Origin of the sequence: Stenotrophomonas sp. GD03794 (genome assembly GCF_029842145.1) — a bacterium.
Lineage (GTDB): Bacteria > Pseudomonadota > Gammaproteobacteria > Xanthomonadales > Xanthomonadaceae > Stenotrophomonas > Stenotrophomonas riyadhensis.
Map to the genome: position 1 here is coordinate 1 of NZ_JAOCFV010000021.1, position 56,584 is coordinate 56,584.

The 56,584-nt window shown below is 66.7% G+C and carries 52 protein-coding genes (1 of these 52 cut by a window edge); 27 read left to right on the forward strand and 25 right to left on the reverse strand.

Annotated elements, in window-relative coordinates:
• The first annotated feature begins 202 nt into the window (after positions 1–202).
• The 4 genes from N5D91_RS12795 to N5D91_RS12810 are packed head-to-tail and all read left to right on the forward strand — an operon-like array spanning position 203 to position 4,145.
• Positions 203–1,099 (forward strand): TIM barrel protein, encoded by an 897-nt coding sequence (locus N5D91_RS12795; RefSeq protein ID WP_164162019.1) that lies wholly within the window; start codon positions 203–205, stop codon positions 1,097–1,099.
• A gap of 27 nt (positions 1,100–1,126) precedes the next feature.
• The gene (locus N5D91_RS12800) at positions 1,127–2,812 is read left to right on the forward strand and encodes a GMC family oxidoreductase (protein ID WP_180854977.1); all 1,686 of its coding nucleotides are present in this window, start codon (positions 1,127–1,129) and stop codon (positions 2,810–2,812) included.
• A complete protein-coding gene (locus tag N5D91_RS12805; protein ID WP_180854978.1) occupies positions 2,812–3,387 on the forward strand; it encodes a gluconate 2-dehydrogenase subunit 3 family protein in 576 nt (191 codons plus the stop codon). The genes N5D91_RS12800 and N5D91_RS12805 overlap by 1 nt, the downstream gene beginning before the upstream one ends.
• Positions 3,388–3,401: 14 nt before the next feature.
• On the forward strand, positions 3,402–4,145 hold the full coding sequence (locus N5D91_RS12810) for a DUF1080 domain-containing protein (protein ID WP_258011596.1): 744 nt from the start codon (positions 3,402–3,404) through the stop codon (positions 4,143–4,145).
• Positions 4,146–4,175: 30 nt separating this feature from the next.
• Here N5D91_RS12810 and N5D91_RS12815 read toward each other — a convergent pair whose 3' ends face one another.
• From N5D91_RS12815 to N5D91_RS12835, 5 genes are read right to left on the reverse strand one after another with little or no spacing between them, the layout of a single operon-like run.
• Positions 4,176–4,472, reverse strand: coding sequence for a cytochrome c (locus N5D91_RS12815; RefSeq protein ID WP_106467339.1), 297 nt, complete (start codon positions 4,470–4,472; stop codon positions 4,176–4,178).
• Positions 4,473–4,490: 18 nt separating this feature from the next.
• Positions 4,491–5,354, reverse strand: coding sequence for a sugar phosphate isomerase/epimerase (locus N5D91_RS12820; protein WP_180854980.1), 864 nt, complete (start codon positions 5,352–5,354; stop codon positions 4,491–4,493).
• A gap of 19 nt (positions 5,355–5,373) precedes the next feature.
• Positions 5,374–6,498, reverse strand: a complete 1,125-nt coding sequence (locus N5D91_RS12825; RefSeq protein WP_180854981.1) for a Gfo/Idh/MocA family oxidoreductase — start codon at positions 6,496–6,498, stop codon at positions 5,374–5,376.
• Between the two features lie 12 nt (positions 6,499–6,510).
• Positions 6,511–7,728, reverse strand: coding sequence for a nucleoside permease (locus tag N5D91_RS12830; RefSeq protein ID WP_046985714.1), 1,218 nt, complete (start codon positions 7,726–7,728; stop codon positions 6,511–6,513).
• Positions 7,729–7,755: 27 nt separating this feature from the next.
• Positions 7,756–8,808, reverse strand: a complete 1,053-nt coding sequence (locus N5D91_RS12835) for a sugar phosphate isomerase/epimerase family protein (RefSeq protein ID WP_180854982.1) — start codon at positions 8,806–8,808, stop codon at positions 7,756–7,758.
• Positions 8,809–8,903: 95 nt separating this feature from the next.
• On the opposite strand from N5D91_RS12835, the gene N5D91_RS12840 reads away from it, so the two are divergent.
• Both N5D91_RS12840 and N5D91_RS12845 read left to right on the forward strand, forming a co-directional pair.
• Complete coding sequence (locus tag N5D91_RS12840; RefSeq protein ID WP_153856423.1) at positions 8,904–9,911, forward strand: LacI family DNA-binding transcriptional regulator; 1,008 nt, start codon at positions 8,904–8,906, stop codon at positions 9,909–9,911.
• A gap of 104 nt (positions 9,912–10,015) precedes the next feature.
• Positions 10,016–11,068 (forward strand): sensor domain-containing diguanylate cyclase, encoded by a 1,053-nt coding sequence (locus N5D91_RS12845; protein WP_110711534.1) that lies wholly within the window; start codon positions 10,016–10,018, stop codon positions 11,066–11,068.
• 36 nt (positions 11,069–11,104) lie between these two features.
• Here N5D91_RS12845 and N5D91_RS12850 read toward each other — a convergent pair whose 3' ends face one another.
• Together N5D91_RS12850 and N5D91_RS12855 are read right to left on the reverse strand one after the other, a co-directional pair.
• The gene (locus tag N5D91_RS12850; protein ID WP_180854983.1) at positions 11,105–12,025 is read right to left on the reverse strand and encodes a bifunctional helix-turn-helix transcriptional regulator/GNAT family N-acetyltransferase; all 921 of its coding nucleotides are present in this window, start codon (positions 12,023–12,025) and stop codon (positions 11,105–11,107) included.
• A gap of 53 nt (positions 12,026–12,078) precedes the next feature.
• On the reverse strand, positions 12,079–13,011 hold the full coding sequence (locus tag N5D91_RS12855; RefSeq protein ID WP_228756438.1) for a LysR family transcriptional regulator: 933 nt from the start codon (positions 13,009–13,011) through the stop codon (positions 12,079–12,081).
• Between the two features lie 108 nt (positions 13,012–13,119).
• Here N5D91_RS12855 and N5D91_RS12860 point away from each other — a divergent pair, with 108 nt between their 5' ends.
• From N5D91_RS12860 to N5D91_RS12880, 5 genes are all read left to right on the forward strand, one after another.
• A complete protein-coding gene (locus N5D91_RS12860; RefSeq protein ID WP_153856581.1) occupies positions 13,120–13,968 on the forward strand; it encodes an isocitrate lyase/PEP mutase family protein in 849 nt (282 codons plus the stop codon).
• Between the two features lie 114 nt (positions 13,969–14,082).
• Positions 14,083–15,108 carry an AI-2E family transporter gene (locus tag N5D91_RS12865; RefSeq protein WP_180854984.1) on the forward strand — a complete coding sequence of 342 codons (1,026 nt, stop codon included), beginning with the start codon at positions 14,083–14,085 and terminating at the stop codon, positions 15,106–15,108.
• 162 nt (positions 15,109–15,270) lie between these two features.
• Complete coding sequence (locus N5D91_RS12870; protein ID WP_110711540.1) at positions 15,271–17,013, forward strand: GGDEF domain-containing protein; 1,743 nt, start codon at positions 15,271–15,273, stop codon at positions 17,011–17,013.
• Between the two features lie 70 nt (positions 17,014–17,083).
• Positions 17,084–17,521: a hypothetical protein gene (locus N5D91_RS12875; RefSeq protein WP_153856418.1), complete on the forward strand. Its 438-nt coding sequence runs from the start codon at positions 17,084–17,086 to the stop codon at positions 17,519–17,521.
• Between the two features lie 13 nt (positions 17,522–17,534).
• Entirely contained in the window at positions 17,535–18,035 is a 501-nt protein-coding gene (locus tag N5D91_RS12880) for a GNAT family N-acetyltransferase (protein ID WP_110714277.1), read from the forward strand.
• Positions 18,036–18,038: 3 nt separating this feature from the next.
• On the opposite strand, the gene N5D91_RS12885 is transcribed toward N5D91_RS12880, so the two are convergent.
• Positions 18,039–19,013, reverse strand: a complete 975-nt coding sequence (locus N5D91_RS12885; RefSeq protein WP_164161639.1) for a LysR family transcriptional regulator — start codon at positions 19,011–19,013, stop codon at positions 18,039–18,041.
• 138 nt (positions 19,014–19,151) lie between these two features.
• Between N5D91_RS12885 and N5D91_RS12890 the strand changes: the two genes are divergently transcribed.
• Entirely contained in the window at positions 19,152–20,075 is a 924-nt protein-coding gene (locus N5D91_RS12890) for an alpha/beta hydrolase (RefSeq protein ID WP_110711545.1), read from the forward strand.
• A 21-nt stretch (positions 20,076–20,096) separates the two neighbouring features.
• A complete protein-coding gene (locus N5D91_RS12895; RefSeq protein WP_164161638.1) occupies positions 20,097–21,011 on the forward strand; it encodes an alpha/beta hydrolase in 915 nt (304 codons plus the stop codon).
• A 29-nt stretch (positions 21,012–21,040) separates the two neighbouring features.
• Here the strand turns inward: N5D91_RS12895 and N5D91_RS12900 are convergent, their stop codons facing one another.
• Positions 21,041–22,435, reverse strand: a complete 1,395-nt coding sequence (locus tag N5D91_RS12900) for a DUF2867 domain-containing protein (RefSeq protein WP_164161637.1) — start codon at positions 22,433–22,435, stop codon at positions 21,041–21,043.
• Between the two features lie 24 nt (positions 22,436–22,459).
• Positions 22,460–22,771, reverse strand: coding sequence for a metalloregulator ArsR/SmtB family transcription factor (locus tag N5D91_RS12905; protein ID WP_004147836.1), 312 nt, complete (start codon positions 22,769–22,771; stop codon positions 22,460–22,462).
• Positions 22,772–23,021: 250 nt separating this feature from the next.
• On the opposite strand from N5D91_RS12905, the gene N5D91_RS12910 reads away from it, so the two are divergent.
• The 7 genes from N5D91_RS12910 (at position 23,022) to N5D91_RS12940 (ending at position 29,502) form a co-directional block, all read left to right on the forward strand.
• A complete protein-coding gene (locus tag N5D91_RS12910; RefSeq protein ID WP_110714278.1) occupies positions 23,022–23,489 on the forward strand; it encodes a DUF2975 domain-containing protein in 468 nt (155 codons plus the stop codon).
• On the forward strand, positions 23,489–23,713 hold the full coding sequence (locus N5D91_RS12915) for a helix-turn-helix transcriptional regulator (protein WP_010483459.1): 225 nt from the start codon (positions 23,489–23,491) through the stop codon (positions 23,711–23,713). Before N5D91_RS12910 ends, N5D91_RS12915 begins: the two co-directional genes overlap by 1 nt.
• Positions 23,714–23,756: 43 nt before the next feature.
• The gene (locus N5D91_RS12920; protein WP_153856414.1) at positions 23,757–25,295 is read left to right on the forward strand and encodes a TerC family protein; all 1,539 of its coding nucleotides are present in this window, start codon (positions 23,757–23,759) and stop codon (positions 25,293–25,295) included.
• A gap of 134 nt (positions 25,296–25,429) precedes the next feature.
• A complete protein-coding gene (locus N5D91_RS12925) occupies positions 25,430–26,566 on the forward strand; it encodes a metallophosphoesterase (RefSeq protein WP_180854985.1) in 1,137 nt (378 codons plus the stop codon).
• A gap of 93 nt (positions 26,567–26,659) precedes the next feature.
• Positions 26,660–27,049 carry a hypothetical protein gene (locus N5D91_RS12930; RefSeq protein ID WP_279922688.1) on the forward strand — a complete coding sequence of 130 codons (390 nt, stop codon included), beginning with the start codon at positions 26,660–26,662 and terminating at the stop codon, positions 27,047–27,049.
• Positions 27,050–27,150: 101 nt separating this feature from the next.
• Positions 27,151–28,164, forward strand: a complete 1,014-nt coding sequence (locus tag N5D91_RS12935) for a hypothetical protein (protein WP_180854987.1) — start codon at positions 27,151–27,153, stop codon at positions 28,162–28,164.
• 78 nt (positions 28,165–28,242) lie between these two features.
• Positions 28,243–29,502, forward strand: a complete 1,260-nt coding sequence (locus N5D91_RS12940) for an MFS transporter (RefSeq protein ID WP_180847413.1) — start codon at positions 28,243–28,245, stop codon at positions 29,500–29,502.
• A 4-nt stretch (positions 29,503–29,506) separates the two neighbouring features.
• Here the strand turns inward: N5D91_RS12940 and N5D91_RS12945 are convergent, their stop codons facing one another.
• Positions 29,507–30,454, reverse strand: a complete 948-nt coding sequence (locus N5D91_RS12945; RefSeq protein WP_180854988.1) for a nucleoside hydrolase — start codon at positions 30,452–30,454, stop codon at positions 29,507–29,509.
• 151 nt (positions 30,455–30,605) lie between these two features.
• Here N5D91_RS12945 and N5D91_RS12950 point away from each other — a divergent pair, with 151 nt between their 5' ends.
• Positions 30,606–30,932, forward strand: coding sequence for a hypothetical protein (locus tag N5D91_RS12950; protein WP_110711560.1), 327 nt, complete (start codon positions 30,606–30,608; stop codon positions 30,930–30,932).
• 71 nt (positions 30,933–31,003) lie between these two features.
• Here N5D91_RS12950 and N5D91_RS12955 read toward each other — a convergent pair whose 3' ends face one another.
• The 11 genes from N5D91_RS12955 to mqo all read right to left on the reverse strand — a co-directional run bounded on the left by N5D91_RS12955 (position 31,004) and on the right by mqo (position 43,763).
• Positions 31,004–31,723, reverse strand: coding sequence for a GntR family transcriptional regulator (locus tag N5D91_RS12955; RefSeq protein WP_012510388.1), 720 nt, complete (start codon positions 31,721–31,723; stop codon positions 31,004–31,006).
• A gap of 105 nt (positions 31,724–31,828) precedes the next feature.
• Positions 31,829–33,196 (reverse strand): SLC13 family permease, encoded by a 1,368-nt coding sequence (locus N5D91_RS12960; RefSeq protein WP_049443775.1) that lies wholly within the window; start codon positions 33,194–33,196, stop codon positions 31,829–31,831.
• A gap of 104 nt (positions 33,197–33,300) precedes the next feature.
• Entirely contained in the window at positions 33,301–34,221 is a 921-nt protein-coding gene (gene mdcH / locus N5D91_RS12965; protein ID WP_164161631.1) for a malonate decarboxylase subunit epsilon, read from the reverse strand.
• A complete protein-coding gene (mdcB, locus tag N5D91_RS12970; RefSeq protein WP_153856408.1) occupies positions 34,218–35,075 on the reverse strand; it encodes a triphosphoribosyl-dephospho-CoA synthase MdcB in 858 nt (285 codons plus the stop codon). The genes mdcH and mdcB overlap by 4 nt, the downstream gene beginning before the upstream one ends.
• A complete protein-coding gene (gene mdcG / locus N5D91_RS12975; protein ID WP_164161630.1) occupies positions 35,072–35,713 on the reverse strand; it encodes a malonate decarboxylase holo-[acyl-carrier-protein] synthase in 642 nt (213 codons plus the stop codon). The genes mdcB and mdcG overlap by 4 nt, the downstream gene beginning before the upstream one ends.
• Positions 35,706–36,416, reverse strand: a complete 711-nt coding sequence (mdcE, locus tag N5D91_RS12980; protein ID WP_164161629.1) for a biotin-independent malonate decarboxylase subunit gamma — start codon at positions 36,414–36,416, stop codon at positions 35,706–35,708. Before mdcE ends, mdcG begins: the two co-directional genes overlap by 8 nt.
• Positions 36,413–37,321, reverse strand: coding sequence for a biotin-independent malonate decarboxylase subunit beta (locus N5D91_RS12985; protein WP_164161628.1), 909 nt, complete (start codon positions 37,319–37,321; stop codon positions 36,413–36,415). The genes mdcE and N5D91_RS12985 overlap by 4 nt, the downstream gene beginning before the upstream one ends.
• On the reverse strand, positions 37,318–37,638 hold the full coding sequence (gene mdcC / locus N5D91_RS12990; RefSeq protein ID WP_164161627.1) for a malonate decarboxylase acyl carrier protein: 321 nt from the start codon (positions 37,636–37,638) through the stop codon (positions 37,318–37,320). The genes N5D91_RS12985 and mdcC overlap by 4 nt, the downstream gene beginning before the upstream one ends.
• Before the next feature lie 10 nt (positions 37,639–37,648).
• Positions 37,649–39,292, reverse strand: a complete 1,644-nt coding sequence (gene mdcA / locus N5D91_RS12995; RefSeq protein WP_164161626.1) for a malonate decarboxylase subunit alpha — start codon at positions 39,290–39,292, stop codon at positions 37,649–37,651.
• A 222-nt stretch (positions 39,293–39,514) separates the two neighbouring features.
• A complete protein-coding gene (locus N5D91_RS13000) occupies positions 39,515–41,707 on the reverse strand; it encodes a TonB-dependent siderophore receptor (RefSeq protein ID WP_180854990.1) in 2,193 nt (730 codons plus the stop codon).
• Between the two features lie 355 nt (positions 41,708–42,062).
• Positions 42,063–43,763 (reverse strand): malate dehydrogenase (quinone), encoded by a 1,701-nt coding sequence (mqo, locus tag N5D91_RS13005; protein WP_180854991.1) that lies wholly within the window; start codon positions 43,761–43,763, stop codon positions 42,063–42,065.
• Positions 43,764–43,969: 206 nt separating this feature from the next.
• On the opposite strand from mqo, the gene N5D91_RS13010 reads away from it, so the two are divergent.
• Together N5D91_RS13010 and N5D91_RS13015 are read left to right on the forward strand one after the other, a co-directional pair.
• Positions 43,970–45,076, forward strand: coding sequence for a PAAR domain-containing protein (locus N5D91_RS13010; RefSeq protein ID WP_239496527.1), 1,107 nt, complete (start codon positions 43,970–43,972; stop codon positions 45,074–45,076).
• Between the two features lie 62 nt (positions 45,077–45,138).
• A complete protein-coding gene (locus tag N5D91_RS13015; protein WP_180847406.1) occupies positions 45,139–45,561 on the forward strand; it encodes a hypothetical protein in 423 nt (140 codons plus the stop codon).
• Positions 45,562–45,675: 114 nt separating this feature from the next.
• On the opposite strand, the gene N5D91_RS13020 is transcribed toward N5D91_RS13015, so the two are convergent.
• Positions 45,676–46,122, reverse strand: a complete 447-nt coding sequence (locus tag N5D91_RS13020; protein WP_180847405.1) for a GNAT family N-acetyltransferase — start codon at positions 46,120–46,122, stop codon at positions 45,676–45,678.
• Positions 46,123–46,304: 182 nt separating this feature from the next.
• Positions 46,305–47,210 carry a LysR family transcriptional regulator ArgP gene (locus N5D91_RS13025; protein WP_006424060.1) on the reverse strand — a complete coding sequence of 302 codons (906 nt, stop codon included), beginning with the start codon at positions 47,208–47,210 and terminating at the stop codon, positions 46,305–46,307.
• Positions 47,211–47,348: 138 nt separating this feature from the next.
• Between N5D91_RS13025 and N5D91_RS13030 the strand changes: the two genes are divergently transcribed.
• Together N5D91_RS13030 and N5D91_RS13035 are read left to right on the forward strand one after the other, a co-directional pair.
• Positions 47,349–47,984, forward strand: coding sequence for a LysE family transporter (locus N5D91_RS13030; RefSeq protein WP_005415673.1), 636 nt, complete (start codon positions 47,349–47,351; stop codon positions 47,982–47,984).
• Between the two features lie 178 nt (positions 47,985–48,162).
• Complete coding sequence (locus N5D91_RS13035) at positions 48,163–50,151, forward strand: prolyl oligopeptidase family serine peptidase (protein ID WP_153856400.1); 1,989 nt, start codon at positions 48,163–48,165, stop codon at positions 50,149–50,151.
• A 55-nt stretch (positions 50,152–50,206) separates the two neighbouring features.
• Here N5D91_RS13035 and N5D91_RS13040 read toward each other — a convergent pair whose 3' ends face one another.
• Positions 50,207–51,961 (reverse strand): oligopeptide:H+ symporter, encoded by a 1,755-nt coding sequence (locus tag N5D91_RS13040; protein WP_279907808.1) that lies wholly within the window; start codon positions 51,959–51,961, stop codon positions 50,207–50,209.
• A gap of 255 nt (positions 51,962–52,216) precedes the next feature.
• Between N5D91_RS13040 and N5D91_RS13045 the strand changes: the two genes are divergently transcribed.
• Both N5D91_RS13045 and N5D91_RS13050 read left to right on the forward strand, forming a co-directional pair.
• Entirely contained in the window at positions 52,217–54,181 is a 1,965-nt protein-coding gene (locus tag N5D91_RS13045) for an oligopeptide transporter, OPT family (protein WP_110711582.1), read from the forward strand.
• A gap of 328 nt (positions 54,182–54,509) precedes the next feature.
• Positions 54,510–56,584 carry the 5' portion of a S9 family peptidase gene (locus N5D91_RS13050; RefSeq protein ID WP_180847403.1) on the forward strand. 4 nt of this gene lie beyond the right edge of the window, so 2,075 of the gene's 2,079 nt are visible here — the first part of the coding sequence; its start codon is at positions 54,510–54,512; its stop codon lies beyond the right edge, outside the window.

Here is a 56,584-nt window from a genome sequence, read left to right on the forward strand (position 1 = left end):
TCGGACGCTCGCCTGCAGCACAAAAGAAAGCCCCGCTCATGCGGGGCTTTTCTTTGTCCGCGATTCCTGCGGAGTTGTGCCCCGCAGCATTGAATTTTCGTGCACCGCGACTTGCAAACAGACAATTTCCTCCCCTATGGTGCAATCGATTGCATTGCTGTGAATCGTTGCGTTTGATACCGGTTGGGAGGCCGGCAGGTGGATGTCCATCCATTCGATCAGACCGGCTCCGGCGACGGGCCTCACGCGGCGCGATGCGTTGCGCATGGCAGTTGCTGGAGGCGTAGCTCTGGGTACTGCGGGAGCGTTGCCTGCATTCGCCGCCACCGCAGCGCTCAAGGGCAACCTGAAGCACTCCGTGGCCCGTTGGACCTTCCCGCAACTGTCGGTCGCCCAGCTCTGCGCGACGGTGAAGGAGATTGGTTTTGCCGCGATCGACCTGGTCGGCCCGGAAGACTGGCCCACGCTGAAGGCCAATGGCGTGTACAGCTCGATGTGCAACGGCGCGGAGCTGGGCCTGACCAAGGGCTTTGCCGGCCGCGAATTCCACGACCAGCTGGTGGAGCGCTACACGCAGCACATCGACCTGGTGGCTGACGCCGGCTACCGCAACCTGATCTGCTTCTCCGGTAATCGCAACGGCATGGACCCCGCCGAAGGCATGGCCAATGCCGAGGCCGGCCTCAAGCGCATCCTCGGGCATGCCGAGAAGCGCGGCGTCGTACTGGTGATGGAGCTGCTGAACTCCAAGGTCGACCATCGCGACTACCTGTGCGACCACTCCGCATGGGGTGTGGAGCTGTGCCAGCGGCTCGGCTCGGACAACTTCGGCCTGCTCTACGACATCTACCACATGCAGATCATGGAGGGCGACATCATCGCCACCATCGGCAAGCATCACGCCTGCTTCAAGCATTACCACACCGCAGGCGTGCCTGGCCGGAACGAGATCGGAGACCAGCAGGAGCTCCACTATCCGGCCATCTGTCGCGCGATCCGCGACACCGGTTTCAAGGGGTATCTGGCGCAGGAGTTCACGCCTGCAGCGCCCGATCCCGTTGCCTCATTGCGCGAGGCGATCCGCCTCTGCGACGTCTGAAACGATATCCACCCAGGTGAGAAACCCATGGCAGATAATCACTACGACGCCATTGTTGTTGGCTCGGGAATCAGTGGCGGTTGGGCGGCGAAGGAGCTGACCGAAAAGGGCCTTAAGGTCCTGATGCTGGAACGCGGGCGCAACATCGAGCACGTCAAGGACTACGTCAATGCGATGAAGGAAGCGTGGGACTTCCCGCACCGCAACCGGCCAACGCAGGCCATGAAGGCCGAGTTCCCGGTGCTGATGCGCGACTACGGACTGGCCGAGAACCTGGAAGGGATGTGGGCCAACGAACAGGACTCGCCCTACATCGAAACCAAGCGCTTCGACTGGTTCCGCGGCTACCACGTCGGTGGTCGCTCATTGTTGTGGGGCCGGCAGAGCTATCGCTTCTCCGACCTGGACTTCGAGGCCAACCTCAAGGACGGCATCGCCATCGACTGGCCGATCCGCTACGCCGACATCGCGCCGTGGTACGACCATGTGGAAAAGTTCGCCGGCATCGCCGGCACGCGCGAAGGACTGGATGTGTTGCCGGATGGTGAGTTCCTGCCGCCGATCCCGTTGAACATCGTCGAGAAGGACGTAGCTGCACGGATCAAAAAGGCGTTCGGCGGTACCCGGCACATGATCCACTCGCGCACCGCCAACATCACCAAGCCGATGCCCGAGCAGGGCCGCGTCAACTGTCAGTACCGCAACAAGTGCATCCTTGGCTGCCCCTTCGGTGCCTACTTCTCGACCCAGGCGGCGACGCTGCCAGCGGCGATGAAGACCGGAAACCTGACCTTGCGGCCGTTCTCGATCGTCAAGGAAGTGCTCTACGACAAGGACCGCAAGCGTGCCCGCGGCGTGGAGGTCATCGACGCCGAGACCGGCCAGACCTACCAGTACACCGCCAAGGTCATCTTCCTCAACGCGTCGTCGTTCAACTCGACGTGGCTGCTGATGAACTCGGCCACCGATGTGTGGGAGGGCGGGCTGGGGTCCTCGTCGGGCGAGCTCGGGCACAACGTGATGGACCATCATTTCGGGGCGGGCGCCTCGGGCCGGGTCGAGGGCTATGAAGACAAGTACTACTTCGGCCGTCGTCCCTGCGGCTTCTACATTCCGCGTTTCCGCAACGTTGCGGCCGACAAGCGCGGCTACCTGCGCGGGTTCGGTTACCAGGGCGGCGCCAGCCGCACCGGCTGGTCGCGCGAGATCGCCGAGCTGAACATCGGTGCCGACCTGAAGGAGGCGCTGACCGTGCCCGGTGACTGGCGCATTGGCATGACCGGGTTCGGTGAAATGCTGCCGCACCACGACAACACGATCCGCCTGGACCGCGACCGCAAGGACAAGTGGGGGCTGCCGGTGCTGGCGATGGACGTTGCCATGCGCGCCAACGAACTGGCGATGCGCAAGGACATGGCCGCCGATGCCGCCGAGATGCTGGAGGCGGCCGGCGTCAAGGACGTGAAGATGCACGACAACGACTACGCCCCGGGCAAGGGCATCCACGAAATGGGGACCGCGCGCATGGGACGTGATCGGAAGAGCTCGGTGCTGAACCCGCACAACCAGGTCTGGGATGCACCCAACGTCTATGTGACCGACGGGGCCTGCATGACCTCCAGCGCCTGCGTGAATCCTTCGTTGACCTACATGGCGCTGACCGCGCGCGCGGCCGACCATGCGGTGCGCGAACTGAAAGCGGGGAACCTGTGATGGATCGCCGCGAGCTGTTGAAGATGATCGTCGCCGCCACCGGTGCGGCCATGGTTGGGTTGCCTGCGCTTGTGCAGGGGCAGGCACCGGCCGCCGCCACCAAGATTCATTTCTCCGATGCCGACGTCGCCACGCTGGACGAGATCGCCGAGACCATCCTGCCGCGGACCCGGACGCCAGGGGCGAAGGATGCCGGCGCCGGCCTGTTCATGGCGACGTTCGTCAGCGACTGCTATACCGCCCGGCAGCAGGCGACGTTCCGCGCAGGGCTGGCCGACATCGACAAACGCGCCGGCGGCCGCTTCGCGTCGCTCACGCCGGAAGCCCGAACCGAATTGCTGCGCACGCTGGACGCCGAAGCCAAGGCACGCCATGCCGATGTGACCGAAACCGGTACGCCTGAAGAGGGCGAGGCGATGCCGCACTACTTCACGATGCTCAAGCAGCTGGCCATCTTCGGCTTCTTCACCTCCAAGGTCGGCGCGACCGGGGTGCTGCAGTACGTCGCCGTGCCGGGGCGCTACGACGGCGATCTCGCCTATGTTCCCGGCACGCCCGCCTGGGGGACCAGCTGATGGAGCGCAACAGGATGATCAAGCCACTGCTGATCGCGGCCACCGTGCTGGTCGCCGCACCCGTGTTCGCGCAGAACGGTGCCGACGCCGCGCGCGATCCGAAGAAGACCGAGGTGTGGACGCCGGTGCCTGCAACCGTGGCTACGCCGCCAGGCAAGGCCCCGTCCGATGCAATCGTGCTGTTCGATGGCAAGGATGTCTCTGCGTGGGAGTCGGAGCAGGGCGGACGCGTGCCCTGGAAGGTTGCCGATGGCGCCATGACCGTCGTGCCCGGCAGCAAGGGCATCCGCACCAGGCAACGCTTCTGCGACGTCCAGCTGCATGTCGAGTGGCGCACGCCCACCGACACGAAGGGCTTCGACGGACAGAACCGCGGCAACAGCGGCATCTTCCTGCAGGAGCTGTACGAGCTGCAGGTGCTCGACAGCTACAACAACCCGACCTATGCCAATGGCCAGGCGGGCTCGATCTACAAGCAGGCCATGCCGTTGGTGAACGCCTCGCGCGCACCGGGACAGTGGCAGGCCTACGACATCCTCTGGAAGGCGCCACGTTTCTCGCAGGGCGGCGGGCTTGTCTCGCCCGCGCGCATCACGGTGCTGCACAACGGCGTGCTGGTGCAGGACGACACCGTGCTGGCAGGCAGGACCGAGTACATCGGCGCGCCTTCGTACGCGCCGCATGCGTGTGCGCCGCTCTATCTGCAGGAACATGACGCCAGGGTCAGCTACCGCAACATCTGGGTGCGCGAGCTGTAGTGGCACGTGGCCGGCGTGGTCGCCGGCCGCTCACTTCGCCAGGTAGCTGGCGATGTCATCGATTTCCTGTTGCGACAGCTGGGAGAAGGGCGGCATCAATCCGCCGCCCTTGCTGATCTTTTCCTTGATCTGCGCGGGTGCCATGCGCTTGCCGATATCGGTGAGCGCCGGGAACGCGCCCGGCATGCCCGCGCGATCGGCGCCGTGGCAGGCCACGCAGTTCGCGGTGTAGAGCTTTGCACCCGCAGCCGGATCGTCCTTGCACCAGGCGGTTGTCGCAACGCTCATGCCGCCCAGGGCCACCGCCATTGCCAGGATCATTTTCATGTGGGGCTCCTTGATGCGTCAGCGCCGCGCACGGGCGGGCACGCGGGTGGTCAGGTGTTCACGCAGGTAGTCCGCACCGGTCTGGATGACCTTGGCCGGATCGCGCGGGTGGTCGTGCTCGATGATGTACCAGTGCACGCCGGCGGCTGCCGCAGCAGGCAGGATCGCGTTCCAGTCCAGCACGCCCTGGCCCACCGCAGCGAATCCGCCTTCGTCTTCGGCCTGGCCCTTGGGCGCATTGTCCTTGGCGTGCACCGCGAATACGTGGCCGCGGAACTTTGCCAGCATCACCGCCGGGTCCAGGCCCGCACGCGCGACCCAGGCCAGGTCCAGCTCGGTCTGCAGGTCGGGACCGGCGGCGGCGAACAGCAGCTCCAGTCCGGTCCTGCCGTCGAAGTCGGCCAGTTCGAAGTCGTGATTGTGATAGGCCAGGCGCATGCCCTTGCCACGCACCTGTTTTGCGATGCGGCCCAGTTCTTGGCCCAGGGCGGTCCAGCCGGCGGCATCGATCGGGCGATCCTTCTTGTCCAGGTACGGCACCACCAGCGTCGTGTTGCCGATCGACCGGTTGAAGGTCACCACCCCGTCCAGATTGCTGCGCAGCTCGGCCAGCGGCACATGCGATGAAACCGCCCTGATCGAATACCGGTCCAGCAGCTGCTTGAGTTCGGCCGCGCTGGTGTTCTGCGTGCCGACAGTTTCCACCGCATGGACGCCTGCGTCGTGGACGATCTTCAGCTGCTGCTCGAGCGAGCCGGCATCGCGCAGGGTGTACATCTGCACCGCGATCGGTTGCTGCGTGCTGGCGGCTTCGACTGCGAAAGCGGGCAGGGCAGCGAGCAGCAGGACGAGGCTTGCAGTTCCATGGACAAGGGCTTTCATCAACAGATCCTCCCGGGTTTCAACCGATGGCAGTCCAGGCACGCGACCTGGCCGATGCAATGACACGATCGACGATCCGCGCCGAGCGCACGCCGTCCTCGAAGGTGGGCAGGCCCTGCGGCCGCTCGCCCTCGATGGCGCGATAGCTGTCGGCGACGAATGCTTCGAAGCACTGGGCGTAGCCCTGCGCGTGGCCGGCGGGTAGCAGCGACAGCCGGCGCTGTTCGGCACTGCCGGCGCCCGGCCCGCGTACGAAGACCTCCTCGCGCTGGTCGGGCAGGCCGATCCACAGCCGCTCGGCATCCTCCTGGTTGAAGGCCACGCTGGCCTTTGCGCCATCGATCTCGAACCAGAGGCGATTGTGGCGTCCGGCCGAGACCTGGCTGACCGTCAGAGATGCCAGCGTACCGGCACCGGTCCTGAACATCGCCGCAGCCACGTCCTCGCTCGTTACCTCCTGCATTGCGCTGGCTGCGGTTGGCGTGCTGAAGCTCTGTCCGCTGACGGCGCCGCGCTCGGCGATGACCGTAGAGAACGCCGCGCTGACCTCGACGAAGCGTTCGCCGCTGACCCATTCCACCAGGTCGCACCAGTGCGAACCGATGTCGGCGAATACGCGCGACGTGCCGCCCAACGCCGGGTCCACGCGCCAGTTGTTGCTGGCCGGGTCCAGCAGCCAGTCCTGCAGGTAGCTGCCGTGGATCAGGTGCAGCGGCCCCAGATCGCCTTGGGCGATGCGTGCGCGCGCTTCGCGGATCACCGGGTGGTAGCGGTAGACGAAGGGTACCGTGGCGACGAGTCCGTTCGACGTGGCCAACGCCGCCAGCGCCTGCGCATCGTCCAGCGTGGTCGCCAGCGGTTTCTCGCAGATCACGTGCTTGCCGGCTTCCAGCGCGGCCTGCGCCATCGCGCGGTGCAGATGGTTGGGCGTGCAGACATGCACGACCTGCACCTGCGGATCGGCGATCACCTCCTCGATATCCCGGTAGGCGCGCGGGACATTCCACAGCTGCGCCATCTCACGCGCGCGCTGCGCTGACGAAGCGGCGACGCCGCGTACCTCGGCACCGGCGAGCAAGGCCGCGCGGCGGTGCACGGCGCCGATCATGCCGGTGCCGACGATGGCGATTCCAAGCGTTGGCATCGGCTCGAATCCTCAGGGTGTGGAAGATGCGGCGGCCACGGCGGGCCGGTCGCGGAACAGCAGCAGGAAGGCGATCAGCACGACCAGCGCGACAGCGGCCGGGAACAGCCAGATCTGCTGCCAGTCGCGTCCGGCGGCCGTGGTGAAGTGCTCCACCACCGCGCCGGACAGGAAGGTGCCGATCAGCATGCCCACGCCGTACGTGGCCAGGGTGATGAAGCCCTGCGCGCTGCTGCGCACGGCGGGGCCGGCATGGGCATCGGTGTAGATCTGGCCGGTGACGAAGAAGAAGTCGTAGCAGATGCCGTGCAGCACGATGCCGATCACCAGCAGCGAGAAGCCGCTGCCCGCATCGCCGAAGGCGAACAGGACGTAGCGCACCACCCAGGCCGCCATGCCGACCGCCAGCATGGTCTTCACCCCCAGCCGCACGAACAGGAACGGCATGGCCAGCATCAGCAGCACCTCGGAAACCTGGCCCAGCGACTGCAGGCCCGCGGCGCCGCGCACGCCCAGGTCGTTGAGATACGGATTGGTGAAGTTGTAGTAGAACGACAGCGGGATGCAGATGGCGATGGAGGCCAGGAAGAACACCAGGTAGGCGCGCGACTTCAGCAGCCGCAGCGAGTCCAGCCCCAGGATCTGCCCCAGCCCAGCGTCGCGCTGCTGTGCCAGTGGCGGCGTGTGCGGCAGGGTGAACGCATACAGGCCCAGTACCAGCGATGCCAGCGCCGCCATGCGGAAGGTCAGTTCGAGCCGATGCGCCTGCTCCCACCCCAGCCAGCCGATCAGCACGCCTGCGACGATCCAGCCGATGCTGCCGGCCACGCGTACCAGCGGGAACTGTTTCTCGGGCGACTGCATGTGCCGCATCGCCACGCTGTTGGCCAGTGCCAGCGTCGGCATGAACAGCAGCATGTAGCCCATCACGCAGGCCGAGAACACACTGAAGCTGGTGGCGGTGGACGCCAGCCACATCAGTACCGCGCCGGCCAGGTGCAGCACCGCGAGGATGCGCTGCGCGGCGAAGTAGCGATCGGCGATCAGGCCGACCAGGAACGGCGCCACGATCGCGCCGATCGACTGGCTGAGGAAGGCGGTGGCGACCTGGCTGGCGCTGGCCTGCAGCGGGCCCTGCACCAGGTACGTCCCGAGGGTCACGAACCACGCTCCCCAGATGAAGAACTGCAGAAACATCATCGCGCCCAAGCGCGACATGGCGTGCGACATGGCTTGCCCTCCCGGGGCGGTAATGGCTCAGATTCCCAGCATGCGGTGCAGTGATGCGGCGTCCGTGCCGCTGTCGGCGAAGTCATCGAAGGCGCGCTCGGTCACCCGGATGATGTGGTCGCGGATGAAGGCGGCACCTTCGCGTGCGCCGTCCTCCGGGTGCTTCAGGCAGCACTCCCATTCCAGTACCGCCCATCCGGGGAAGTCGTACTGGGCGAACTTGGAGAAGATCGCCTTGAAGTCGATCTGGCCGTCACCGGGCGAACGGAACCGGCCCGGACGATCGATCCAGTCCTGGTAGCCGCCATACACGCCGCTGCTCGCGCTGGCGCGATACTCCGCGTCCTTGACGTGGAAGATGCCGATGCGCGCGTGGTAGCGGTCGATGAACCCCAGGTAGTCCATCTGCTGCAGCAGCAGGTGGCTGGGGTCGTACAGGATCTTCGCGCGGGGATGATGGTCCACCACGTCGAGGAAGCGCTCGAAGGTCGCGCCGTCGTGCAGGTCCTCACCCGGGTGGATCTCGAAGCACAGGTCCACGCCGCAGGCATCGAAGGCATCGAGGAGCGGACGCCAGCGACGGCCGAGTTCGGCGAAGGCTTCCTCCACCAGCCCCGGTGGGCGCTGCGGCCAAGGATAGAAATAGGGCCAGGCCAATGCGCCGGAGAACGTGGCATGCGCGGTCAGCCCCAGGCGCTGGCTGGCTTTGGCGGCCAGCAGAAGCTGCTCGACTGCCCAAGCCTGGCGCGCGGCCGGGTCGCCGCGCTTGTCCGCTGGCGCGAATCCGTCGAACAGGCTGTCGTAGGCCGGATGGACCGCGACCAGCTGCCCTTGCAGATGGGTGGACAGCTCGGTGATCTGCAGGCCATGACCGGCCAGCATGCCGGCGACGTCGTCGCAGTACGCCTGGCTGCGCGCCGCCTCGGCCAGGTCGAACAGGTGGGGCGCGCTGGTGGGGACTTGTACGCCAGAATAGCCCAGACCCGCGGCCCACCCGGCCAGCGTGTCCAGCCGATCAAAAGGAGTCGTGTCGCCGATGAACTGCGCCAGGAACAGCGCTGGACCCTTGAGCGTCTTCAACGTGATTCGCCCTCGATGCAATCGATTGCATTATCCTAGCAGGGGCTCACGCAGGACCTGTTGTGCACTGCACAGCAGACAGGAGAACTAACGCCATGGCTACCATCTACGACATCGCAAAGCACGTCGGCGTCTCCGCAGGCACCGTGTCGCGGGCGCTTTCGCGACCGGACAAAGTGCTGCCCGCCACCCGCGCGCGCATCGAGCAGGCCGCTGCCGCGCTGGGGTATGTGCCCAACACGGTGGCCCGCACGCTGAAGACCCAGCGCAGCGGCAAGATCCTGGTCACCGTCCCGGACATCGCCAATCCGTTCTTCGCGCAGATCCTGCAGGGCGCGGAGGACGCCGCACAGGCGGTCGGCTACGCAGTGCTGCTGGGCGATACCCAGCATCAACCCGATCGCGAGGAGCGCTACGCGCAGATGCTCCGGCGCAACGAGGCCGACGGCATGATAGTGCTGGGGCACCGGCTGCCGCCGACGGCGCGCGAGATCGTCGAGCAGCGCGGTGCCGCCGCGCCGGTGATCAACGGCTGCGAGTTCGACCCCGCGCTGGGCATTCCCAGCGTCCATATCGATAACGCCGCGGCCGCGCGCGTGGTCATGGAACATCTGTATGCGCTGGGACACGAGCGGATCGCCGTGGTCGGCGGACCGCCGGACAATCCGCTGCACCAGCAACGGCTGGAAGGGGCACGGGCGGCCGGCAAGGTGCGTGGCCGCCTGCGCCAGCTGAGCATCGTGCCGGGGGATTTTTCCGTGGAATCCGGCCATGCGGCTGCCATGGCGCTGCTGGACGGCAGGTCCGCACCAACGGCGATCTTCTGCTTCAGCGACCAGATGGCGCTGGGTGCGCTGGCGGCCTGCCGCGATCTGGGCATCCGCGTGCCGGAGGACCTGTCCATCGTCGGCTTCGATGATCTGGCATCTTCCCGCTACCTCACGCCGCCATTGACCACCATCCGGCAACCGATGCGGGAGATCGGTGAGCGGGCGGTCCATCTGCTGCTCGCCATCATCGAACATGTCGACATGCCGCTGCAGCAGACGCTGGATTTCAGCCTGATGCTGCGGGGTTCAACGGCGCCACCCAGGCGTGGGTGAGGCAGGGTGGCCGCCGTGAATCCTTGATCCCGAATTGACGCAGAGCTGTCAGACTCACCACAGGCCGCCCGGCAAGGGCGTGCGATCGCGCAAGGGGGTCGGCAATGCCGTTCTTGACGGACTCGACGGAAGTCGCGGTCGAAGGCATCGGCGCGGCACGTCGCATCGGCTGGATGCGCTTCGTCGGCAATGGCCTGGGCGCGATTCCCATCGCCTCGATCATTCTCGAACGCCAGGACGGTGTGTTGGCCTGGGCGTTGCTGCTGCTCAATGCGCTGGCCTGGCCGGCGCTCGCGCTGGTGCTGACCCAGCGCGCCCGCCAGCCCGCACAGGCGCAGTTCCGCTGCATGGTCGCCGACTCCTTCTTCGGCGGCGGCTGGATCGCCTTCATGGCGCTGAGTGCGGTTCCCAGTGCGCTGTTCGCCGCATTGCTGGTCGCCGACAAGATCGCTGCCGGCGGCGTGCGCCTGGCGATGCGGGCCACGTTGGCACTGCTGCTGGGTTTCGCGATCACCTGGTGGGCGCTCGGCTTCCCTTACCAACCCGTTTCCTCGCAGCGCACGATCGTGCTCAGCGTGCCGTTCCTGTTCGTCTACGGCATCGGGCTGAGCATCCTCAGCTGGCAGCTGGCGCGCCGGGTCAAATCGCAGAACCGGCAGCTGCAGCGGCTGAGCCGGATGGATCCGCTGGTGGAGCTGGCCAACCGCGGCTTCCTGATCCTTCGCGCGCAGCAGGTGCTGGACAGGGCGCAGGGGCAGGGGGGCCTGGCCTGCCTGCTGATGCTTGATGTGGATGATTTCAAGCACATCAATGATTCACACGGCCACCGCGCCGGGGATGAGGTGTTGCGCCAGATCGCTGCCACATTGCGCGAATTCGCGCGCCCCGGCGATACGCCTGCGAGGCTGGGCGGCGATGAGTTCGTCGTGCTGCTGCGCGACTGTGCGCCCAGTGACGCGATGCATGTGGCCGAACGGGTCCGCCTGCACCTGCTGGAAGCCGCGCGACAGGCGACGCCGGGTATCGAGTTCAGCGTCAGCATCGGCATTGCGGCAACGCCGGGCCAGGGCAGTGTGGAAGACTGGCTGGCCACGGCAGACAAGGCTCTCTATCACGCCAAGCGGCAAGGCAAGAACACCGCCAGCTGGGGGGACTGACGCGCAGCCGTGCGTGGCATGCGCACGTGGCGGCTGTCAGAGCGCCCGTTCCCAGACCTGGCCGAGCAGGTCATGGCCAAAGCTGTGGTGGGGGGCTTCCTGTACAAGCTGGAAACCGGCACGTTCGTACAGGCGCCGGGCATCGGCCAGCACGCTGTTGGTCCAGAGCGTCATCCGCGTGTAGCCGGCGGACACCGCAAACGCGATGCACTCCTCGACCAGGCGGGCACCGATGCCCATGCCGCGTGCGGTGGCATCCACATAGAGCAGGCGCAGCTTGGCGGTGGTGTCGTCCTGCCGGACCACGAACACCGAGCCGACCATGTCGCCGTCCTTCTCGGCAATCCAGCAGCGTTCGCGCGCCGGGTCCAGCTCGCGCAGGTACTTGGCGACGATTTCCGATACCAGTGCTTCGTACTCCGCGTTCCAGCCGAATTCGCGGGCGTACAGCGCGGCTTGCCGCGAGACCACCAGCCCCATGTCGCCCGGCCGCGGGTCACGCAGCAGGTACGAGGGCGGGCTGTCGCCCAGCACGCTTTCGATCTGGCCCATGGCCGCAAGCAGTTTCACCTGCGCCATGTCGGGCAGCGCCGCCAGCAGATCGATCATCTCCTGCCGCGAGGTCTCTTCCAGCGGCGCGAACACGCTCTGCCCCAGCGCCGTCAGGGTCAGAACGACCACGCGCGCGTCCTCGGCCGAGCGCTCCTTTCGGAGGTAGCCCTGCCGCTCGAACCTGGCGGTTACCCGGCTCACATAGCCAGCGTCCAGGCCCAGCTCGCGGCACAGGTCCGAGGGCGACAGCGGTGCATGGTGGGCCAGTTCGTACAGGATGCGGACTTCGGTGAGGGACAGGCCGCTGCGCAGCAGTGATTCCTGCAGCACGCCGATCTGCCGCGTGTAGAAGCGGTTGAAGCGCCGCACCGCGTCGGCGCGTTCGGAAAGGGTGCCCGTCGACATGGCAGGTCCATATATTTGACTTGGGCAAATAATTGCTTGCCAAAGTCAAATAATCAAGCGCCGGGCCGATCTTTGCTGGCGGGGTCGTCAGGACATGGCTGCGCTTGCCCGGTGCCACCTGCGCAGCGAAGGAGCGCGGCTGCCAGTGCGGGATGCTGGCTGCGCACGGCCAGCTGCAGCGTTGTGGTCGGCATCCCCAGCTGCAGCGCCACGAAGGCGAGGCCGGGCCGGTGCAGGTTCTGCATCGAGGCCGGCACGATGGCGATGCCCAATCCGGCGGCGGCGAGATTGATGGCGGAGGCGACCTGCGGCGCTTCCTGCTGGATGGTGGGCGTGAAGCCCTGGCTGCGGCAGGCCGCGACCACGTCTGCACTCAGGCCATAGCCTGATTTCCGCGAGAAAAGAATGAAGCGCTCGTCGCGCAGCTCGGCCAACGCGATGCTCCCGCGGCCGGCCAACGGGTGGTCGGCGGGGAGTACCGCCACCAGGGGCTCGGCACTGAGCTGCTGGATCACCAGTTCGCCAGGATGCGAGTACGGTGGACGCATGATCGCCGCGTCCAGTTCGCCGTCATCCAACCGCCGGACCAGCGATTCACTGCCATCTTCGACCAGCTGCAGCTGCACGGCGGGATGCGCCTGCTTGAACCTGCGCAGCAGTGTGGTCACTGCTTCATTGAACGAGGCCGATTCGGTCAGGCCCAAGGTCAGGATGCCGGCCTCACCATGCGCGGCGCGCAACGCATCCTCCTTGGCGCGGTCGACACGGGCGAGGATGTCGACTGCCGCTGACCAGAACACGCGGCCCGCATCGCTGAGCACGACGCCGCGCCCCTGGCGATGGAACAGCGGCGTACCGATCTCCTCCTCCAATGCACGGATCTGCTGCCCCAGCGGCGGCTGGGCAATGTGCAGCGCCTCGGCTGCCCGGGTGAAGCTCTGCAGCTGGGCAGTCATGACGAAGTAGCGCAGGTGCCGCAGTTCCATTGGAACCTCAAACGTTCTGGTGCTGTACGAACACGGTATTGGACGGTCGCCGGTGGCGGCAACATCATCGGTATCCCACGACAGAAGTCCAACGACAAGGGAGACCCCATGAAAAAGACACGTCGGCTGCGCGATCTGCTCCGCCAGGGCAGCGTGATTGCGCCGGGCGCATTCGATGGATTGTCAGCACGCCTGGTGGAGCTGGCCGGCTTCGATGCGGTCTATGCCAGCGGCGGGGCCATCGCGCGTTCGGCCGGTGTGCCGGACATCGGCCTGCTCGGTCTCAGCGAAGTGCTGGCACAGGTTGAGCGGATCGTCGATGCCTGCGACCTGCCGGTGATCGCCGACGCTGACACCGGCTTCGGCGGCACGGCGAATGTTGAACGCACGGTGCGCGCATTTGAAAGAGCAGGCGTCGCCGCCCTGCATATCGAGGACCAGGCCTTCCCCAAGCGCTGTGGTCACCTGGATGACAAGATGCTGATCGACGCGGGTGAGATGTGCACCAAGATCCGCGTCGCCTGCCAGTCGCGGATCGATCCGGAACTGATGATCGTCGCGCGTACCGACGCCATCGCCTGCGAGGGCCTGGGGGCGGCGATCGCCCGCGCTCGGGCGTATGTCGAGGCGGGCGCGGACATGATCTTCGTCGAGGCACCGGAAACACTGGAGCAGATCGAGGTGATCTCGCAGCAGGTTCCCGGCCCGAAGCTGATCAACATGTTCCACAGCGGGAAGACACCGCTGGTGCCGGCGCAACGGCTTGCCGAACTCGACTACCGGCTGGTGATCATCCCCTCGGACCTGCAGCGGGCCGCGATCCGGGCCATGCAGCGCACGCTGCAGGAGATTGCCGCGACCGGCGACAGTGGGCGCATTGCCGGCGAGCTGGCCAGCTTCGGCGAACGTGAAACGATCGTGCGCACGGCGCGGTACCTGGCACTGGACCGGGCCTGATCCGGGCAGTGAACCCGTTGCGGCCGGTGCCGTAGCGTAATGGCCATTCAGGCTGCACGCGGAATCGTCCTGGCAATCCTCTACCATGGGCCACCCTGCCCGGACGTGCCGCCCATGCAAGACGCCCTCGTTGCCCAGCCCAAGCCCCCTGTTCCGAGGATCGCGGCCTGGCTGATGATGCTGCTGGGCATGTGGCTGGCGCTGAAACTGGGCCTGGTGGTGACCCTGCTGTCCGGCCTGCTGGTGTTCCAGCTGACCCACCTGCTGGCCTCCACCGTGGAAGGCAGGTTGCCGCCGGGCAGAGCACGGGCCATCGCGGTGATCGTGCTGTCGGCGGTGATCATCAGCGCGCTGGTGCTGGCCGGGATCGGCGTGGCCTCGTTTTTCCGCAACGAGACCGGCGGCCCGGACGCGTTGCTGGCGCGGCTGATGGACATCCTCAATTCGTCCCGGCACCAGGTGCCCGCGCTGCTGCAACCCTATATTCCTGAAGACATGCCGGCGCTGCGCACGGCGCTGAACGACTGGGCCGCCGAGCATCAGCGCCAGCTGGGCGTGGCCGGTACCTCGGTGGTGCAGGTGGGTGTACGCGTACTGATCGGTATGGTGCTGGGCGCGATGATCGCGCTGTATGACGAACTGCCGCTGCCGAAGATGGGACCATTGGCGCAGGAGCTGATCGGGCGTACCAGCCGCCTGGCCACCGCGTTCCGCCAGGTGGTGTTCGCGCAGGTGAAGATCTCGCTGCTCAACACCGTGTTCACCGCCATCTTCCTGCTGGGCGTACTGCCGTTGTTCGGCGTGCACCTGCCGCTGTCCAAGACCCTGGTGCTGATCACCTTCATCGCCGGCCTGCTGCCGGTGGTGGGCAACATCATTTCCAACACCATCATCACCATCGTTGCGCTGTCGGTCTCGTTCTACGTAGCCGTTACGGCACTGCTGTACCTGATCGTGATCCACAAGCTGGAGTACTTCCTCAACGCGCGCATTGTCGGTGGCGAGATCCAGGCGCGTGCCTGGGAGCTGCTGCTGGCGATGTTGGTGATGGAGGCGGCGTTCGGCCTGCCGGGCCTGGTTGCCGCGCCGGTGTTCTACGCCTACGTGAAGCGCGAGCTGGTGGACCAGCGCTGGATCTGACGCGGCGCGATGTGACGCAATTGCCACGGTGAGGTCGCCGCGTCCATCTTGTCGGCGCGTTCGCAATGGCTGGGGTATATGCAGGGGCGGGGTGCACGTGGCGCTGGCTTGGCACTGCCGGAACCGCTCAGTACAGTTGTCCGCACGTCAGGGGAAATTTGAATGGCCGGCAAGGCATCACCCATCGGGTTGCGGACCTGGGTCTGGATCCTGGCGGGGCTGTTCGTGGTCTGTACGCTGCCGTTGATGGCCATCGCCCTGATCCAGGGCACGCTGCGCTATTCCGCCGCCGAGGACAACCTGGTCAGCCTGCGCCAGCTGCGGCAGACCTTCGATCTCGCCAACCTGGTCTCTGCCGAGCGCGGCCCGGCCAACAGCCTGCTCGGTGCCGACCCGGCCGATGCCGGCGAGCATGCACGGCTTGGCATGCAGCTGGCCGTGGCGCGCAGGCGTGTGGACACCGCGCTGCAGCAGCTGGATACCGTGTTCAAGGCCGATCCGGGCGTGGTGGATGAGCATGGAATGCTGGCCGATGCACAACGTCGCCTGCAGTCGGCACGTGCAGGCGTGGACCGGGTGGCGGCGCAGCCGCGTGACGCGCGGCGCGTCGAAGACGTCGAACGCGCGATCAGCAGCATGTTCGCCGTGGTCGATCGCCTGCACCTGCTGACCTCGGCGCAGATCAACGTACTGGTCCGAGCGGACCGCGAAGCGGCGATTCCAGCCATGCAGGGCCAGGTGCTGATCGACCTGCGCGAGCACGGGGGGCGTCTGGCATCCAACGTGATGGCACCGGTGGCGGTACCGGGGGCCTGGCGCAACGAGCAGGTGCGCGCGGCGCTGCAGACCGAGGGTCGCCTGCTGGAGCTGTGGCGGTTGGCCGGCAGCCACGAGTCGGTGTTCCGCAGTGATCCGACGCTGTCCTGGCATTGGGACATGGCGCGACGGCAGTTCTTCGGTGAGTCGCTGCCGATGATCGAACAACTGATCGAAGACGGACGGCGTGGCCTGCCGCCGCCGTGGACCGCTGCCGAGTTCACCCGGCGCTACGTGCCGACCCTGCAGTCGCTGGAAGCGCTTCGCGACGGTTACCTGAGTGTGTCCATCGCCCGGTTCGAACGCACCCGCAACCGCGAGGCGACGCGGCTGGCGGTGCTGGTGGCGACGGCACTGGGGACTCTGGTGGTGCTGGGCGTGGCGCTGCGCATCGCGCACCTGCAGATCCTGCGGCCTCTGCTGCAGGCACAACGGCAGGTGATCCAGATCGCCTCTGAAGCGCCGGGACCGGAGCAGCACGTCACCCATCCGCTGGCCGAGATGCAGCGCCTGTTCGATGCCATCGAGGTGCTGCGCGAGAAGTCGCGCGAGCGTTCGGCGCTGACCAGCGAGCTGCGCCAGCTGGCCGGTACCGACGAGCTGACCGGTCTTCTGAACCGGCGTGCGCTGGACGAGCTGGTACAGCAGCGGCATGCAGAGGGCGGCGCCAGTGCGGTGGTGATCCTGCTGGACGTTGACCGTTTCAAATCGATCAATGATGGCCATGGCCATGATGCCGGCGACGAAGTGCTGGTGCAGGTGGCACAGCTGCTGCAGCGCCACCTCCGTCGCAGCGACAGCATTGCCCGCTACGGTGGCGAGGAGTTCCTGGTGTTGTTGGCCGACGGCGACCTGGCGGGTGGCCGCCAGCTGGCCGAATCGCTGCGGCTTGCATTGCAGCAGCTGGATATCGTGGTGGCCGGCGGCACCGCGTTGCGGGTGACCGCCAGCTTCGGCGTGGCCGAGGGTGGCACCGATGCGCTGGGCTGGCGGACCTTGATGCGTGCTGCCGACACTGCCATGTACCAGGCCAAGGCACAGGGCCGCGACCGCGTGCGGGTGGCAGGCGGAGGCCGCATCACGCGCTGACCCGCGATGTTCATCACCGGCGCACGTGGCGCCCCCTAGACTGGGTGTCCGACCGCTGCTGGAGTCCGCCATGACCGTGCGTCCCATTGCCACCGCCGTGCTGCTCGTTGGGCTGCTTGCCGGCTGCGCTACCCCCGCATCAAAGACCGTCGCCGACCCGCCGCGTCATCCTTCCATTGCGGCCGGCATGAGTCCGGTGCCTGCCTTCACCGGTGGCGGGGCGGGTTGGAGCATCGAGATCGCTTCCACCGGCCAGGGCAACCACGATGCCAGCCTCAGCGCTGACGGCCGCACCCACAAGGGTAGTCTGCGCTATCTCGGCCAGCCGGCCGATGCGCCGAGTTCGCTGATCGTGCTCAACGGCGAGCTTGGCAGGCAGCCGGCCATTGTCGAGATCAAGCGCGAGTCGTGCCGCAATGCCGAGGGTGTGGACACCATGGCCAGTGTGCAGGTGACGATGGAAGGACAACCGCAGCGTCGTGGCTGCGGCCACCTGGCCGTGTACTGAGTCGCTGCCCAACATGCTCGAGATTCCTACCCTGCACACCGCACGCTTGCGGCTGCGCCCGCAGCAGCTGGATGACTTCAGCGTCTACGCGGCGTTCCTGGCGTCGCCGCGCGCGCTGGGCATGGGCGGACCGTTTGGCGAGGTGGCCGCATGGGGCCAGTTCTGCCACGACCTCGCCAGCTGGCATCTGTTCGGCCATGGCGCATTGATGATCGAGCGCGCCGACACGGGGGCCTGTATCGGCCAGGTCGGGATCAACCATGGCCCACTGTTTCCGGAGAAGGAACTGGGCTGGCTGCTGTATGACGGCCACGAAGGGCAGGGCTTCGCCACCGAAGCGGCCGGTGCATTGCGCGACTGGGCCTTCGTGGTGGCGCAGCTGCCGACCCTGGTCAGTTACATGGCGCCGGACAACCAGGCGTCGCAGGCAGTTGCACAGCGGCTGGGCGGCGTGCTCGATGCACAGGCGGTTCGCAGTGACGCGGAGGATCTGGTGTACCGCTACCAGGCATGACGCCTAGCGGCGGGTGGCCGGGGCCTGCACTGCGCGGCCAAGTGCCTTGGCGACGCCTTCGCGCTTCTCGATCAGGAATTCCATCAGGGCGCGCACCCGCGGTGGCATCTGCTCGCGCGAAGGCACGTACAGGTAGAAGCCGGGGAACGGTGCCGACCACTCCGGCATCAGGCGGACCAGACGCCCGTCCGCCAGCATTGGCTGCAATGACAGATCGATGTGCTGCATCACGCCGAGTCCCTGCAGCGCGGCGCGGATCATCCCTTCATCGTCGTTGGTGACATAGCGTCCGCGCGGTTCCACTTCAAAGTCATGGCCGGGCTGGCCCGGCGTGCTGAATTCCCAGGCATAGACCCCGCCACTGCCGGTCTGCCGGTAGCCCAGGCACTCATGGGCGGCCAGTTCAGCGGGCGTGGTGGGCGTGCCATGCTGGGCCAGGTAGGCCGGCGAGGCGACGACGACCATTTCCAGCATCGGTGTGACTGGAACCGCAATCATGCCTTCGGCCAGGCGTTCACCTAGGCGGATGCCGGCGTCGCAGCCGTCGGCAATGATGCTGGACAGGCCGTCGTCCATCACCAGCTCGATGCGCAGCTCGGGGTAGCGCGCGAAGAACTCCGGCAGATACGGTTCGATCAGCGTCTTGGCGGTCAGGCGCGCGGTGTTGATGCGCAGCAGGCCTGAAGGTACATCGTGGCTGGCGCGCAGGTTGTGCACGGCTGCCTCGATGGTGCCCAGTGACGGCCGCAGTGCGTCGAACAGGCGCTGGCCTTCTTCGGTCAGCGACATCTCACGGGTGGTCCGGTGCAGCAGGCGCACGCCCAGCTGCCTTTCCAGGGTCTTCAGGTTCTGCGACAGCGCTGGACGCGAGATGCCCAGCTCTTCGGCGGCCCGGGTGAAGCTGCGGTGGTGGGCAATGTGGGCGAAGCCGGCCAGGTGCGGCAGCAGGGCGGGGCTGAATGGGGTGGCTGGATTCATCGGGAAAGCCCCTGCTGACTGGTAATTCCAGCTTACTACTGTGGTCAGCATTGTCGGCTTTTTCCGGTCCAATGCCAGGCCTATCGTGTTGGCAACGGCGACACCCGGTCGCCCTTTCGCCGCGCAGAGGAAACGCTCATGGAAACCGTCAGCATCCAGAATCCGGACATGGCCTGGCAGATTGCCGCCGACCTGTATTTCCCGCCGGGCTTCGATCGCCAGCGCAGCTATCCTGCCATCATCAGCATGCACCCGATCGGCAGCTGCAAGGAGCAGACCTCGGGCAACATCTACGGTGAGGCCCTGGCTCGCGAGGGCTACGTGGTGATCGCCTATGACGCCAGCTTCCAGGGCGCCAGCGGCGGCGAGCCGCGGCGGATCGAAGACCCGACCCAGCGCGTGGAGGATGTACGCCGGGTGGTCGACTATCTGGTCACCCTGCCGTACGTGGACGCCGAACGCATCGGCGTACTGGGCATCTGTGGCGGTGGTGGCTACGCGATCAACGCCACCATGACCGAGCGCCGCATCAAGGCGGTCACCAGCATCACCGGAGTCAACTTCGGCCGGCTCAGTCGTGAGGGCTTTGGCGGTTTCGATCCGATCGGCACGCTGGAGGCCATCGCTGCCCAGCGCACCGCCGAGATGCGCGGCGGTGAGGCCCGTGTGGACCTGTTCCTGCCGGCTTCGGTGGAACAGGGGCGCGCTGCCGGCATCACCGATATCGACGTGCTGGAGGCCACGGACTATTACCGCACGCGCGGGCCGCAGCCCAATGGCGTGGTCAGTGCGTTGTTTTCGCATCGCGGTGCAGCGGTGGGCTGGGATGCCTTCCATCTGGCCGAAGTCCTGCTGACCCAGCCGCTGCTGGTGGTGATCGGCGACAAGCCGGGCGGCTTTGGCGCCTACCGCGATGGTCTGGAGATCCATGGCCGTGCGGCGTCGAAGCACAAGCAGTTGAAGGTCGTGGAAGGCTGGTCGCACTACGATCTGTATGACAAGCCGGAGCCGGTGCATCAGGCGCTGTCGGCCATCATTCCCTTCTTTAGGCAGCACATCTGACGTCCTTCGAGGAGATCCTCCATGAGCACGATCACTTTCAGCAGCCGTAACGGCCAGGACATCACGCTGGCAGCGGTGCTTGAGCTGCCGCCGGGCTTTGACGAGCACCAGCAATACCCCGCGGTGGTTGTTGCGCATCCGGGAGGCGGCGTGAAGGAACAGACGGCCGGCCTGTATGCACGCAAGCTTGCCGCGCAGGGACTCGTGGCCATCGCCTTCGATGCCTCCTACCAGGGCGAAAGCACCGGCATGCCGCGGCAGCTGGAGAACCCGTACATCCGCACCGAGGACATCAGCGCGGTGATCGATTACCTGACCACGCTGCCATATGTCGACAACGCGCGTATCGGAGGCATGGGCATCTGCGCGGGCGGAGGCTACACCGCCAACGCCGCGATCAATGATCGTCGCCTGAAAGCGATCGCCACGGTCAGCGCGGTCAACATTGGTTCGATGTTCCGCAATGGGTGGGACAACTCGCTGACTGATGCAGCAGCGATTCCCGCATTGCAGGGTGGCTCTGATGCACGAACGGCAGAGGCCGGCGGTGCCGATACCGTGAGGATTCCGTTGGCCCCGATGCGCCGCGAGGATGCGCCCAACCAGGAGCTGGAAGAGGCGTGGGAGTACTATCACACGTCGCGTTGCGCGCACCCCAATGCTCCGGGTTTCGCCACCGCACGCAGCCTCAACCAGATCATCACCTACGACGCCTACAACAGGGCCGAGGCCTTCCTGACCCAGCCGCTGCTGTGCATCGCCGGCAGCATGGCCGGCAGCAAGTGGATGAGTGACGATCTGTTCGCGCGTGCGGCCAGCCAGGACAAGCGCTTCCACATCGTGGAGGGGGCCAATCACATGTCGTTGTATGACGTGCCACAGTTCGTGGACGAAGCGGTGGCGCAGCTGGTGCCGTTCTTCAACGACGTACTGTAGGTCCCGATGGTGCCGGCCACCGGCCGGTGTCATCCATGTGTGCGCTGCACGGCCCAGTCATCGAGATCGGCCAGTTCCGGCGCCAGTGCATGTTCCACCGCCCGGCGCAGCAGCGCCGGTGCAACGTAGTGCCGGTGCGTGGCATCGATCAGCGCCATGTAGATGCGGCCGAACGCGTTGCGGGTCTGCACGCGCGAACCGAGGCTGATCTCGACGCCTCCATCCGCATGCAGCTGCACGCGCACGCTGCTGCGGAAACGCAGGTGGCGATCGTCGGCGCCGAGCAGCACTTCGGCGCAGTTGTCCTCGGCATCGATGTGCGCATCCAGCACCGGATAGCGGCCGGCGAACAACCGGCTGCGATCGGTGGACAGCAGCGACGATACCGGGCAGCCCAACGGGGAGGTGCGCAGCCGCAGCGGTGCTACCAGACGGTTGCGCAGTGCCATCAGGTGGCCCACGCCGGTGGGCGGATTGCGCAGGAAGCCTTCCAGTACATCGGCCAGCAGTACCGACGCGGAACGATGGGTGACCTGGGTGTTGTCCAGGCGCAGGGTGGTCAGATCCCGGTAGTGGCTGTGCGGCAGGGCCGCCGGCAGCAGGCCGTCGTTGGTGGCGGCCTGCGAGTGGACGGGATAGGCCGGCGTTGCGCGTTCGACGAAGCCGCGCAAGCGCCGCAATGAAATCCTGCGCAGCGGCCCCAACAGGGTGCGGGTACGTGCGCACAGGTGGGCGCACAGGCTGGGAGGTGCTGCCTGCAGCGACAGCTGCAGCAGGGGCGCGGCCGCGAGGCTTGCGGCCGTGGGCCAGTGTGGTTCGGGCAGTACGTCGGTCAGGCTGGGAATATCGGCGGCATTGCGTTGCACCTGCGCGCGGGCCTGCTCGCTCATCGCACCGGCCAGTTCATTGCTGTGGCAGGACAACGCGAACAGCGCCGGATGTGCGCGATGGTTCGATGCGAACTGGTGCCACGTCCCGCCACCGAAGCGCACCGTGAACAGGCAATCCGGTGGGATACGGATGCGCCGCAGGGTGCGGGCGAAGGCGCCGGGATCGTTCGCCAGCTGCGCATCGGACGCGGTGGCGAAGCGCAGTTCGGCGCCCGCGCTGCCGGCGATGGCAGTGAACATGCGCGGCCCGGCATGGCGATGGAAGGGATGGCCGCCGGCGCCGACAGTGAAGCTGTACAGCGACGAGGCGTCGCCGTGCTGCAGGTGCATGCCGCCGAGCCGTGCCGAAGGCTCGTCCAGCGCGTCGATGAAGGCCGGGTGGTGGCGCTGGCGCTGGCTGGCGTCGGCAACCAGCGCATCGCCGGCGCCAATGCCGAGCTGTGCGATCAGCGTGACTTCGGTCGGGCTGCCACCCCGCTGTGCGGGAAGCTGTACGCCTGGAAACGAACGGCGGTCGCGGGTCGAACCAGGCATCGTCATGCTCCTTGGCAGGCAGGATCAGCGGGCAGGGGACTTGCGGCGGGCACGGGCTTCGCGCTTGAGCGGGCCACCGACTGGACAGACTTCGGCTGCCCAGGAAAACAGCGTGTTGGCCAGGCGGTCAGGCACCTGCCGGAAGTACACGAACTGGCCGCGCTTTTCGCGCTCGATCAGCCCGGCTTCCTCAAGGATGCGCAGGTGGCTGGACAGCGCGGGCTTGCTGAAGTCGAAGCGCTCGGCCAGCTCACCCGCACTGAGTTCACCGGCGCTGAGATAGGCCAGGATCTGGCGGCGGGCAGTGGAGGCGAGGGCTTCGAAGATGCGGTCCATGACGAGGCAATTAACTAATTCGTTAATTAATGGTCTTCCTGTGCAGGGCGGCTGTCAAGCGCCCGTTGCCTGCCGTGCTCGCGATTCAGCCTTTCACGCCGCATGTGGTATATCGTTTATCGATAAATCCACCCCGGGGCGGCGATGCTGCCTCAATGCCGGAGGCCGCTTGACCGCTCGTCCCGCCCGCGCCAGACCCGCGCGAGGCTTGTTCACCCTGGCCCAGGCCGCCGTACAGGCCGTCCGGGCGATGTGTTGGCTGGGCATCCTGGCCGCACTGCTGGCCGTGCCACTGGTCGCCCACGACCGCCGCTGGCTGCTCGACAGCGTGCACGACACCGCTGCCGCCGCCGCACATGGCAATGATCTGTTCCTGCATTTCTGCCTGGGCCTGGGCGCGATCGTCGCGTTGCTGGTGCTGTGCCTGCTGTTCCTGCGCCACCTGCTGCGACTGCTGAGGTCGGCGGCGCGCGAGCGGCCGTTCACCCACGCCAATGCACAGCGGCTGCAACGCATGGCGTGGCTGATGCTGGCAATGGAGCTGCTGTCGATCCTGATCGGCGCCTACGCGGCCTGGATGGGCCCGGACTTCACCTGGATGGAGGTGGGCGGCGGCATGTCGATCACCGGCCTGGTCGCGGTGCTGATGCTGTTCGTACTGGCCCGCGTGTTCGCGGTGGGTGCAGCGATGCGCGACGATCTTGATGGTGTCATCTGATGGCGATCGTCATCACCCTGGACCGCATGCTGCAGGAACGGGGCATGACCCTGTCCGAGCTGGCCGGGCGCATCGACATCACCCTGGCCAATCTCTCGATCCTGAAGACCGGCAAGGCGCGCGCCATCCGCTTTTCCACGCTTGATGCAATCTGCCGTGAGCTGCAATGCACGCCGGGTGACCTGCTGGGGCATGACCCGACGCAGGCGCAGGACGCTGACTGAGTGTTTTCCCTTCTCCCTTACCTACTGACGAAACGGACCTGAAATGGAATGGTTGGCTGACCCCTCGATATGGATGGGCCTTGCAACCCTGGTCGTGCTGGAGATCGTTCTCGGCATCGACAACCTGGTGTTCATCGCGATCCTGGCTGACAAACTGCCGCCGCACCAGCGCGACCGCGCGCGGGTGATCGGCCTGGCGCTGGCACTGCTGATGCGGCTGGTGCTGCTGGCGGCGCTGGCCTGGATCATGAAGTTGACCGAGCCGCTGGTCACCTTGTTCGACCACAGCTTCTCCGGGCGTGACCTGATCCTGCTGGGTGGTGGCCTGTTCCTGCTGTTCAAGGGCACCATGGAGCTGCACGAGCGTCTGGAAGGCCGCGAGCACCACGAAGATGGCAAGAAGGTCTACGCCAGCTTCGCGATGGTGGTGGCACAGATCGTGGTGCTCGACGCGGTGTTCTCGCTGGACTCGGTGATCACCGCAGTCGGTATGGTCGACAACCTGGGCGTGATGTACGCCGCGGTGACCATCGCGATGGCGCTGATGCTGGTGGCCAGCAAGCCGCTGACCCGCTTCGTCAACAAGCATCCCACGGTGGTGGTGCTGTGCCTGGGCTTCCTGCTGATGATCGGCTTCAGCCTGGTGGCCGAAGGCCTGGGCTACAAGATTCCGAAGGGATATCTGTACGCGGCCATTGCCTTCTCGATCCTGGTTGAAGCCTTCAACCAGTGGGTGCGCTTCAATCGTGAGCGCAACGAGCGCCGCCAGCCGTTCCGCCAGCGCACCGCCGATGCCGTACTGCGCATGCTCGGCGCGCGGCCGGCCAACGGCCATCACGACGAAGAGGCCAGCGAGCAGGTGGATGCTGAAGAGCGGTTGCAACCGGCCGAGCACGAGATGATCCGCAGCGTACTGGGCCTGGCTGATCGCCCGGTGTCGAGCGTGATGACCGTGCGTGCCGACGTGCAGTGGATCGACTTGGCACGTGGGCAGGAGGACGTGGTGGCGCGCTTGGTGGCATCGCCGCATACCCGCCTGCTGGTCGGCGACGGTGATCTGGACAGCCTGCGCGGCGTGGTGCAGAGCCGCGACCTTCTGGCCGACCTGCTGCAGGGCAGGCCGCTGCAGCTGGAGGGCAACCTGCGCGAGCCGCAGTACGTGCTGTCCAGCGCCAGCGCACTGCAGGCGCTGGAGCTGATCCGCCAGCACCCGGTGCCGCTTGCGGTGGCGGTGGACGAGTACGGCAGCGTGGAAGGCCTGGTGACCGCCAATGACCTGCTGGCGGCGATTGCCGGTGATCTCGTCGATACCCAGGATGAGCGCTATGGCGTGGAGGCGCAGGGCGAGAACCAGTGGGAGGCCGACGGTGCGCTGACCCTGGACGACCTGCAGCGCCTGGCCGGCGTCTCGCTGCCGCGCAGTGCCGACTACATGACCATCTCCGGTCTGGTGCTGGAGCGTCTGGGGCGCCTGCCGGACATCGGTGACACGGTGGAGATTGCGGATGTACGCATCACCGTACTGGCAATGGAGAAGCGTCGCATCGCCCGCCTGCGGGTGGAACGCATCGGGCTTTCGTAGAGTCGAGCCATGCTCGACTGGCCCTCTGTAGAGTCGAGCCATGCTCGACTGCTTCCTGAGCAGCCGGGTACGGGCCCGGCTCTACACAACACTGCCGGCAACCGTCACCATGGCAGGCCCGTTTTCTTTCCAGGATGGTTGCAGTGCTGAGTACGATCGGTTTGTTGATGGGCCTGTACGTGGCCTGGCGCCTGTTCTGGCCGCTGCGCATGCCCGCCGCATTGAAGGTCGTGCTGTCGCTGCTGCTGGTGGGCGTTGCCGTGCAGCTGCGCATCGTCGCCACGTTCTGGGGCACGACGGCGTCGCCCGAGATACCGAAGCTGGCCATCGCCACGCTGGCCACCGGCTCCACCGCGGTGTTGCTGCTGGCGCTGGTGATGCTGGTGCTGGACGCCGGCCTGCTGCTGTCGCGCCTGTTGCGCTGGCCGCGTACTGTATCGGTCCTGCGCGCACCGAAGCTGCGGCCGACGGCAGGTCTGCTGGCCCTGCTCGTGAGCGGTTATGGCGTCAGCCAGGGCATGGCCGTACCCAAGCCCCGGCAGATCGAGGTGAGCATTGCCGGGCTGCCGGCCGCGTTCGACGGCTATCGCGTGCTGCAGTTGACCGACATTCATGCCAGCCGCCTGCTGACCGGCGACTGGGTACGCAGGGTGGTGGACGAGAGCAATGCACTGAAGCCGGACCTGATCGTGATCACCGGCGACCTGATCGATGGCAGTGTCGAGGCCCGGCGCGACGACGCGCGTCCTCTGGTCGATCTGCAGGCACCGGATGGTGTCATCGCCATCACTGGCAACCACGAGTACTACGCGCAGTACCAGGCGTGGATGCAGGCGTTCCGCGCGCTGCACATGCAGGTGCTGGAGAACAGCCACCTGCAGGTGCGGCGCGGCGATGCGGCGCTGACCATCGCCGGCGTCACCGATCCGGTGGCGGCACGCTATGGCCTGCCGTTGCCGGATCTGGAGACCGCGCTGGCCGGTGCCGATCCCGCCGCGCCGGTGATCCTGCTCGATCACCGCCCGCGCAATGCGCGCGAGGCGGCCGCGCGTGGCGTGAAGCTGCAATTGTCCGGACATACCCACGGCGGGCAGATCATCGGCATGGACCAGCTGGTGAAGCGTGCCAACGGTGGCTATGTCTCCGGCCGCTACGAGGTGGATGGCATGCCCCTGTACGTGAGCAATGGTGCAGGCCTGTGGGCCGGATTCCCGGCACGCATCGGCGTCCCGTCGGAAATCACCCTGATCACCCTGCGCCGCGCCCCGTGACCGGAAGTGGGGTCAGATCCCTTTCCCGCAGGGAAAGGGATCTGACCCCTGACAAACCACGTGGAAGGAACCATGTCCCATCCCCGCGCACCGATGGAGCGCCTGATCCGCGCCAATGCGGACGAGATCAACCGGCTGCGCCAGGCCATCCGCGAAGCCGCTGGCGCGCGCTGGCGTGGCCCGGAAGAAATGCAGCGGCATGCGGCAGCCTGCGCGGAATACAACCAGCGCTATGAACAGCTTGCTTTCCCGGGTGGCTACGCCAACGCGCTGAAGCAACTTGCCGAACACGATCCAGATACGCTGGAAGTCGCGCTGACCTTCCTTGAGGTGCGGCCGTATTTCTTCCGGTCCGGATACATGTGGAAGACGCTGCTGAAGCGCGTGCAACGGGTAGCCATGGGAACGAAGCAACACGCACGGCTGCAGAAGATCCTCGATGCCTACGCCGCTTACCGGGCGGGAAGCCGGCATACCGGGTAGCTCCACGCCATGCCTGGAGGTCATGCCGCACCCAGCGCCCCAGCCGGCCCCGGGATCGGCGATCATCTGCAGCGAGTGTTGAAACCAGGGAGCACCACGCAATGCAGGGAACGCATCATTCAATCCGGCGCCCACGCCACGCTGCACTGCTGATCGCCGCGCTGCTGCTGGCGGCCTGCCAGCGCACGCCTGAGCTGCCGGACGAGGCACCCACTGCAGACACGCCGGTTGTCGCGCCAACGGCCGCCATCGATCTCTCCGCGCTGCTGGATGCCCTGCCGACCTGCGCGCTGGACGGCTGGTACATCGATCAGCAAACCGCTCGCCCGGCCCACCCCTGGTTGGCTGCGAACGCACCGAAGCCCTGCAAGGAGGACGAGGAGAACGAGATCGCCACGTTCTGCGTGCAGGGGCAGTGGAAGGGGCTGCCGGTGGAAGAGGTGATCCTGCCGACGATGACGTTCGTCTCGTTCCGTGGGGCCAGGATCGGCCTGCCGTTGGAGAAGGCGCGTTCAATCGCCCGCCAGCACCTGGGGCAGGACTTCCCGGGGGGAGCGGCTTACGAAGCGGGCCGTGAGCCGAAGCTGCTGGCTGACCCGGAGGATGCTCAGCGTTCGTGGTTGCTGTGCAGCACCCCGGAACTGGGCCACGACGTGGACAGCGAAGGGAGCATCAGCTATTCCGGCATGAACCTGCCCTACGACCACGACGGTTGCAGCTACCGCTACAGCCCGGTCGACTTCTGCGATGCGCAGCACCGCGCCGCCATCGAAGATGCCCTCCAGCATCAGAAGCCCAATTTCAACCAGCACTATCTGCTGGTGCAGGTCGATGATCGTCCCGAGTACTTCCAGCGCACGCTGGTGCTGGTCGATACCCACACGGGCAGGGCGACGCCATTGCCGTTCGATGCCTTCACCGGGCCGGCGGGGAAGGGCGGTGATGCCACCGGCTACGGGATCCTGGAAACGGGTGTGGACCAGCAACAGTTCTGCCTTGATGGTGCGTTGCTGGTCTACCGCGTGTTCGAGGAAGGCCGTTTCTGCTTCGGCTTTGACGGCGAGCGTTTCACCGGCCATGAAACCCAGTACATGCAGGCGACGGACAGCCGATGACCGGTATTTCACCCCGGCCATGCCACCCTGCTTCGAACCTGCGCAACCGGGATCGAGGCTGTTGAAGGCGAATACGCAATGACCGCGGCGCGGCAGCGCTCGATGTGGGTGGCGGGCCTGTCCACGGTGGTGGAGTGGTACGACTTCACCCTGTACCTGTACTTCGCCACGGTCTTGTCGCGCGTGTTCTTCGGCGGTGGCGAGCAGGCGCTGCTGGTCACCCTGGCCGGCTTCGCGGTGTCCTACCTGATGCGCCCGCTGGGCGCACTGTGCTTCGGCCACCTGGGTGACCGGCTGGGCCGGCGCTGGATGTTGCTCGCGTCGATGGCCTTGATGGCAGCGGCGATGCTGGCCACTGCATTGCTGCCGACAGCGGCCACGGCGGGCACTACGGCGGGCGTGCTGCTGTTGGTACTGCGCTGCGTGATGGCGTTTTCGGTGGGCGGCGAGTACACCGGTGTGGTGGCGTATCTGCTGGAAAGCGCGCCGGTGCGGCGACGTGGCCTGGTGACCTCGCTCGCTTCGGCAGCCAGTGAAGTGGGCGCGCTACTGGCGGTAGCGATCTCCGCGCTGACCGTGGCGCTGCTGCCCATCGCGCAGCTGGACAGCTGGGGCTGGCGCATTCCGTTCTTCGTCGGTGCCGCGCTGGCACTGGTGATCCTGGTCGCGCGCTCGGGCATGCACGAGTCGCCGGAGTTCGAGCGGCAGCGCCGTGAGGGCAGCATTCCGGCTACACCGCTTCGCCACGTACTGCGCAACCATCCGCTGGCGGTGGCACGCACGTTCGCGATCTCGGCGCTGGGCTCGATCACTTATTACGTTGGCATCACCTATGTGCCGGCCTTCCTGCATGCGCAGGGTCATGACGAAGGTGACGCACTGTGGCTGTCGACGATTGCGGCGGTGGCGGTCATCGCGATCACGCCGCTGTGTGGTGCCTTGTCCGACCGCGTCGGGCGGCGGCCGATGCTGCTGGGCCTGACGGTGCTGGCAGCGCTGTTGCCGCTGTCCCTGTTCGCCTGGATGGCACAGGCGCCGCCGCTGGGCATCGCGCTGGCCGCGGTGCTGCTGGCCTGCGTGGCCGGTGGGGTAAGTGCCGTTGCTGCGCCGGCCACGGCCGAACAGTTCCCAGGCGAAGGCCGGGTCAGCGGGCTGGCACTGGGGGTGACCATGGCCACCGCCTTTTTCGGCGGCGCAACACCCTGGCTGGCGCAATGGTGGGTGGAACGCAGCGGCTGGGCAGCGGCACCGGGCGCGATGATCGCGCTGGTGGCGGTGCTGGTGCTGCCGGTGCTGTGGACCCTGCCCGAGACGGTCCCGGGCAGGGCCAAGCGCTAGCGGGTCAGACCTTCAGGGTCTGCTCGATGTCGGCCAGTACGGCGGCCGCATCCACGCCGATGGCAATCGACTGCACCACGTGGCCGTCCCACACGCTGGGGCCGAACGCCAGGCCTTCCGGCTTGGGAATGGTCATGCCGCGGGCGACGCCGTCGGTGGCCACGCGCACGATGGCGCGCTCGAACTGGAACAGCTCCGGGCGGGTCAGCGCGATGCACGCGCAGCAGTCATGCACGACCATGCCCTTGTGGCCGGCCTGCAGGTAGAAGTCCACGTAATCCTGCGACAGCGCACGCACCAGCTCGGCATCGGCACCGCCGATGGTCGCCAGCTTGTCCAGGCCGTCACGGTCCATTTCCACGCGGGTGGTCACGTCCAGGCCGATCGCGGTGACCGGCCAGCTGGCGGTGAACACCACGTCGGCGGCTTCGGCGTCGCCCCAGATATTGGCCTCGGCGGCCGGGGTGATGTTGCCGTTGACGTGGAAAGCGCCACCCATGATCACCACGCCGCGCACCAGGCCGGCGATGTCCGGGGCCTGCTGCAGGGCCAGGGCCAGGTTGGTCATGCGACCGACCGCGACCAGGGTCACCTCGCCCGGATGTGCGCGGACCAGGTCGATGATCAGCTGGTGGGCCGGGCGCGCATCGGCGGCCACGTCCAGGCTGGCCGGCACCGGGTGGTTGCCCAGGCCGTTGTGGCCATGGATGTGCACCGGCCAGGCTTCCGGGGTGGCTTCCGGCTGCAGCGGGCCGCCGGCACCGCGCGCGACCGGAGCGGCAAAGCCCCAGGCCTGCTTCAGGTACAGCGCGTTGTGGGTGGTCGACTCCACCGAGGCGTTGCCGAAGGTGGTGGTGACGCCGATCAGGTCGATCTGGGCGTGCTTGTGCAGGTACAGCAGGGCCAGGGCGTCGTCGACGCCCGGGTCGGTATCGAAAATGACTTTCAGCATGTTGTTGTTCTTCTTCTTCCGTGTGGTGCGGGGGGCGCCGGCGGCCCGGAGGCAGGCCGGCGCGCCCTACATTGTCCCATCTTCATGACAGGCAGGGCCAACATCGGGGTGGAAGGCCATAATGCCTCCAGTCCAGGCACGGAGTCGCCGAATGCTGATCGTTGCCCTTCTGCTGGTCCTGCTGGTGCTGGGCCTGAACGTGGTCGCTACCGTGGTGATCGTCAGGCGCGATGGCCTGTCGGCCGGGGGGCGGGCGGTGCAGCTGCTGCTGGTCTGGCTGCTGCCGCTGGTCGGCGCGATCCTGTGCATGGCGGTGGCCACGGCCGATGGCTCGGGCAGCCGGGGGGATGGCGGCGCAAGCCATGACAGCTCAGGTGGCTATTCCGGTGACAACCACAGCCATCACGGCAACAGCAGCTCCGACTGCAGCAGTGATGGTGGTGGGGGTGACGGCGGCAGCTGCGGTGGCGGCGATTGATGAGACGTCCCAGGGGGCCGGCCAAGGTCACGTCCTGGTAGTGCCGGCCGCTGGCCGGCAACCTCAACAGCTCAGCCGCCGCCTTCGGTCGGCAACGGCGCCGGTACGTTCAGCAGCCCGCCTGCCGCCACATAGGCGGCCAGCGCCTGGCCCTGGCTCAGCAGATGGCGTTCCATGGTGCGTTCGGCAGCCTGCGCGTCGCGGCGGCGGAAGCACTCCATCAACTCGCGGTGTTCGGCCAACGACTGCGCGGTGCGGCCCGGCGTCAGCAGCTGGCGGCCACGGTGCATTTTCAGGATGCGGTGCAGGTCGTGAGTGATGCGGATCAGCCACGGGTTGCCCGCGTAGTGCTGCACGGTTTCGTGGATCAGGTAGTTGTTGCGGTAGTACTCGGCGATGTTGCCCTCGGCCGCCGCTGCTTCCATCGCTGCATGCAGGTCTTCCAGCTGCTGCACGCCGGCATCGTCGATGTGCTTCACCGCCTCATGCGCGCAACGGCCTTCCAGCATCGCCATCACCGGGAACAGCTGGTTGAGGTCTTCCAGCGTCAACCGGGTGACCCGGCTGCCACGACCGGCATCGATCTGCACCAGGCCTTCGGCGGCCAGCAGCTTCAGCGCCTCGCGCAGGGGCGTGCGGCTGATGCCCAGTTCTTCGCACAGCGCGGGCTCGTCGATCCATTCTCCCGGCGGCAGCCGGTAATCGTAGATGCGCTCGCGCACGTGTTCGGCCACCTCTTCGTACAGGGGGGCGCGCTTCTTCGGTGACCGCGGGGCAGGGGCAATGGCCATGGTGGAAGTGTACCGCCAGGTAGTGCCGGCCGCTGGCCGGCAACCCATGATCGCTGGATGGCTTCATGAGATTGCCGGCCAGCGGTCGGCACTACCGCTGGGCGGTTACATCCAGCCCGGCACTACGAACACCAGCCAGGCCAGCAGCGGTCCGAGCGCAACCACCAGGCCGCTGTAGACCAGGAAGCGGCGGAACAGGGTCTCGCGTTCTTCCTTCGCGGCCGAGGCCACCACCAGTGCGCCATTGGTCGAGAACGGGCTGACATCGACGATGGTGGATGACACCGCCAGCGCGCAGATCACGCCAGCGGCGCTGAGGTGGCCCTGCATCAGGAACGGCACCGCCAATGGGATCGTCGCGCCGAGTACCGCTGCCGACGAAGCGAATGCGGAGACGATGCCGCCGACGTAGCAGACCAGCAGTGCACCGAGCAGCGGGATGCCGATGTCGGAGACACCGTTGCCGATGAAGTCCACCGCGCCGGCATGTTCCAGCACGCCGATGTAGGTCACCACGCCGCAGATCAACAGCACGGTGGACCAGCTGATGCCATCGACCGCACCCTTCTGGCTTTGTGGCGACAGCAGCGCCAGCGCGACCGCCACGGTGATCGAGACCAGGCCGACGTTGAGGTTGTAGATCAGCGCCGCCACGCCCAGGCCGAGCAGGCCGATCAGGGTGAACAGGCGTTCGCGGGTGAGGTTCACCGCATCCAGTGCCGCCGGATCATTGCTGAGCGTGCCGCCACCTGCCGCGACCAGCGCGCCATGACCTTCGATCGCGAATTGCCGCGACGAGGCCTGCGGGCCACCGGCCATCGCCAGCTCGGCAGTGCCGAGCGTTCCTGCTGCGGTGATCGAGCCACGGCGCAGCAGGGCGATGCCACCAAAGGCGAAGAAGCAGATCGTCGCCATCATGAAGTTGAAGCCAAGACTGGTCAGGAATACCGCCATCTCGGTCACTTCCAGCCCGGCCTTCTGCACCACGCCATTGGTGATGCTGCCGTACACGCTGATCGGCGAGAAGCCGCCCGCCTGCGCGCCATGGATCACCAGCAATCCCATCATCAACGGATTGATGTTGTACTGCTTGGCGAAGCGCAGCGCGACCGGGCCGATGATCGCGACCGCTGCCGGGCCCAGCGCACCGAACGCAGTGAGGACTGCGGTGATCACGAACATCACCCACGGAATGGCCACGATATGGCCGCGCACCGCTTTCACTGCCCAGTGCACCAGCAGGTCGATGGTGCCGTTCTTCTGCGCGATGGCGAACAGGTAGGTGATGCCGACCAGGGTCAGGAACAGATCGCCTGGAAAGCCGGCCAGGACTTCCTTGCCCCCCATGTCGACCCACAGCCCGCCGATGATGAAGGCCAGCGCGAAGGCGACGGCTCCCATGTTGATCGGCATCGCGGTGGCAACGATGAACATGATCACCAGGCCGATGATCGTTGCGATTTGTGGACTCATGCGCCCTCCCAGACACGTGACTCACGTACAGCGCGGATGGAGACCCGCCATCCCGGGGTAAGGCGACGTACGGCGTGTTGCGTGACACGTACTGCTCGAACCCGTTACTGCAGCCGTTCCAGCGCACTGCGGACCCAGCCCGCGGCGCCTTCAAGGCTCTGGAACTCTTCCACCGCGCGCACCTCGCAGCACGGATAGGCCGGCGCGACCATGCGCGCCAGTGCATTGCCCGGGCCCAGCTGCAGGAACACCCGCGCGCCACGCTCGAAGGCCTGGCGCATCACCTGCGCCCATTCGATGGTCTGTGCCGGTTGCGCCGACAGCGTGTGCACCACTGCAGCGCGATCCCGCACCGGGCGGGCATCGACGCCGGCCAGCAGGGGCAGCCGCGGTGCCTGCACCTGCGCAGCGTCCAGTGCGGCGGCAAACGGTGCCACTGCGCTGGCCAGCAACGGCGTGTGCGCGGGGACATGGACCGGCAATGGGCGGATTTCCGCGCCGCACGCCTGCGGGTCTGCCGCCAACGCGTGCAGCGACCGCCATGCACCACCCACGATGAAGTGGTCGTGGCCATTGGCGATCGCGATGAAGGCGCCATGCGCATCACACAAGCGCTGCGTGGCAATGCGATCCAGTCCCAGGACTGCCTGGAGCCCGGCATCTTCCGGGGTTGCGGCATCCATCAGGTGCGCGCGTTGCGCGGACAGTGCCAGGCAGGTGGTGGCATCGAAGCTGCCGGCGATGGCATGCGCGGCGAGCTCACCGATGCTGTAGCCCGCGATCACCGTCGGCGTTGGCAAGACGTCGCGCAGGCCCTGCCAATGCGCCAGGCTGGCCGCGCACAGCAGGGGCTGGGCCTGCACATTGTCGAAACGGTCGTCGGCCGCCGCGGCGGCGAATACATCGCGGCCCAGCAGTTCGCCCGTGGCATCGAGCAGCGGCCGCGCGCCGGCAAGGTCGCGCACGCGATCGAACATCGCCGCATGTTGCGCGCCTTGCCCGGGGCAGAGCAGGGCAAGGCTCATGCGCCCTCCTGCTGCAACAGGAACAGGCTGCAGGCAAGCAGGTCGGCGCTGCCGCCGGGGCTCAGGTGACGCGCAACGAAGGCATCGGCAATGTGCTGCAGGCGTGGCTGCCAATCGTGCGCGAAGGCACCACCTTCGGCCAGGAAGCGGTGGGCCTGCTGCCGCGCCCAGCGCAGGCCTTCCGCACCACCGCGATGCAGCAGGTTGAGGTCGTCGGTGTGTGCGACCAGCTGCATCAGCGTGTGGCACATCGCGGCTTCGCGTGGCAGGCCACTGGCCAGCGCGTGGCGCAGGCTGGGCAGCGCCACCTCGCGCAACAGTGGGTAACCGGCGGCGGCCTGTTCGCGCACGCCTGGCACCTTGTGCAGGGCGCGCGCGCGCTGGCCGGGGCTGCCTGCATCCAGTGGCGCGTGCGCGAAATCCGCAGCCCAACGACGTACCTCCAGGCAGACCTGCTCACCCGTGGCGGCATGGCCCAGGCGGGAGCGGCAGGCCGCGGCGGCCGCTACCAGCAGGCCGAGGCTGAAGATCGCGCCACGATGGGTATTGATCCCGGCGGTCGCGCGCAGCATCGCGGCTTCGGCGGCGATGCCACGTCGGCGCAGGGCACCGAAGTCCGCCCCGGCGGCACCGAGGTGTGCCACGGCAGCGAAGTAGTGGCGCAGCGCGAACAGGCTGCGCAGGAACGTGCCGGCGTCCATGTCGTGATGGCTGCCGCGATTGAAGGGTGTGACCAGCCCGGGCTTGGGTGCCAGTGCCAGTTCCGCATGCAGGCTGGCGACGGCCAGGCGGCCCAGGCGCGCGCTGTCCACGGCAGCTGCTGGTCTGACCGCCGGTTGCACGACGGCGTTCATGCGCTCACCCCGGCGGGGGCGAACAAGCACTCGCGCAGTTCCAGTGCAGCGCCTTCGAGGCGCTTGACCAGTACCTCGCGGCTGCGTCCCGCGTATTCCCGCCAGTTCACGGCGGTGTCGCCGGCCAGGCACAGCTCGCCATCGACCCGCCGGCCGTGTTCGGTCTCCCATGCCTGCAGCCGTGCGACCAGGGCATCGGCCTGTGCGGCGGTGTCGATCCGCCACAGCAGATCGATGTCCGAGCGCGCGTGCACATAGTGCAGGCCCGTGAGGTGCTGCCATGCGAAGGCACCGAATACGCGCGCTGCAGCGATGTCCTGCAGTGACTGCAGCGGGCGCTGCCAGTCCTGCACGAGGTCGCCTTCCAGCACCGCCTGCAGCGTCGGTGGCGGCGCGGTGCGCAGCACATCGTGTGCCGGCACGCGCAGGGCCAGGCGCAGTTTGCCCTCGGCGGGTGGCAGCGGCACGCCGAGGCGCAGGCGGGGATCGGCATCGTCGGCGGCACGCCGGGCGACGATGGCGGGCAGCCCCTGCGCAAACCAGTCGCCCAAGCGTGGCTCATGCGCGGCGATGTCCGCCTGCCAGCGGGCGTGCGCTGGCAACCAGACCAGCGTATGGCGTGGCAGCCGCTCAGGCATCGCCCTGGCTCACGGCTGCAGCCACGCGTGCGGCCAGCATGCGACCGCCACGTTCGGCACCCTGCACGGCGCGGCGGTCGCCATCGGTGGGCGTACGCAGCGCCAGCAGCAGGTGTGCGGCGAGGTCGCCGCTCCAGATCGAATCCACCGCGCCCATCGCCACGTAGTTTTCCACGCCCGGTGCGAACACCGGCGAGGTCTGGCTCAGCGCCTGCAGTTTCTCCAGCGGCTGCTTGGTCACCCGGGCCATCGCGCGCAGGTCCATCACCCGCACCTGGGCATCGGGCAGGGCGTGGATGTGGTCGGCCATCAAGCCGAACGAGAGGAAGCCGCCGCTGACCGACTCGCCATAGACCAGCGTCACCAGCCGTGCACCGCGTCGGCGTGCCAGATCCAGCGTCTGCGCCAGGTGCGCGAAGTAGCCGTTGATGCCAAGCAGTTCGTCACGGCGTGCCAGGCGTTGGCCGGCGGTGTCGACCAGCATCACAATCGGACGCTGTGGATGCGCGGCGGTACTGGCCAGCACGGTGTCGGCCAGTGCCAGTGCGTGGTCCACGCCCACCTCGAGTTTGTCGGCGGTACCGATCACGGTCACCTCGCCGTCGTCGGTCGTGGCGGTTCCGGTCAGTACCGAGTCCTCCACGGCAACGGCGTGGCCACGCGGGAACAGGGCGTCGAGCAGCGCGTGCAGCGGAAGGCTCATGGCAGGCTCCGATCGGCGGTGGCGGCGAGGAAATCGTCGGTGTCCAGCAGCGGCAGCCGCTCGGGTTCGGTGATGCCCTGCAACGACCAGATCTCAAGACCATCACGGCACCCGCCCCACGCCTGCATGCGTGCCTTCAGTGCGGCATGGCGTTCCTGCAGCGCATTCAATGCAGCATCGGCATCGCTGCTGGCGGTATCCGGCTGCAGCGCATCGGATGCCGCTTGTGCAAAGGCCTCGATGGAATCGGGCACGAGCACCTGCGCCTGGTCGATCAGATAGCGGTGCTTGCCGCCGGTCACCCGCCAGACCAGCGCGCGGTCGCGGGAGTCGAACTCTTCCACGCCGCGTACGGTTTCGATCACCTCCGGCCCGGACAGCGACAGCCGGCCTTCCTCGGACATGATCACCGTGCTGCAGCAGCGGGCCACGATGCCCATGCCACCGAATGCGCCGTTGCCGCTGCCGATCAGCGCCAGCACGGGGACGCCCGCAGCGCGCGCATCCAGGGTGGCGCGCATGATCTCGGAAATGGCGATCAGCCCCGCATTGGCCTCGTGCAGGCGCACGCCGCCGGTATCGAGCAGCAGCAGTACGCCTTCGGGCCGGGTCGCGGCTGCGCGGCGCAGCAGGCCAGTGAGCTTGGCGCCGTGCACCTCGCCCACGCCCCCGCCCATGAATTCACCCTGCTGTGCGGCCAGCAGTACGCGTTTGCCGCGCAGCGTGGCTTCACCGACGACGATGCCATCGTCGAATGCCGCGGGCTGGTCGAGCTGGGCCAGGTGTGGGCTCATCATCCGCCGTGCCGGGCCGAGGAATTCACGGAACGAACCGGCGTCGGCCAGGCCGGCGATACGCTCGCGCGCGTCGGCTTCGTAGTAGCTGTGGCGCTGCGTCCGGTTCATCGTGCATCTCCAGCGAGCAGCGCTTCCACCGCCTGGTCCAGGCGCAGGCTGACCACCGCCGGCGTGGCGCCGGCATCGTTGATCGAGATGCGTACATCGCGCAGTGGATGGCGCTGTGCGAAATCGCCGATCACCGCTTCCCAGACGCGGCCAAAGCCCTGTGCGGCGGTGATGATGCGCACCGTCATCGCGCCGTCCAGTGCGGCCGGCTCCAGCAGGATTTCCAGGTTGCCCGAGGCCAGTACGCCGACCAGTACCGCATCGCGCGGGAACTGCACCGGGGTGCGTCCTTCGAATCGATAGTCGAGGGTTTCCATGCTCAGCCCCTTACCAGTTGCGGAAGCGCTTGGGTGGGTCGTACAGACCGCCGGACCAGCGCACCAGATCCTTCACCGAACGTGCCGCCAGCAGGTCGCGGCTGGCATCGCGTACGGAGATGCCGAGGTCATCCGGGCGGCGTATGACGCCGCGGTCGCGCAGGTTCTCCACCGTCGCGCGGTCGCGGCCCAGGCCCACGGCGGTGTAGCCGGACACGCCGCGGATGGCCTGTTCGCGTTCTTCCGGGGTGCGGCACAGCAGCAGGTTGGCGATGCCTTCCTCGGTCAGCACATGGCTGACGTCGTCGCCGTAGATCATCACCGGCGGCAGCGGCATGCCGGCGCGCTCGGCCAGGTCCCAGGCATCGAGGCGATCGACGAAGGCTGGCGCCATGTGCTCGCGGAACGTCTCCACCATCTGCACCACCAGCTTGCGCCCGCGTGGCATGTCACCGGGGCGTGCGGCCTGCTGGCCGGCCTTGATCCAGGCCTCGCTGGCATGGCGGCGGCCACGTGCATCGGAGCCCATGTTCGGTGCGCCACCGAAGCCGGCGATGCGGTCGCGGGTGGCGGTGGAGCTGTTGCCCTGCAGGTCGATCTGCAATGTCGAACCGATGAACATGTCGCAGGCATACAGGCCGGCGGTCTGCGAGAACGCGCGGTTGGAGCGCATCGAGCCGTCGGCACCGGTGAAGAACACATCGCTGCGTGCGGCGATGTACTTCTCCATGCCCAGTTCGGAGCCGAACGAATGCACCGATTTGACGAAGCCCGATTCGATCGCCGGAATCAGCGCGGGGTGTGGATTGAGCGCCCAGTGCTGGCAGATCTTTCCCTTCAAGCCGAGCGATTCGGCGTAGGTCGGCAGCAGCAGTTCGATGGCCGCCGTGTCGAAGCCGATGCCATGGTTGAGGCGGTTCACACCGTACTCGGCGTAGATGCCCTTGATCGCCATCATCGCCATCAGCACCTGGATCTCGGAGATCTGTGCCGGGTCGCGGGTGAACAGCGGTTCGATATGGTTCGGCTTCGGCGCCTGCACCACGAAGTTGACCCAGTCGGCCGGAATGTCGACGCGGGGCAGGGTGTCGACGATCTCGTTGACCTGGGCGATGACGATGCCGCCACCGAACGCGGTGGCTTCGACGATCACCGGGGTGTCTTCGGTGTTCGGGCCGGTGTAGAGATTGCCGTGGCGATCGGCGGCCTGGGCGGCGACCAGTGCCACGCGCGGGGTCAGGTCGATGAAGTAGCGGCCGAACAGTTCCAGGTAGGTGTGGATGGCACCGATCTGGATGCGCCCTTCGGCCACCAGGTTGGCCAACCGCACCGATTGCGGGCCGGAGAACGAGAAGTCCAGTTTCGAGGCGATGCCGCGCTCGAACACGTCCAGGTGCGAGGGCAGCGACAGCACCGACTGCACCATGTGCAGGTCATGCACCCGCGCCGGATCGAGGTCGGCCAGGGCCTGGGCGAGGAAATCAGCCTGCTTCTGGTTGTTGCCCTCCAGGCAGACCTTGTCGCCTGGCTCCAGCAGTGCGTGCAGCAGCTCGCCCACGTCGGTGGCGGTGACCTCACGTCCCCGGGCCCACGGCGCGGCACGTTCCAGGCGGGCCTGGCGGCTGCGTTCCAGCGTATCCCAGCTCGGGTTCATCGACCGGCTTCCGATTGGCGTCGATGTAATTACGGCATAATTACAGATGGGTATGCAACCCGCACTGCAGCAAAAAGAAGGGCCCGCGCGGAGGCGGGCCCATTCAGACTGAAATGGAAGATGACCCGTACCGATCCGGGTAGTGCCGGCCGCTGGCCGGCTCCTCGTCATCGATACATCGAATGGAGCCGGCCAGCGGCCGGCTCTACCGTTTCCGGTTGCTCAGAACTTCCAGCGCAGGCTGGCCGACACGAAGCGTGGTTCGCCGTAGTTGTTGTAGTCCAGGTTGGCCCAGTAGGTCTTGTCCAGCGCGTTGCGCACGCTCAGGGTTGCCGTCCAGTTGTCGCTGATGCGGTAGTTGGCGTTGAACTGCACCAGCGTGTACGCCGGCTGGTTCACCGTCACCGTGCCGCCCAGCGGGTAGGCGATGTTGTAGCCCTGCACCTTGCTCTGCCACTGCACGCCACCGCCAATGCTCAGGCGTTCCAGCGCGCCGCGCAGCTGCAGCTGGGTGTTGAGCTGCAACAGATCCTTCGGCGGGTTGGCGTACAGCAGATCGGTGGCGGCGCGGGTCACCTTGACGTGGGTGTAGCCGGCATTGACCGTCCAGCCCGGCAGGATCTCGCCGTTGACGTCCATTTCCCAGCCGCGCGCCTTGGTGCCGTTGACGCCGATGTAGGCGGAGGTGCCATCGCTCAGCGAACCCTCCGGCACGCCCATGTCACGCACCGCGTAGTTGTCCTGCTTGGCCTCGAACACGGCGGCATTTGCGGTCAGGCGGCCATCGAGCCATTGGGTCTTGATGCCCGCTTCCAGGTTCGAGCCCTGTACCGGTGCCAGCAGGTTCTCGTTGCGGTCCTTGAAGTTCTGCGGATTGAAGATCTCGGTGTAGCTGGCATACGCCGAGACGTTCGGGGTGATGTCGTAGACCAGGCCTACGTACGGGGTGACTTCATCACTCACCTTGTACGCACCGCTGGTGCCGGTATAGGCGCCTGCGGCGTTGTAGGAGCGGCTGAGGGTTTCCCAGCGGCTCAGGCGCGCGCCGGCAATCAGCGACAGCGGATCGGCCAGGCGCAGGCGGGTGGCCAGGTAGACACCACTCTGCGTGGTCTTGGCCACGCGGCGCGCGCCGGTGCGGCGGTAGGTCACCTCGGAGATGTCGCCGTTCCAGTTGTACACGTTGGGGATGTAGTAGCAGCGCTCGCCGCCGCAGCGTGCCCAATCGTTCGGGAAGTTCAGCGCCAGGGTGTTGGTGGTGCCTTCCAGGTCCGACCACTGTGCGCCGAGGGTCACGTCGTGGTCACGACCGAACAGATCGAAGCTGCCGGTCAGGTAGGCATCGACGTTGCGGCGGGTGTCCTTCGAATCACCGGCGGCAGCACGCAGGAAGATGCCCGAGCCGGTCACCGGGTCCGGGTTGCCGGTGCCGTACAGGCGCACGTTCTGCACGTTGCCGCGGGTGTAGGCGGTGTTGATCTTCAACAGCCAGTTGTCGCCGAAGCGCTGTTCCAGGTTGGCGAAGGCGGTATTGCTCTCGCGCTTCCAGTAGCTCCACTTCGGCGACAGGTTGGTCGAGCGCGGCAGATGCGCGAAATTGCCCTGGTTGTCGAAGAACGGCACGGTGCCCCAGGTCGAGCCGGTGGGGTTGTTGTCCTGGCTCTGGTAACCCAGGGTGATCGTGGTGCTGTCGGTGACGTCGCCCTCCAGTACCGCCATGCCGGCCATCTTGTTCTCGTCGTAGCGGTCGTAATACAGCCCGCGATCGGTATAGGCGGCGACCACGCGGCTGCGGAAGCGACCATCGGCGGTCAGCGGTGCGGTCACGTCGGCTTCCATGCGGCGGTAATCCCAGCTGCCGGCACTGACCGAGAACGACGCATCGAATTCCTTGCCCGGGCGCTTGCGCAGCAGGTTGACGGTGGCCGACGGCACGCCGGCGCCGCTGAGCAGGCCGTTGGCACCGCGGATCACTTCGATGCGGTCGTAGAAGGCGGTGTCGTATTCCTGGTTGGTGGAACCGCTGTAGGTGGGAATGCCATCGACCTGGAAGTCGGTGATGGCGAAGCCGCGTGCGTAGTACAGCGGGCGCTGGGTGTCATAGAAGGACACGCTGACGCCGGTCACGTTGCGCATCACATCGTTGATGCTGAACAGCGATTCGTCCTGCAGGCGCTTCAGGCTGATCGCGGTGGCCGACTGCGGAGTTTCCTGCAGGGTGATCGGCAGACGGGTGGTGCTGGCAGGCGGCGCCGACTGATCGGCACGCACGCTGACCCGGTCCAGGGTCTTGGCGTCGGCAGCGCCATCGGCGGCAGCGAATGCGCTGGGCGCGGCCAGCAGGGTCAGCGACGAAAGCAGGGCAGCCGGCAGCAGCGCGCGGCGGGGCAGGCGGGTAGGGCGGATCAGGGACATGGTGGGCTCGAAGCGTGGAGGCGGGAAGGGCGGCAACAGTCGTCCAGCACCCGGGGCGGCGGCTTCGGGCACAGTCAGGTCCATCTGGGAGAGGCGCGGTCACTGCGCAGGATGCAAATGTAAATAATTCTTAACAACATTACAATTCGCGTCGTTGTGCAGGGGCTTTCCGGCGCAGAGCAGTGGCGGGCCGGGATCGGATCCCGTTGCCGTAGGCAATGGGCTCTGACCCCATCGTCGGCGCACAAGCGCAGGTCAGAGCCCTCCCGTGCGGGGGGGATCCGACCCACCTCGCACAAAAACAAACGGCCACCCGAAGGTGGCCGTCCGTCTGCATCGAAAGGAACGCGCGGACTTACAGCGCCTGCAGTTCCTCGTTGGCATTGCGCTTTTCCTTGGCCGGTGCCGGAACCGCTGCAGGCACCACCGCCGGGGCAGGAGCCGCCGCATTGGCGTCCACCGGCACCTCCAGGTACGGCAGGTGCAGGGTCTGGCTGGTCAGCGTGCGGATCTCGTTGACCAATGCCGCGTTGTCGTTGAGCTTGCGCCCGTACGAGGGCACGATCTCGCGCAGGCGGGTTTCCCAGCCGGCCTTCATCTGGTCCGGGAAGGCCTTGGCCATCAGGTCCAGCATGATCGGCGGCGAGGTCGACGCACCCGGCGAGGCACCGAGCAGGGCGGCGATGGTGTGGTCCTTGTCGGTCACGATCTCGGTACCGAACTGCAGCACCGGGCCCTTCAACGGATCACGCTTGATGATCTGCACGCGCTGGCCGGCGGTGACCAGCTTCCAGTCGCCCGGCTTGGCATTGGGGAAGTACTTGACCAGTTCGGCCTGGCGATCGGCGTCGTTCAGGCGTGCCTGGGCCATCAGGTACTGCACCAGGTCCAGGTTGTCCTTGCCCACTTCCAGCATCGGGCCAACGTTGTTGTGGGTGACCGAGGAGTACAGGTCCCACCACGAGCCGTGCTTGAGGAACTTGGTGCTGTACAGCGCGAACGGCCCGAACAGGACCACCGGCTTGCCGTCCAGCTTGCGCGCATCCAGGTGCGGCACCGACATCGGCGGCGAACCGGTTTCGGCCATGCCGTAGGCCTTCACGCCATGGCGCGAGGTCACGTCCTGGCCCTGGAAGGCGAGGAACTGGCCACCGACCGGGAAGCCGGCGTAGTCCTTCGATTCCGGAATGCCCGACATCTGCAGCAGTTTCAGCGCGGCGCCACCGGCACCGATGAACACGAAGCGGGTGTGGGTGGTGGTCTCGGTGCCGGCCTTGAGGTCCTTCACCGTCACGTTCCAGCTCTTGTCGGCGTTCTGCCGCAGTGCGGTCACTTCATGGTTCAGGTGCAGGCTGAAGTTCGGGCTGCGCTGCAGGCCGGTGGTCAGCTGCCGGGTAATCACGCCGAAGTTGACGTCGGTGCCGAGCGGCATCCAGGTCGCGGCGACCTTCTGCTTCGGGTCACGGCCTTCCATCAGCAGGGGGGCCCACTGCTGGATCTGCTTCGGATCCTCGGAATACTGCATGCCGTAGAACAGCGGGTTCTTCACCAGGGCCTGCTGGCGCTTGTGCAGGTAGGCGATGTTGTCATCACCCCAGACGAAGCTCATGTGCGGGGTCGGGTTGATGAAGTCGCTGGGCTGGCTCAGCCGGCCTTCCTTCACCTGGTGCGACCAGAACTGGCGCGAGACCTCGAACGATTCGGCGATGCCGACCGCGCGCTTGGTCTCGATGCTGCCGTCGGGCAGTTCCGGGGTGTAGTTCAGTTCGGCGAACGCCGAATGGCCGGTGCCGGCGTTGTTCCAGCCATCGGAGCTTTCACCGGCGACGCCGTCGAGGCGTTCGTAGACCTGGATGTTCCAGTCCGGCTGCAGTTCCTGCAGGTAGGTGGCCAGGGTGATGCTCATGATGCCGGCGCCGACCAGTACCACGTCGACGGGCTTGTCGTTGCTGGCGGCGGGCACCGAGCGCTGAGTCAGTGGCCAGTACAGGAACAGCGCGGCGGCCAGCAACAGCAGCACGAGCAGGGCGAGCAGGGCCTTGCCAAATTTCTTCATGGGGGCGGGATCGTTGGCGGAGGGGAGGAGTTCAGGATGCGCATCAAGCAGGGAAAGGGCGTGAAGAAACAACGCGTTGCGCCATCCTGGCGACGATTCTAACCGGAACCGGTCCTGTTTTTGTGCAATGCATCATCCTGTGGCCGGAGCTGTCCGGGTACACTTGGTGGTTGCTTCCACACAAGACACGGCCATGGAGGGGCCGAATGACGATGTCACGGATGCTGATCGTGGTAGGTGACGCCCTGCAGACGGGCGGTTCGGTGCTTACGGGTTCACCGCACACCGATATCGAAGGCCGTGCAGTGGCACGGGTTGGCGACCGGGTGATCTGCAGTCGCCACGGGCCGGGCTCCATCGTGTCCGGCGACAGCACTCTGGTCATCGACGGCCAGCCGGTGGCCCGCGATGGCGACAAGGCCAGCTGTGGCTGCACGCTGATGGCCGGCAAGCAGCAGCGGGCGCATGTGGCGGGCGGTGGTGGAGGCAGCGGCGGCGGCGCGGCGATGGCTGCGGTGGCCTCGGCGGCCAAGATGCTGCTGAAGAAGCCGCAGCTGCAGACGCCAGGCTTCGCGCCTCCGGGTACCCAGGCACCGCAGTGCTGGGTGAAGGATCATTCCACCCAGGTGTCGCAGTCGCCGGACGGACGCTACTTCGAAGGCTATGCGCCTGATGGCGCCCGGTACGAGTATGAGCTCCACGCCAGCTTCCGCGTCGACGTGCCGCTCAAGAGCGGCGGCGACATCGTAGTGACCAGCCGCTTCCGGGTGACGACCAAAGGGCGCGTCAGTGCCGCCCAGGTGGCAGAGGCGAAGCAGCGCCTGCGCGACGGTATCAAGCGGCACTGGAACAACCAGTTCACCATCACCGTGGCCGATCCCCAGTGCGGCACGCGGACCTTCCCCGTGCGTTATGACATTGATTTCGTCGACAGCGGGCAGGACTATTCGGTGCTGCTGCACGATGTCTACGAACGTGAGATGGTCAGCGACAGCGTCCTCTATGCGTCGGTGGACACGACGCCGTGGACTTATGCGCATGAGTACGGGCACTGCCTGGGGCTGCCGGACGAATACGATGATGCGGCCGTGGCAAACGATGGCATCGTGAAGTTCTTCCTTCCCAGCGGTACGCTGGACACCGAAGAGGTGCATGCGCCGGAATTCCGCGAAGACAGCGACCCGCTGGCGACCATCATGTCCAGCGTGGACTGCAGCGTGACCCGGCCGCGCCACTGTTACAACATCGGACGCGAGGTACAGGAACTGCTGACCCGCGAGATCGCCCGGGAGATCACATGCACCGTCTCATGATGTCGCTCGCCCTCGTGCTTGCCGCCATGCCTTTCACCGCATCCAGCCAGGAAACGCCCACCATGATCGAACTCCACGTGCGCTGCATCGACAATGCTCCCTGCCATTTCCTCGGCGAGGACATCCGCGTGGAACTGGAACTGCGCAATGCCGGCAGCGAGGACGTGCAGGTGCCGGCCGAGTTCTACCGCCGGCGCGGGCCCAGTGTGAAGCTGGTGGACCGCCATTCCGGCAAGGAAACGTCGCTGGCCATCAACCCGCCCGATGCGCGCCTGTTGAAGTCACCGCAGACGCTGCGGCCGGGGCAGTCCTTCCGGTTCCCATGGCGCATCCTGCCGTCGGAAATCAGCGGTTTCGCCCTGCGCCCGATCGATGTGTCGGCGGTGTTCAGCGTCAACCTGACCCCCGGTGTGCGCGGCGGGCAGGCCCGCATCGTCAGCAGCGAGCTGCATATCACCGACCCGGCCGGCAGCACGTCGCGCTGAGTCGGCCAGCTCCGACCTTCGGTATGTTGCTGGTGTTCGAAGCGCCAGATCAGGATCGGACAGCAGGCGGTTGAGCCTGGCGGGACGGCATCCGGCCACCTTCATGGCCGGGTGTCAGGGCAGTTCGAGAATCTCATCCCCGGCGTCATTGATCTGCCCGGTCGGGCGCCAGCCCAGCCGGCGGTAGAAGCCGTGCGAGCGCGAACGCGGGTCGGCCGAGCAGGCCAGGAACAAGCGTTGGTGGCCGGCATCGCGGGTCAGGCTGACCACTTCCTGCAGCAGCTGGCGGCCGATGCCGCGGCCTTCGTAGTCCGGCAGCAGGGCCAGCACCAGCACCTCGCCGCTGTCGCGGTCGGCGAAGCAGTAGCCGGCCATGCGCTCGGCTTCCCAGGCGACGCGGCCGATGAAATCACCGGCCGAGATGCCTTCGGCCCACGTCTGAGCGGTGATGCCCAGCTGTGCCAGTTGTGCAGCACTGAAGGCATTCTCGCGGGTACGCCCGCGCAGGTCGATGCAGGCGGCGGCATCGTCGGGGTGGGCATCGCGGACCGAGATGGGCATGCAGGGCATCCTTGCAATGATCGGCCCGCCAGTATCCGCATCACGCATGGACCCGGTGTGGAGGCTTCGTGGAGATTGGATGGAGCAAAAAGGGGACGGAGGGGATTAAGTCGTCTTTGCCTGATATGTAGTTTGGGTCTTAAACGACTTAATCCCCTCCGTCCCCTTTTAGCGGCTTTCGCTCAACGCTTGCGCCGGATCAGCGCCGAGGAGGCGTCCAGCACCGCGCGGGTCAGCAGGGCCATGGTCTGTACGTCGCCCTTCCAGTGCTGCCAGTACAGCGGCACGTCTTCCCACGCGCGCTGGCGCACATAGACCAGGCGGCCGGCGTCCAGATGCCGCTTGACCAGGGGCAGGGGGTTCATGGTCCAGCCCATGCCGCCCAGGTTGGCCTGCACGAACGCGCGGGTGGAGGGAATCCACCAGGTCGGCGCGGTGCTGGGCAGGTCGTCGCCCGCCATCCGTCGGGCGAAGCGCGACTGCATTTCGTCCTTGCGGTTGAACACCAGCACCGGTGCCTGCGCCAGCGCTTGTGCGGTCACACCCTTGGCGAAGTGGCGCTCACGGAACTCGGGGGTACAGGTCGCCGCGTAGCGGATGCTGCCCAGGGCGTGGATCTGGCACCCCTGCACCGGCTCGTCCAGCGTGGTCACCGCGCCCAGCACCGTGCCCTGGCGCAGCAGTTCAACGGTGTGGTCCTGGTCTTCCACGCGCAGGTCCAGCGTGGTGCCGGTGCTCTGCGCGAACTGCGAGGCGGCCTGCGGGAACCAGGTTTCCAGGCTGTCATGGTTCACCGCCACCGGGATGCTGGCCTGCGGCAGGTCTTCGTCAGCCAGGCCCATCCGGTGCAGCGCGTCGTGTTCGAGCAGAGCGGTCTGCTCGGCCAGCTGCACCAGTACCTGGCCCTCGGCGGTCGCGGTGGCCGGGGTGCCGCGCTTGACCAGCAGGCGGCCGACCCGATCCTCCAGCGCCTTGACCCGCTGCGAGATGGCTGACGGCGTGACATTCAGCGACTGTGCGGCGCGGTCGAAGCTGCCTTCGCGGATCACTGCGGCGAGGGCGCGCAGCTGGGCATGGTCGATACGCATCGAATTAAGTTCCGCTAATGTTGGTTTAGGAAGTTTAGCTCGTCTTTTTCATGTTGCGGCGCGACAATGGCGCCTGTTCCGGTGCTGTCCGCCTTCGCGAGGCACCGTCCCCCCAAGCAATACAAGGCAGTGAATCCCATGTTCTCGGTCATCTCCGCCAGCACCGGCCTCGGTGCCTGGTTCTCTGGTGCAGCTACCGGCATCGGCCTGTTCGCCGTGGTCGGCGCCCAGAGCGCCTTCATTCTGCGCCAGGGCATCCTGCGCAAGCACATCGTGCCGGTGGTCGCCACCTGTGCGGCCATCGATGCGATCTTCATCTTTGCCAGCGTGGCCGGCCTGCGCACGCTCACTTCGGCGCTGCCGTGGCTGACCACCGCCGTGCTGTGGACCGGCGTGGCGTTCCTGGCCTGGTACGCAATGAAGTCGGCACGCCGTGCGATCGCCGGTGGCGGCGGCATGGGCGAGGCTGACAGCGACGACGGCAGCCGCCGCGCGGTGCTGATGGCCGCGGTCGGCTTTTCGCTGATCAACCCGCACTTCTGGCTGGACATGATGGTGATCGGCTCCATCGCCGAGAACTTCGGCAACGCCCGCATGGCCTTCGCCGCCGGCGTGGTCACTGCCAGCTGCCTGTGGCTGACCGCGCAGGGCCTGGGTGCACGCCTGCTGGCGCCGCTGTTCACCAAGCCCAGCACCTGGCGCGTGCTCGACGGCACCATCGCCGTGATCCTCAGCATCCTGGCCCTCATGTTGGCGGTGCGCGGGGTCCACTGACCCGGCGCACGCCCCCCGAACCCACGTCCTGACTCTCTCTCCAAGGTAGTGGTAACGACGGCACCGGCAACGGTGCCGTCGTTTTTTCCGCGTTGTCCCGTCTGCCTCTGGCAGGGACTGCAGAAGCCTGCCTAGAATCCGCCATCAGGACAAGGTGTCCGCAGGAGCAGGGGGAAGGATGCGCAGGACGATACTGGCGGCCGCATTGGCCGCCCTGGGGTGCGTTGCGATCGGCGGCGCGGGTGCGGTGGACCTGTCGCAGTACGTGCGGCAGGAAGCCTTCACCGACATCAAGATTTCACCGACGGGCGAGTACGTGGCGGCGACCGTGCCGCTGGAGGATGCCACCGCGATCGTGGTGCTGCGTCTCAAGGACAAACAGATGGTCGGCAATTTCCGGCCACCGGACAAGAATCATGCCTACGAGTTCGATTGGGTCAGTGACGAGCGACTGCTGATCGGGCTGGCCCAGAAATGGGGCTCGCTCGACCAGCCCAATCCCACCGGCGAGCTCTATGCGATCAATGCCAATGGCAACCGCGGCGAGCTGCTGGTGGGCTACCGGGTGGAAAGCAAGGGGCCGGGCACGCGGATCCAACCGAAGAAGGTGGAGGCCGTTGCCGCGTTCCTGGCCGATGACCTGCCAGATGATGAGCGCAACGTGCTGGTCACTGTCTGGCCACTGTCGGAAGATCCATTCACCCGCGTCGATCGCATGGATGTGACCAGCGGGCGTCGCTCGCGGGTCGCGTCTTCACCGGTAAGGCGCGGCGAGTTCACCACCGACGGTGCGGGCGAGGTCCGCTTCGTGCATGGCGCCGGCAGTGACAACGTCAACAAGCTCTACTTCCGTGAACGTTCCGGCGACAACTGGAAGCTGATCAACGACGAAGCCGTCAGCAAGCGCATCGAAACCGCCATCGGCTTCTCCGCTGATGGCAGCGTGGCCTATCTCAATGCCGAGCAGGCACAGGGCCCCAATGCGATCATCAGCTGGAATCCGCAGACCGGCGAGCGCGCGACGCTGTTGCGTGACGAGATGGTCAATCCGTACCGGATCATCCATCGGCCCGGGACCCACGTGCCGGTCGGTGCGTTGTATCTGGGCGATACGCCGCGCACCCGCTTCTTCGACGAGAAGTCGCCGGAGGCGCGCTTGTACCGCAGCCTGGAGGCGGCATTCGGCGGCGCGGTCTACATCACCTCCAGCACCCGCGATGGGCGTGTCGTGCTGGTGGAAACCTGGTCAGGCACCAATCCGGGCGATTTCTACGTGTATGACACAGTCGCGCGCAAGGCCGACCACCTGATCAGCCGCAGTGAGTGGATCGACGTGGACCGCAGCGCCAGCGTGCGGTCGATTGCCTTGAAGGCCCGCGACGGCCTGCCGTTGCACGGCTTCCTGACCCTGCCGGCCGGCAGCGACGGGCGCAACCTGCCGATGGTGGTGATGCCGCATGGTGGCCCGTTCGACATCTTCGATTCCGGCCAGTACGACCGCGAAACGCAGATGCTGGCCGCCGCCGGTTATGCCGTGCTGCAGGTCAACTTCCGCGGGTCAGGCAACTACGGCCGGGCCCACACCCAGGCCGGTGCGCAGCAGTGGGGGGCGGCGATGCAGGACGACGTCACCGATGCCACCCGCTGGGCGATCAGCGAAGGCATCGCCGACGGCCGTCGCATCTGCATCTACGGCGCCAGCTACGGGGCCTACTCGGCGATGATGGGCGCTGCCCGCGAACCGGGGCTGTACCAGTGCGCGGCCGGTTATGTCGGCGTCTACGACCTGCCGATGATGTATACCCGCGGTGACATCCAGGACCGCGGTTCAGGCGTGACCTACCTGCGCGAATGGCTGGGGGACCCGGCCAAACTGGGCGCGGTGTCGCCGGTGAACCTGGCCGAGCGGATAAAGGTGCCGGTGTTCCTCGCGGCCGGTGGCGAAGACAAGCGCGCGCCGATCCAGCACACGGAGCGCATGGAAGCGGCGCTCAAGCGTGCCGGCACGCCGGTGGAAAGCCTGTACTACAAGACCGAAGGCCACGGCTTCTACACCGAGGCCCATCGCAGCGAGTACTACGGCAAGCTGTTGGCCTTCCTGTCACGCAGCCTGGGCGGCAAGACCGCAACGACTGCACCTGCGGCCGGCAAGGACAAGGCGCCGTAAGCTGACAGGGCGGCGGATGATCGGTCCGCCGCCCTGGATTTCCACACGTGGGGGCTTACTTCACCCCGTGCATCATCTTCTTCAGCAGCGGCGCGGCGATGAAGGCGGCCAGCGCACATCCCAGGCCGATCCACATCAGCAGCCAGAACAGGTGCGCATAGGCGCCGGCGGTGGCCACCATGTCCAGCGATTCGCCTTCCGGCACCTCGATTGCCGCCAGCTTGCCGAACAGCGCGGCCAGCGTTTCCGAGAACGCGGTGGCCAGGAACCAGGTGCCCATCATCAGGCTCATCACCCGCGGCACGGCCAACTGGGTCACCGCCGACAGGCCGACCGGCGACAGGCACATCTCACCGCTGGCCAGCAGGAAGTAGGCCAGTACCAGCCACCACACGCTGGCCATCTCGCCAGTGGCGCCAACCTGTTGCGCGGCCAGCGCCAGCGGCACGAACGAGAGCGCGCCGATCACCAGGCCCCAGGCCGACTTCACCGGCTTGCCCGGCTCCCAGCCGCGGCGGTCCATCCACGTCCACAGTGCGGCGAAGGCCGGCGCCAGCAGCACCAGGAACAGGCCGCCGAGGTAGGTCAGCGAGCCGGCGGTCTGCGGAATCACCAGGCAGTCGCGCACCAGCAGCACCAGCATCAGAACGACAATGGCGGCGAAGAACGTGCGCGGCGCGGCCGAACCCGGGCGCCGCTCGGACAGGCGCGCGCTGACCACGAAGCCCAGCGGTGCCAGCAGCAGCGAGATGATCGACCACGGCAACGGGGTACCGCCGGTGATCACCAGCGAGGGCACGATGTCCTTGGTCAGCAGGCGGTCGGTGAAGGTCACCCACGAGCCGTACGACTGCTCGTACATCGTGAAGAACACCAGGGCCATGAAGATCAGCACCATCAGTGCGATCATCTGCTGGCGCTGCACCGGCGTGCACTTGCTGCCGGTGAACCAGGCAAACCAGACCAGCACGCCACCAAGCACCACCAGCATCAGCATCAGCGCCAGGCTGATTTCACCACCCAGCGCGAACGCGCCGTTGCCGGCCGCCCACATCAGCCACGCCACCGGCAACACACCGAGCACCGCGCACAGATAGATGAGCCATTCGCGCGGCAGGCCCAGCACCTTCTGCTTCAGCGCGGCCGGTTGCGGCGGCTCGGCGTGGCCCTGCAGGTACTTCTGGCCCCACAGGAACATCGCCAGGCCGGCCAGCATGCCGATGCCGGCCGCACCGAAACCGTACTTCCAGCCATAGGCCTCGCCGAGGAAACCGCACACCAGCGAGGAGAACAGCGCGCCCAGGTTGATGCCGGCGTAGAACAGCGAGAAGCCCGAATCGCGGCGCGGATCGTCCTTGGCGTACAGCTTGCCGACGATGGTGGAAATGTTCGGCTTCAGGAAGCCGACACCCATGATGATCAGCGCCAGCGACAGGTAGGTCACCGCCAGCGCCGAGGTGTCGCGCACCACTTCGCCGTTCACCCGATACGCGGCGTGGCCCTCGAAGGCCATGCCAAGGTGGCCGAGCACCAGCAGGATGCCGCCGAACAGCACCGCCCGGCGCATGCCCAGCCAGCGGTCGGCCAGCATGCCGCCGAACACCGGGATGCAGTACACCAGGCCGCCATAGGCACCGAGCAGGTCCAGGCCGGCCTTGTCGCCGAACAGGTGGTACTTGGTCAGGTACAGCAGCAGCAGCGCCTTCATGCCATAGAAGGAGAAGCGCTCCCACATTTCGGTGAAGAAGCAGACGTAGACGCCCTTGGGATGGCCCAGGAAGTCGTCGGAGGCGGTAGCGGCAACGGTCATCGACGGCGGGGACAGCGGAAAGGGCGCGATTATAGAAGGGCAGGGGCCGGATCACGGCGCTTATGACAAATACGACTTAATCCCCTCCGTCCCCTTTTTGCGGCAGGCGCTGCGCGGCTTTGCGGGATCGGCCGGTTGGCCTTGCCGCACCGGTCGGGCGGCCGGGTGGGCCTGCGCCGGCGGTGACCATGCGCACTGGACTTGCCGCCCCCTGAACGCTAGCGTGATCGGGATTTTTTGCCAGCAGGGGCTTCCATGAACCACGACGCTGCGCCCAAGCAGCTCACCTTCCGCGCAGTGGCCCTGGCCATCGTGCTGGCGGTGGTGCTGTCGGCCGCAAACGCCTACCTCGGTCTGTTCGCAGGCCTGACCATCGCCACCGCCATTCCCGCTGCGGTGATTTCCATGGGCGTGCTGCGCCTGCTGGGCGGTGGCTCCATCCTTGAAAACAACATCGTGCAGACCGGCGCCTCGGCCGGTTCGTCGATCGCCGCCGGTGTGATCTTCACCATCCCGGCGCTGGTGATCATGGGCTACTGGCCGGACTTCAAGTACTGGTGGGTGCTGGGCATCGCCGGTCTGGGTGGCCTGCTGGGCGTGCTGTTCTCGGTGCCGCTGCGCCGTTCGATGATCGTTGAAGATCCGCTGCCGTTCCCGGAAGGCAAGGCAGCAGCCGAAGTGCTCAAGGCCGGTGAGAACCCGGGCCCGGGCCTGAAGATCCTCGGCCTGTCGGCGGTGATCGGTGCCTTCGTCAAGCTGGCCGCGGAAAGCGGCATGCGCCTGATCCCGGACGCCTGGGCCACCTCGGCCTACGTCGGCAGCTCCAAGGTCACCGCCTTCATCGGCACCAACCTGTCGCCGGCGCTGCTGGGCGTGGGCTACATCGTCGGCCTCAATGTCGGCATCGTGGTGGTGTCCGGTTCGATCCTGACCTGGCACATCGCCATTCCGATCTACCAGGCGTTCTTCATGAACACCGATCCGGCACTGGCGGCGTCGGTTGCTGCGGCTTCTTCCACCGAGGCGGCGTTCGCCATCTGGGGCGCGAAGATGCGCTACCTGGGCGTCGGCGCGATGCTGATCGGCGGCATCTGGACCCTGATCTCGCTGCGCAAGTCGCTGCTGAACGGCGTCAAGAGCGGCTTCGCTGCCGCCCGCAAGAGTGGTGGCCCGGTGCTGGCGCACACCGAGCGCGACCTGCCGATGAAGTGGATGCTGGTCGCCCTGGTGGTCTTCGTGCTGCCGCTGCTGGCGCTGTACCAGGCCATCGTCGGCCAGTGGCACGTGTCGATCCCGATGACCCTCATCATGATCGTCGCCGGCTTCCTGTTCGTGTCGGTCTCGGCCTACCTGGCCGGCCTGATCGGCTCGTCCAACAACCCCGTTTCGGGCATCACCATCTCCACCATCCTGTTCGCGTCGGCCGTGCTGGTCGTGCTGCTGGGCGCCGACGGCCTGAAGCCGGTGGGCGCCGGCGGTGCGCCGCTGGGTGCGGTGGCCGCGATCATGATCGGTGCGGTGGTGTGCTGCGCCGCCGCGGTCGGTGGCGACAACCTGCAGGACCTCAAGGCCGGCTACATCGTCGGTGCCACCCCGTGGAAGCAGCAGCTGATGCTGGGCATCGGTGCGTTCTCGTGCGCGCTGATCATGGCCCCGGTGCTGAACCTGCTGGCTACCGCCTACGGCATCGGCGTGAAGTCCGAGCTGCACCCGAACGCGCTGGCCGCGCCGCAGGCCAACCTGATGGCCTCGGTGGCCAAGGGCCTGTTCGGTGGCGAACTGCCGTGGACCTTCATCGGCATCGGTGCCGTGGTCGGTGCGGCCATCATCGCCTTCGACAGCTGGCTGAAGTCGCGCAACGCCCGCTTCCGCGTGCCGGTGCTGGCCGCCGCCATCGGCATCTACCTGCCGCTGGAACTGATGGTGCCGATCTTCCTCGGCGGCCTGATCGCTTACCTGGTCGAGCGCTTCCACAAGGTGCGTGCCGATGACGAAGAAGGCCGTGACCGCGTGCACAAGCCGGGCGTGCTGTTTGCTGCCGGCCTGATCACCGGTGAGGCGCTGATGGGCATCGCCATCGCGATTCCGATCGTGGTCAGCAGCCGTGCCGATGTGCTGGCCGTGCCGTTCCACCTGCCGGGCGCACAGTGGATCGGCCTGGCCGTGCTGTTCCTGGTCGGCTGGCTGATCTACCGCACCGGCAAGCGCGCCATGGCGTAAGGGCCATGGGGTCGGATCCCTTCCCGCAGGGACGGGCTCTGACCCCACGTTGACAGTGTCTGGGGTCAGAGCCGATTCCTCGGGAATCGGATCCGACCCCGGCGCCCCTCACAAACCCCGCTTCGGGCCAAAAGCACTTTCCCGAGCTGCGCGGCGGCCTCCGCGCGCATTGCGATGCGCTCCCCAGACCGGCGCCCTGAGTCATCGGGGCGCGGGTTTGCTCTTTCTGGCGACGGGGCCAACCCCACGGGCAGCCATGACCGATGGCCTTGGCAGCCCCGGCCGCACGGGCCTACCATCGGTTTTTTGCCGTCCTGCGGAGACCCCGATGAAACTGCGTCATGCCCTGCTGCCACTGAGCCTGCTGGCCGCCCTGCCCAGCGTTGCCGCTGCCCGTGGCCTGGAAGTCCGCGACATGGTGGCCATGGATCGCGTCTCCGCGCCGGTACTGACCGCCGATGGTGGCACCGTGGTGTTCGCCAAGCGCAGCGTGGATGCCAACCTGAAGGCCTCCACCGCACTGTTCGCGCGCAACCTGCGCACGCGTGACGCGGCCCCGCCGAAGCAGATCACCCCGGCTGGCTGGAGCGTCAATTCCGCGTCGCTGTCGGCCGATGGCCAGACCGTGTATTTCCTCAGCGCCAAGAACGGCAGCCAGCAGCTGTACGCGCAGCCGATCAACGGCGGCACCCCGCGCCAGCTGACCGACTTCCCGGTGGACGTGGACAGCTACCACGTGTCGCCGCAGGACGACCGCGTGCTGTTCAGCGCCGGCGTGTTCCAGGCCTGTGCCTCGGACCTGGCCTGCACCGAGAAGAAGCTCAAGGACGTCGCCGGTGCCAAGGCCAGCGGCAAGGTCTTCGATTCGCTGTTCGTGCGCCATTGGGATACCTGGAACGACGGCCGCCGCAATACCCTGTTCGTGGCACCGCTGCCGGCAGCCAAGGCCGGTGCGGTCAAGGGCGCCTCGGCGCTGAGCGCGACCATCGACGGTGATGCGCCGTCAAAGCCGTTCGGTGGCAATGACGATTTCGTGTGGTCGCCGGATGGCGCCAGCGTGATCGCCAGCATCCGCGTGGCCGGCAAGCAGGAGCCGTGGTCGACCAACTTCGACCTGTACCGCTTCGACGCGGCCGGCAAGCAGGCGCCGGTCAACCTGACCGCCTCCAACCCGGCCTGGGATGCCGGTCCGGTGTTCAGTGCCGACGGCAAGACCCTGTTCTACCGCGCGATGAAGCGCCCGGGCTTCGAGGCCGACCGCTTCGGCCTGATGGCGATGGACCTGGCCAGCGGCAAGACCCGCGAGATCGCGCCGCAGTGGGATCGCTCGGCCGGCGGCATCACCCTGTCCGCCGACGGCGCCAGCATCTACACCACTGCCGATGACCTCGGCGAGCACCCGCTGTTCCAGATCGACGTGGCCAGTGGCAAGGCCACCAAGCTGATCGGCGACGGCAGCGTGACCTCGGTCGACGTGGCCGGCAACAGCGTGGCGATCACCCGCAACAGCCTGAAGAGCAACGACCAGGTGCTGGTCGGCCTGCTGCCGGCCGCAGGCGAAGCCATCGGCGAGCTGCGCGCGCTGACCCCGGCCGCAGGCGACGTGCTGAAGGACGTCAGCTTCGGTGAGTACGAACAGTTCGAGTTCAAGGGCTGGAACAACGACACCGTGCATGGCTACGTGGTCAAGCCGCACAACTACCAGGAAGGCAAGTCGTACCCGGTCGCGTTCCTGATCCACGGCGGCCCGCAGGGCAGCTTCGGCAACGGCTGGAGCTATCGCTGGAACCCGCAGACCTATGCGGGCCAGGGCTACGCCGTGGTGATGATCGACTTCCATGGTTCCACCGGCTACGGCCAGGCCTTCACCGATGCGATCAGCCAGCACTGGGGCGACCGCCCGCTGGAAGACCTGCAGAAGGGCTGGGATGCGGCGCTGAAGAAGTATTCCTTCCTCAACGGTGACAAGGCCTGTGCGCTGGGTGCCAGCTACGGCGGCTTCATGGTCAACTGGATCGCCGGCAACTGGAACAGCCCGTTCAAGTGCCTGGTCAACCACGACGGCGTGTTCGACCAGCGCATGATGGGCTACGCCACCGAAGAACTGTGGTTCACCGAGTGGGAGCAGGGCGGTACCCCGTACCAGAAGGCCGCGAACTACGAGAAGTTCAACCCGGTCAACCACGTGGCGGACTGGAAGAAGCCGATCCTGGTCATCCATGGCCAGCAGGACTTCCGCATCCCGGTCGAGCAGGGCCTGGCCGCGTTCACCGCCGCCCAGCGCCAGGGCATCGAATCGAAGTTCCTGTACTTCCCGGATGAAAACCACTGGGTGCTGAAGCCGAACAACAGCATCCTGTGGCATGACACCGTCAATGCCTGGCTGAAGCAGCACATCGGCAA

Coding starts and splice junctions, on each gene's coding strand:
- N5D91_RS12795 (WP_164162019.1), top strand. CDS start 203: ATGTCCATCCATTCGATCAGACCGGCTCCGGCGACGGGCCTCACGCGG.
- N5D91_RS12800 (WP_180854977.1), top strand. CDS start 1,127: ATGGCAGATAATCACTACGACGCCATTGTTGTTGGCTCGGGAATCAGT.
- N5D91_RS12805 (WP_180854978.1), top strand. CDS start 2,812: ATGGATCGCCGCGAGCTGTTGAAGATGATCGTCGCCGCCACCGGTGCG.
- N5D91_RS12810 (WP_258011596.1), top strand. CDS start 3,402: ATGATCAAGCCACTGCTGATCGCGGCCACCGTGCTGGTCGCCGCACCC.
- N5D91_RS12815 (WP_106467339.1), bottom strand. CDS start 4,472: ATGAAAATGATCCTGGCAATGGCGGTGGCCCTGGGCGGCATGAGCGTT.
- N5D91_RS12820 (WP_180854980.1), bottom strand. CDS start 5,354: ATGAAAGCCCTTGTCCATGGAACTGCAAGCCTCGTCCTGCTGCTCGCT.
- N5D91_RS12825 (WP_180854981.1), bottom strand. CDS start 6,498: ATGCCAACGCTTGGAATCGCCATCGTCGGCACCGGCATGATCGGCGCC.
- N5D91_RS12830 (WP_046985714.1), bottom strand. CDS start 7,728: ATGTCGCACGCCATGTCGCGCTTGGGCGCGATGATGTTTCTGCAGTTC.
- N5D91_RS12840 (WP_153856423.1), top strand. CDS start 8,904: ATGGCTACCATCTACGACATCGCAAAGCACGTCGGCGTCTCCGCAGGC.
- N5D91_RS12845 (WP_110711534.1), top strand. CDS start 10,016: ATGCCGTTCTTGACGGACTCGACGGAAGTCGCGGTCGAAGGCATCGGC.
- N5D91_RS12850 (WP_180854983.1), bottom strand. CDS start 12,025: ATGTCGACGGGCACCCTTTCCGAACGCGCCGACGCGGTGCGGCGCTTC.
- N5D91_RS12855 (WP_228756438.1), bottom strand. CDS start 13,011: ATGGAACTGCGGCACCTGCGCTACTTCGTCATGACTGCCCAGCTGCAG.
- N5D91_RS12860 (WP_153856581.1), top strand. CDS start 13,120: ATGAAAAAGACACGTCGGCTGCGCGATCTGCTCCGCCAGGGCAGCGTG.
- N5D91_RS12865 (WP_180854984.1), top strand. CDS start 14,083: ATGCAAGACGCCCTCGTTGCCCAGCCCAAGCCCCCTGTTCCGAGGATC.
- N5D91_RS12870 (WP_110711540.1), top strand. CDS start 15,271: ATGGCCGGCAAGGCATCACCCATCGGGTTGCGGACCTGGGTCTGGATC.
- N5D91_RS12875 (WP_153856418.1), top strand. CDS start 17,084: ATGACCGTGCGTCCCATTGCCACCGCCGTGCTGCTCGTTGGGCTGCTT.
- N5D91_RS12880 (WP_110714277.1), top strand. CDS start 17,535: ATGCTCGAGATTCCTACCCTGCACACCGCACGCTTGCGGCTGCGCCCG.
- N5D91_RS12885 (WP_164161639.1), bottom strand. CDS start 19,013: ATGAATCCAGCCACCCCATTCAGCCCCGCCCTGCTGCCGCACCTGGCC.
- N5D91_RS12890 (WP_110711545.1), top strand. CDS start 19,152: ATGGAAACCGTCAGCATCCAGAATCCGGACATGGCCTGGCAGATTGCC.
- N5D91_RS12895 (WP_164161638.1), top strand. CDS start 20,097: ATGAGCACGATCACTTTCAGCAGCCGTAACGGCCAGGACATCACGCTG.
- N5D91_RS12900 (WP_164161637.1), bottom strand. CDS start 22,435: ATGCCTGGTTCGACCCGCGACCGCCGTTCGTTTCCAGGCGTACAGCTT.
- N5D91_RS12905 (WP_004147836.1), bottom strand. CDS start 22,771: ATGGACCGCATCTTCGAAGCCCTCGCCTCCACTGCCCGCCGCCAGATC.
- N5D91_RS12910 (WP_110714278.1), top strand. CDS start 23,022: ATGTGTTGGCTGGGCATCCTGGCCGCACTGCTGGCCGTGCCACTGGTC.
- N5D91_RS12915 (WP_010483459.1), top strand. CDS start 23,489: ATGGCGATCGTCATCACCCTGGACCGCATGCTGCAGGAACGGGGCATG.
- N5D91_RS12920 (WP_153856414.1), top strand. CDS start 23,757: ATGGAATGGTTGGCTGACCCCTCGATATGGATGGGCCTTGCAACCCTG.
- N5D91_RS12925 (WP_180854985.1), top strand. CDS start 25,430: ATGGTTGCAGTGCTGAGTACGATCGGTTTGTTGATGGGCCTGTACGTG.
- N5D91_RS12930 (WP_279922688.1), top strand. CDS start 26,660: ATGGAGCGCCTGATCCGCGCCAATGCGGACGAGATCAACCGGCTGCGC.
- N5D91_RS12935 (WP_180854987.1), top strand. CDS start 27,151: ATGCAGGGAACGCATCATTCAATCCGGCGCCCACGCCACGCTGCACTG.
- N5D91_RS12940 (WP_180847413.1), top strand. CDS start 28,243: ATGACCGCGGCGCGGCAGCGCTCGATGTGGGTGGCGGGCCTGTCCACG.
- N5D91_RS12945 (WP_180854988.1), bottom strand. CDS start 30,454: ATGCTGAAAGTCATTTTCGATACCGACCCGGGCGTCGACGACGCCCTG.
- N5D91_RS12950 (WP_110711560.1), top strand. CDS start 30,606: ATGCTGATCGTTGCCCTTCTGCTGGTCCTGCTGGTGCTGGGCCTGAAC.
- N5D91_RS12955 (WP_012510388.1), bottom strand. CDS start 31,723: ATGGCCATTGCCCCTGCCCCGCGGTCACCGAAGAAGCGCGCCCCCCTG.
- N5D91_RS12960 (WP_049443775.1), bottom strand. CDS start 33,196: ATGAGTCCACAAATCGCAACGATCATCGGCCTGGTGATCATGTTCATC.
- mdcH (WP_164161631.1), bottom strand. CDS start 34,221: ATGAGCCTTGCCCTGCTCTGCCCCGGGCAAGGCGCGCAACATGCGGCG.
- mdcB (WP_153856408.1), bottom strand. CDS start 35,075: ATGAACGCCGTCGTGCAACCGGCGGTCAGACCAGCAGCTGCCGTGGAC.
- mdcG (WP_164161630.1), bottom strand. CDS start 35,713: ATGCCTGAGCGGCTGCCACGCCATACGCTGGTCTGGTTGCCAGCGCAC.
- mdcE (WP_164161629.1), bottom strand. CDS start 36,416: ATGAGCCTTCCGCTGCACGCGCTGCTCGACGCCCTGTTCCCGCGTGGC.
- N5D91_RS12985 (WP_164161628.1), bottom strand. CDS start 37,321: ATGAACCGGACGCAGCGCCACAGCTACTACGAAGCCGACGCGCGCGAG.
- mdcC (WP_164161627.1), bottom strand. CDS start 37,638: ATGGAAACCCTCGACTATCGATTCGAAGGACGCACCCCGGTGCAGTTC.
- mdcA (WP_164161626.1), bottom strand. CDS start 39,292: ATGAACCCGAGCTGGGATACGCTGGAACGCAGCCGCCAGGCCCGCCTG.
- N5D91_RS13000 (WP_180854990.1), bottom strand. CDS start 41,707: ATGTCCCTGATCCGCCCTACCCGCCTGCCCCGCCGCGCGCTGCTGCCG.
- mqo (WP_180854991.1), bottom strand. CDS start 43,763: ATGAAGAAATTTGGCAAGGCCCTGCTCGCCCTGCTCGTGCTGCTGTTG.
- N5D91_RS13010 (WP_239496527.1), top strand. CDS start 43,970: ATGACGATGTCACGGATGCTGATCGTGGTAGGTGACGCCCTGCAGACG.
- N5D91_RS13015 (WP_180847406.1), top strand. CDS start 45,139: ATGATCGAACTCCACGTGCGCTGCATCGACAATGCTCCCTGCCATTTC.
- N5D91_RS13020 (WP_180847405.1), bottom strand. CDS start 46,122: ATGCCCATCTCGGTCCGCGATGCCCACCCCGACGATGCCGCCGCCTGC.
- N5D91_RS13025 (WP_006424060.1), bottom strand. CDS start 47,210: ATGCGTATCGACCATGCCCAGCTGCGCGCCCTCGCCGCAGTGATCCGC.
- N5D91_RS13030 (WP_005415673.1), top strand. CDS start 47,349: ATGTTCTCGGTCATCTCCGCCAGCACCGGCCTCGGTGCCTGGTTCTCT.
- N5D91_RS13035 (WP_153856400.1), top strand. CDS start 48,163: ATGCGCAGGACGATACTGGCGGCCGCATTGGCCGCCCTGGGGTGCGTT.
- N5D91_RS13040 (WP_279907808.1), bottom strand. CDS start 51,961: ATGACCGTTGCCGCTACCGCCTCCGACGACTTCCTGGGCCATCCCAAG.
- N5D91_RS13045 (WP_110711582.1), top strand. CDS start 52,217: ATGAACCACGACGCTGCGCCCAAGCAGCTCACCTTCCGCGCAGTGGCC.